This window comes from Pseudomonas sp. RW3S2 (genome assembly GCF_014268955.1).
Lineage (GTDB): Bacteria > Pseudomonadota > Gammaproteobacteria > Pseudomonadales > Pseudomonadaceae > Aquipseudomonas > Aquipseudomonas wayambapalatensis.
The window spans coordinates 226781-283357 of record NZ_JABWRM010000003.1 but is presented as its reverse complement, the minus strand read 5'-3'; the positions used below and the strand labels follow the sequence as shown (position 1 = coordinate 283357).

Annotated in this window: 51 protein-coding genes (2 of these 51 only partly in view); 18 read left to right on the top strand and 33 right to left on the bottom strand. The window is 64.1% G+C overall.

Annotated features, from left to right (window positions below; all coding sequences use genetic code 11):
• Nucleotides 1–597, top strand: the 3' portion of a protein-coding gene (locus HU748_RS06490; protein ID WP_186666711.1) for an OmpA family protein. Its footprint begins 441 nt before the window's first position; the window shows 597 of its 1038 coding nt (coding positions 442–1038); its start codon lies off the left edge, out of view; it ends in the stop codon at nucleotides 595–597.
• Nucleotides 598–734: 137 nt separating this feature from the next.
• On the opposite strand, the gene HU748_RS06485 is transcribed toward HU748_RS06490, so the two are convergent.
• From HU748_RS06485 to HU748_RS06470, 4 genes are all read right to left on the bottom strand, one after another.
• On the bottom strand, nucleotides 735–2405 hold the full coding sequence (locus HU748_RS06485) for a bifunctional protein-serine/threonine kinase/phosphatase (RefSeq protein ID WP_186719754.1): 1671 nt from the start codon (nucleotides 2403–2405) through the stop codon (nucleotides 735–737).
• 4 nt (nucleotides 2406–2409) lie between these two features.
• The gene (locus HU748_RS06480; protein ID WP_186719752.1) at nucleotides 2410–3621 is read right to left on the bottom strand and encodes a nitrate/nitrite transporter; all 1212 of its coding nucleotides are present in this window, start codon (nucleotides 3619–3621) and stop codon (nucleotides 2410–2412) included.
• A gap of 180 nt (nucleotides 3622–3801) precedes the next feature.
• Nucleotides 3802–4377 carry an ANTAR domain-containing protein gene (locus HU748_RS06475; RefSeq protein WP_186666708.1) on the bottom strand — a complete coding sequence of 192 codons (576 nt, stop codon included), beginning with the start codon at nucleotides 4375–4377 and terminating at the stop codon, nucleotides 3802–3804.
• Between the two features lie 11 nt (nucleotides 4378–4388).
• Nucleotides 4389–5603: a CmpA/NrtA family ABC transporter substrate-binding protein gene (locus HU748_RS06470; protein WP_186666707.1), complete on the bottom strand. Its 1215-nt coding sequence runs from the start codon at nucleotides 5601–5603 to the stop codon at nucleotides 4389–4391.
• A 128-nt stretch (nucleotides 5604–5731) separates the two neighbouring features.
• Between HU748_RS06470 and HU748_RS06465 the strand changes: the two genes are divergently transcribed.
• On the top strand, nucleotides 5732–6754 hold the full coding sequence (locus tag HU748_RS06465; RefSeq protein WP_063543995.1) for a quinone-dependent dihydroorotate dehydrogenase: 1023 nt from the start codon (nucleotides 5732–5734) through the stop codon (nucleotides 6752–6754).
• Between the two features lie 102 nt (nucleotides 6755–6856).
• Here the strand turns inward: HU748_RS06465 and HU748_RS06460 are convergent, their stop codons facing one another.
• A complete protein-coding gene (locus HU748_RS06460) occupies nucleotides 6857–7072 on the bottom strand; it encodes a ribosome modulation factor (RefSeq protein WP_080642046.1) in 216 nt (71 codons plus the stop codon).
• A 548-nt stretch (nucleotides 7073–7620) separates the two neighbouring features.
• Between HU748_RS06460 and rlmKL the strand changes: the two genes are divergently transcribed.
• Entirely contained in the window at nucleotides 7621–9813 is a 2193-nt protein-coding gene (rlmKL, locus tag HU748_RS06455) for a bifunctional 23S rRNA (guanine(2069)-N(7))-methyltransferase RlmK/23S rRNA (guanine(2445)-N(2))-methyltransferase RlmL (RefSeq protein WP_186666706.1), read from the top strand.
• Between the two features lie 94 nt (nucleotides 9814–9907).
• Complete coding sequence (locus HU748_RS06450) at nucleotides 9908–12295, top strand: diguanylate cyclase (RefSeq protein WP_186719750.1); 2388 nt, start codon at nucleotides 9908–9910, stop codon at nucleotides 12293–12295.
• 42 nt (nucleotides 12296–12337) lie between these two features.
• On the opposite strand, the gene dacB is transcribed toward HU748_RS06450, so the two are convergent.
• Nucleotides 12338–13801 carry a D-alanyl-D-alanine carboxypeptidase/D-alanyl-D-alanine-endopeptidase gene (gene dacB, locus HU748_RS06445; protein ID WP_054892460.1) on the bottom strand — a complete coding sequence of 488 codons (1464 nt, stop codon included), beginning with the start codon at nucleotides 13799–13801 and terminating at the stop codon, nucleotides 12338–12340.
• A gap of 186 nt (nucleotides 13802–13987) precedes the next feature.
• Here dacB and HU748_RS06440 point away from each other — a divergent pair, with 186 nt between their 5' ends.
• The gene (locus HU748_RS06440) at nucleotides 13988–14332 is read left to right on the top strand and encodes a YggL family protein (protein WP_054892459.1); all 345 of its coding nucleotides are present in this window, start codon (nucleotides 13988–13990) and stop codon (nucleotides 14330–14332) included.
• Between the two features lie 7 nt (nucleotides 14333–14339).
• Here HU748_RS06440 and HU748_RS06435 read toward each other — a convergent pair whose 3' ends face one another.
• The 6 genes from HU748_RS06435 to HU748_RS06410 all read right to left on the bottom strand — a co-directional run bounded on the left by HU748_RS06435 (nucleotide 14340) and on the right by HU748_RS06410 (nucleotide 21276).
• On the bottom strand, nucleotides 14340–17939 hold the full coding sequence (locus tag HU748_RS06435; protein ID WP_186719742.1) for a transporter substrate-binding domain-containing protein: 3600 nt from the start codon (nucleotides 17937–17939) through the stop codon (nucleotides 14340–14342).
• An 8-nt stretch (nucleotides 17940–17947) separates the two neighbouring features.
• Nucleotides 17948–18568: a response regulator transcription factor gene (locus tag HU748_RS06430; protein WP_186666999.1), complete on the bottom strand. Its 621-nt coding sequence runs from the start codon at nucleotides 18566–18568 to the stop codon at nucleotides 17948–17950.
• Nucleotides 18569–18845: 277 nt separating this feature from the next.
• Nucleotides 18846–20177: a deoxyguanosinetriphosphate triphosphohydrolase gene (locus HU748_RS06425; RefSeq protein ID WP_186666703.1), complete on the bottom strand. Its 1332-nt coding sequence runs from the start codon at nucleotides 20175–20177 to the stop codon at nucleotides 18846–18848.
• A 74-nt stretch (nucleotides 20178–20251) separates the two neighbouring features.
• Complete coding sequence (locus tag HU748_RS06420; RefSeq protein WP_186666702.1) at nucleotides 20252–20581, bottom strand: hypothetical protein; 330 nt, start codon at nucleotides 20579–20581, stop codon at nucleotides 20252–20254.
• Nucleotides 20578–20952 (bottom strand): phage holin family protein, encoded by a 375-nt coding sequence (locus HU748_RS06415; RefSeq protein ID WP_186719739.1) that lies wholly within the window; start codon nucleotides 20950–20952, stop codon nucleotides 20578–20580. The genes HU748_RS06420 and HU748_RS06415 overlap by 4 nt, the downstream gene beginning before the upstream one ends.
• 9 nt (nucleotides 20953–20961) lie before the next feature.
• On the bottom strand, nucleotides 20962–21276 hold the full coding sequence (locus tag HU748_RS06410) for a YqjD family protein (RefSeq protein ID WP_186666700.1): 315 nt from the start codon (nucleotides 21274–21276) through the stop codon (nucleotides 20962–20964).
• Nucleotides 21277–21588: 312 nt separating this feature from the next.
• Here HU748_RS06410 and HU748_RS06405 point away from each other — a divergent pair, with 312 nt between their 5' ends.
• The 5 genes from HU748_RS06405 (at nucleotide 21589) to HU748_RS06385 (ending at nucleotide 24937) form a co-directional block, all read left to right on the top strand.
• Complete coding sequence (locus HU748_RS06405; RefSeq protein WP_186719737.1) at nucleotides 21589–22797, top strand: ammonium transporter; 1209 nt, start codon at nucleotides 21589–21591, stop codon at nucleotides 22795–22797.
• A gap of 68 nt (nucleotides 22798–22865) precedes the next feature.
• Entirely contained in the window at nucleotides 22866–23102 is a 237-nt protein-coding gene (locus tag HU748_RS06400) for a glutaredoxin family protein (RefSeq protein WP_186709934.1), read from the top strand.
• Nucleotides 23103–23191: 89 nt separating this feature from the next.
• The gene (locus tag HU748_RS06395) at nucleotides 23192–23623 is read left to right on the top strand and encodes a D-Ala-D-Ala carboxypeptidase family metallohydrolase (protein ID WP_186666697.1); all 432 of its coding nucleotides are present in this window, start codon (nucleotides 23192–23194) and stop codon (nucleotides 23621–23623) included.
• Nucleotides 23624–23694: 71 nt separating this feature from the next.
• Nucleotides 23695–24003 (top strand): hypothetical protein, encoded by a 309-nt coding sequence (locus tag HU748_RS06390; RefSeq protein WP_054892451.1) that lies wholly within the window; start codon nucleotides 23695–23697, stop codon nucleotides 24001–24003.
• Between the two features lie 49 nt (nucleotides 24004–24052).
• Entirely contained in the window at nucleotides 24053–24937 is an 885-nt protein-coding gene (locus tag HU748_RS06385; RefSeq protein ID WP_186666696.1) for a pseudouridine synthase, read from the top strand.
• 36 nt (nucleotides 24938–24973) lie between these two features.
• On the opposite strand, the gene HU748_RS06380 is transcribed toward HU748_RS06385, so the two are convergent.
• The 3 genes from HU748_RS06380 to acnA form a co-directional block, all read right to left on the bottom strand.
• Complete coding sequence (locus HU748_RS06380; RefSeq protein WP_186666695.1) at nucleotides 24974–26539, bottom strand: PAS domain-containing methyl-accepting chemotaxis protein; 1566 nt, start codon at nucleotides 26537–26539, stop codon at nucleotides 24974–24976.
• A gap of 199 nt (nucleotides 26540–26738) precedes the next feature.
• Nucleotides 26739–27515 carry a CPBP family intramembrane glutamic endopeptidase gene (locus tag HU748_RS06375; protein WP_186719735.1) on the bottom strand — a complete coding sequence of 259 codons (777 nt, stop codon included), beginning with the start codon at nucleotides 27513–27515 and terminating at the stop codon, nucleotides 26739–26741.
• 103 nt (nucleotides 27516–27618) lie between these two features.
• Nucleotides 27619–30360, bottom strand: a complete 2742-nt coding sequence (gene acnA / locus HU748_RS06370; RefSeq protein WP_186719733.1) for an aconitate hydratase AcnA — start codon at nucleotides 30358–30360, stop codon at nucleotides 27619–27621.
• 214 nt (nucleotides 30361–30574) lie between these two features.
• Here acnA and rlmM point away from each other — a divergent pair, with 214 nt between their 5' ends.
• The 4 genes from rlmM to HU748_RS06350 all read left to right on the top strand — a co-directional run bounded on the left by rlmM (nucleotide 30575) and on the right by HU748_RS06350 (nucleotide 35552).
• Entirely contained in the window at nucleotides 30575–31639 is a 1065-nt protein-coding gene (gene rlmM, locus HU748_RS06365; RefSeq protein WP_186709939.1) for a 23S rRNA (cytidine(2498)-2'-O)-methyltransferase RlmM, read from the top strand.
• An 81-nt stretch (nucleotides 31640–31720) separates the two neighbouring features.
• The gene (gene tusA, locus HU748_RS06360) at nucleotides 31721–31963 is read left to right on the top strand and encodes a sulfurtransferase TusA (protein WP_054892445.1); all 243 of its coding nucleotides are present in this window, start codon (nucleotides 31721–31723) and stop codon (nucleotides 31961–31963) included.
• Nucleotides 31964–32019: 56 nt separating this feature from the next.
• On the top strand, nucleotides 32020–33162 hold the full coding sequence (pdxB, locus tag HU748_RS06355) for a 4-phosphoerythronate dehydrogenase PdxB (RefSeq protein ID WP_186719731.1): 1143 nt from the start codon (nucleotides 32020–32022) through the stop codon (nucleotides 33160–33162).
• Nucleotides 33163–33356: 194 nt separating this feature from the next.
• Complete coding sequence (locus HU748_RS06350; protein WP_186719730.1) at nucleotides 33357–35552, top strand: TonB-dependent siderophore receptor; 2196 nt, start codon at nucleotides 33357–33359, stop codon at nucleotides 35550–35552.
• A 175-nt stretch (nucleotides 35553–35727) separates the two neighbouring features.
• Here HU748_RS06350 and HU748_RS06345 read toward each other — a convergent pair whose 3' ends face one another.
• Nucleotides 35728–36333: a biliverdin-producing heme oxygenase gene (locus HU748_RS06345; protein ID WP_186719728.1), complete on the bottom strand. Its 606-nt coding sequence runs from the start codon at nucleotides 36331–36333 to the stop codon at nucleotides 35728–35730.
• A 95-nt stretch (nucleotides 36334–36428) separates the two neighbouring features.
• Here HU748_RS06345 and HU748_RS06340 point away from each other — a divergent pair, with 95 nt between their 5' ends.
• Entirely contained in the window at nucleotides 36429–36974 is a 546-nt protein-coding gene (locus HU748_RS06340) for a histidine phosphatase family protein (RefSeq protein ID WP_186711802.1), read from the top strand.
• A 12-nt stretch (nucleotides 36975–36986) separates the two neighbouring features.
• Here the strand turns inward: HU748_RS06340 and HU748_RS06335 are convergent, their stop codons facing one another.
• The 3 genes from HU748_RS06335 to HU748_RS06325 form a co-directional block, all read right to left on the bottom strand.
• Complete coding sequence (locus HU748_RS06335; protein ID WP_054892440.1) at nucleotides 36987–37772, bottom strand: sulfite exporter TauE/SafE family protein; 786 nt, start codon at nucleotides 37770–37772, stop codon at nucleotides 36987–36989.
• Between the two features lie 222 nt (nucleotides 37773–37994).
• The gene (locus HU748_RS06330) at nucleotides 37995–39881 is read right to left on the bottom strand and encodes a methyl-accepting chemotaxis protein (protein WP_186719726.1); all 1887 of its coding nucleotides are present in this window, start codon (nucleotides 39879–39881) and stop codon (nucleotides 37995–37997) included.
• A gap of 139 nt (nucleotides 39882–40020) precedes the next feature.
• Nucleotides 40021–40899 carry a LysR family transcriptional regulator gene (locus HU748_RS06325; protein WP_186719724.1) on the bottom strand — a complete coding sequence of 293 codons (879 nt, stop codon included), beginning with the start codon at nucleotides 40897–40899 and terminating at the stop codon, nucleotides 40021–40023.
• A 101-nt stretch (nucleotides 40900–41000) separates the two neighbouring features.
• Here HU748_RS06325 and HU748_RS06320 point away from each other — a divergent pair, with 101 nt between their 5' ends.
• Nucleotides 41001–41429 carry a PACE efflux transporter gene (locus HU748_RS06320; protein ID WP_186666685.1) on the top strand — a complete coding sequence of 143 codons (429 nt, stop codon included), beginning with the start codon at nucleotides 41001–41003 and terminating at the stop codon, nucleotides 41427–41429.
• 4 nt (nucleotides 41430–41433) lie between these two features.
• Here the strand turns inward: HU748_RS06320 and HU748_RS06315 are convergent, their stop codons facing one another.
• From HU748_RS06315 to HU748_RS06305, 3 genes are all read right to left on the bottom strand, one after another.
• The gene (locus tag HU748_RS06315) at nucleotides 41434–42432 is read right to left on the bottom strand and encodes a hypothetical protein (RefSeq protein WP_186719722.1); all 999 of its coding nucleotides are present in this window, start codon (nucleotides 42430–42432) and stop codon (nucleotides 41434–41436) included.
• Nucleotides 42433–42530: 98 nt separating this feature from the next.
• A complete protein-coding gene (locus HU748_RS06310; protein ID WP_186711657.1) occupies nucleotides 42531–42974 on the bottom strand; it encodes a GNAT family N-acetyltransferase in 444 nt (147 codons plus the stop codon).
• A 68-nt stretch (nucleotides 42975–43042) separates the two neighbouring features.
• Nucleotides 43043–43684: an HD domain-containing protein gene (locus tag HU748_RS06305; RefSeq protein WP_186719721.1), complete on the bottom strand. Its 642-nt coding sequence runs from the start codon at nucleotides 43682–43684 to the stop codon at nucleotides 43043–43045.
• A gap of 182 nt (nucleotides 43685–43866) precedes the next feature.
• Here HU748_RS06305 and HU748_RS06300 point away from each other — a divergent pair, with 182 nt between their 5' ends.
• Nucleotides 43867–44832: a helix-turn-helix domain-containing protein gene (locus tag HU748_RS06300; protein ID WP_186719720.1), complete on the top strand. Its 966-nt coding sequence runs from the start codon at nucleotides 43867–43869 to the stop codon at nucleotides 44830–44832.
• Here the strand turns inward: HU748_RS06300 and HU748_RS06295 are convergent.
• The 9 genes from HU748_RS06295 to HU748_RS06255 form a co-directional block, all read right to left on the bottom strand.
• Nucleotides 44814–45509 carry a GntR family transcriptional regulator gene (locus HU748_RS06295; protein WP_186711658.1) on the bottom strand — a complete coding sequence of 232 codons (696 nt, stop codon included), beginning with the start codon at nucleotides 45507–45509 and terminating at the stop codon, nucleotides 44814–44816. The genes HU748_RS06300 and HU748_RS06295 overlap by 19 nt on opposite strands.
• 16 nt (nucleotides 45510–45525) lie before the next feature.
• Nucleotides 45526–46233, bottom strand: coding sequence for an FCD domain-containing protein (locus HU748_RS06290; protein WP_186719719.1), 708 nt, complete (start codon nucleotides 46231–46233; stop codon nucleotides 45526–45528).
• 70 nt (nucleotides 46234–46303) lie between these two features.
• Complete coding sequence (locus HU748_RS06285; RefSeq protein WP_186719718.1) at nucleotides 46304–47614, bottom strand: C4-dicarboxylate transporter DctA; 1311 nt, start codon at nucleotides 47612–47614, stop codon at nucleotides 46304–46306.
• Between the two features lie 279 nt (nucleotides 47615–47893).
• Nucleotides 47894–48388: an Lrp/AsnC family transcriptional regulator gene (locus HU748_RS06280; RefSeq protein ID WP_186711661.1), complete on the bottom strand. Its 495-nt coding sequence runs from the start codon at nucleotides 48386–48388 to the stop codon at nucleotides 47894–47896.
• Nucleotides 48389–48399: 11 nt separating this feature from the next.
• A complete protein-coding gene (locus tag HU748_RS06275; RefSeq protein WP_238343293.1) occupies nucleotides 48400–49215 on the bottom strand; it encodes an ATP-binding cassette domain-containing protein in 816 nt (271 codons plus the stop codon).
• 4 nt (nucleotides 49216–49219) lie between these two features.
• On the bottom strand, nucleotides 49220–49933 hold the full coding sequence (locus tag HU748_RS06270; RefSeq protein ID WP_054892428.1) for an ABC transporter permease: 714 nt from the start codon (nucleotides 49931–49933) through the stop codon (nucleotides 49220–49222).
• Nucleotides 49930–50631, bottom strand: a complete 702-nt coding sequence (locus HU748_RS06265) for an ABC transporter permease (RefSeq protein ID WP_186669643.1) — start codon at nucleotides 50629–50631, stop codon at nucleotides 49930–49932. Before HU748_RS06265 ends, HU748_RS06270 begins: the two co-directional genes overlap by 4 nt.
• 94 nt (nucleotides 50632–50725) lie before the next feature.
• A complete protein-coding gene (locus HU748_RS06260) occupies nucleotides 50726–51505 on the bottom strand; it encodes an ABC transporter substrate-binding protein (RefSeq protein ID WP_186719717.1) in 780 nt (259 codons plus the stop codon).
• 255 nt (nucleotides 51506–51760) lie between these two features.
• Complete coding sequence (locus HU748_RS06255) at nucleotides 51761–52693, bottom strand: siderophore-interacting protein (protein ID WP_186719715.1); 933 nt, start codon at nucleotides 52691–52693, stop codon at nucleotides 51761–51763.
• A 138-nt stretch (nucleotides 52694–52831) separates the two neighbouring features.
• Here HU748_RS06255 and HU748_RS06250 point away from each other — a divergent pair, with 138 nt between their 5' ends.
• Nucleotides 52832–54454, top strand: a complete 1623-nt coding sequence (locus HU748_RS06250; RefSeq protein WP_186719713.1) for a PvdJ/PvdD/PvdP-like protein — start codon at nucleotides 52832–52834, stop codon at nucleotides 54452–54454.
• Nucleotides 54455–54547: 93 nt separating this feature from the next.
• Here the strand turns inward: HU748_RS06250 and HU748_RS06245 are convergent, their stop codons facing one another.
• Together HU748_RS06245 and HU748_RS06240 are read right to left on the bottom strand one after the other, a co-directional pair.
• Nucleotides 54548–55942, bottom strand: coding sequence for an efflux transporter outer membrane subunit (locus HU748_RS06245; protein ID WP_186719711.1), 1395 nt, complete (start codon nucleotides 55940–55942; stop codon nucleotides 54548–54550).
• A 3-nt stretch (nucleotides 55943–55945) separates the two neighbouring features.
• Nucleotides 55946–56577, bottom strand: the end of a protein-coding gene (locus HU748_RS06240) for a MacB family efflux pump subunit (protein ID WP_186719709.1). Its footprint extends 1333 nt past the window's final position; the window shows 632 of its 1965 coding nt (coding positions 1334–1965); the start codon falls outside the window, past its right edge; the stop codon is at nucleotides 55946–55948.

The following is a 56577-nucleotide window of genomic DNA, read 5'->3' as shown; positions in this document are numbered from 1 at the left end:
TACGCCCGTGCCGGCGTTGAAGCCCAGTACAACATCGACAAAGGTGACACCGAGTGGGCACCGAGCGTCGGCGTTGGCCTGAACTTCGGCGGTAGCCCGAAGCAGTCCGCAGCTCCTGCTCCTGCTCCGGTTGCCGAAGTCTGCACCGACAGCGACAACGACGGCGTCTGCGACAACGTCGACAAGTGCCCTGACACCCCGGCCAACGTCACCGTTGACGCCGACGGCTGCCCGGCTGCCGCTGAAAACGTCCGCGTTGAGCTGGACGTGAAGTTCGACTTCGACAAGTCGGTCGTCAAGCCTAACAGCTACGGCGACATCAAGAACCTGGCTGACTTCATGAAGCAGTACCCACAAACCACCACCGTGGTTGAAGGTCACACTGACTCCGTAGGTCCAGACGCTTACAACCAGAAGCTGTCCGAGCGTCGTGCCAATGCTGTCAAGCAGGTTCTGACCCAGCAGTACGGCATCGAATCCAACCGTGTTGACTCGGTTGGCTACGGTGAGACCCGTCCAGTTGCTGACAACGCCACCGAAGCTGGCCGCGCCGTTAACCGTCGCGTAGAAGCTCAGGTAGAAGCCCAGGCCAAGTAATTGGTTTGATGCTTCACGAAAAACCCGGCCTCGGCCGGGTTTTTCTTTGCCTGGAATTTGGGTATGCCAAACGGGCCTGCATCTCGGTGCCCTGCATTTGCAGGAGCGGGCTTGCCCGCGAAGAATCCCGCCCAGGCTTACCCTTTAAGCACGATGTACAGCAGCACCAGGTTCAACACCATCGACAGCAGCGCCAAGGTTCGCCAGACTTTCAGCGGCTCGCGCTCCAGCAGGGGGCGAGGGCGCATGGCCAACTCTTGGCGGTCACCGCGTTCGAGCAGCAGCAACCATTGTTCGGCGGTCTCGAAACGTTGTGCAGGGTCCACCGAGACAGCCTTTTCCAGGCTACGCTGCAACCATTCAGGCAGGTCGGGGCGATAGCGCGCAGCATTGACCGGCGTACTGAAGCGTGGGCGCTGGAACGCCTCGATTTCACCGTAGGGGTAGTGCCCGGTCAGCAGGTAGTACAACGTTACGCCAGCGGCGTAGAGATCCTGGCGGGCTGTCGGCGGCTCGCCATCGAAGGCTTCCGGGGCAATGAACGAGGGGGTGCCGGGCAGATCGTGCGGCTGATCCTCTGACAGGCCCGGGCAGTACGCCAGGCCGAAATCCAGCACGCGTAGTTGGCCATCCGCCCCTAGATGCAGGTTTTCCGGCTTGATGTCGCGGTGCAGCAGGTTGCGCCGGTGCAGCACGCCCACTGCCTGCAGCAGTTGGCGTGTCAGCTCCAGCCATTGGGGCAGTGGCAAGGGCCCATGTTCGGCGAACAGGCTGGCAAGCGTCTGGCCCGGATACTGGCGCATGAGGTAGTACAGGTGCTGGCGCTGGCTGGCGGCATGCACCTCAGGGAAGTGTCGGCCAGCGACCCGGCGCAGAAACCACTCTTCGAGCAGCAGCCGCTGAGCAGCGCCCTGATCGGTTTCGCGCGCCGGTGGAAGGGTCTTGAGCACCCATGCCTGGCCCTGGGTATCCTTGACCCGGTAGAGCAGTGATTGCCGGCTCTGGGCGAGCAGCCCTTCGACACACCAGCCATCGATGCGCTGGCCCGTACGCAGGGCGTTCGGTATCGGCCATTCCTGCAACTGCGCAAGGGTATCGCCCAGATTCGCCGAGCCCGGCTGTTCGACCCTGACCAGCAACGCGCTGGCGTTGTCCTGGCTGCCGCAAAGGTGCGCGCTGGCGACCAGAGTATCGGCGGCCACCTGCAGGTCAGGCTGCTCGCGCAGGATCGACTGGATCTGCTGATCGCTCAGGCTCGACCAGACACCATCGCTGAGCAGCACGAAGCACTCGCCCGGCTGCAGTTCGCCTTCCCGGTAATCGACCAACAGGTGCTGGTCCAGACCCAAGGCGCGCTTGAGCACATGATGCATTCCTGGCTGGTCCCAGACATGGTCATCGCTCAGGCACGACAGGCGACCGTCGTGCCAGCGGTAGGCGCGGCAGTCGCCGACATGGGCGAGGGTGAACCGCTTGCCGCGCAGCACCAGGGCGGTCAGCGTGGTCATCAGCGGCTGGCCGTTGCCCTGGGCGCGCAGCCAGCGGTTCTGCGCCAGCAGCAGGCGATCCAGGGCCTGGGCCACACCCCAGGTGGCGGGAGTGGAATAGTAGTCCAGTGCCAAGGCCTGCAGGCTGGCCCTGGCCGCCAGGCCACCATCGGCGCACTGGCTGACGCCGTCGGCGAGGGCGAACAGGTAGCCCTTGCTGGCGGCCAGCTCTGCAGCCGGGGTGACCAGGCGCAGAGCGTCCTGGTTTTCCGGGCGCGGGCCGGTGGCGCTGGCCTGGGCGAACGCCAGTTGCAAGCTCATGGGGTCAGACCCGCGCGGCCGTCACGGCAGCCGAACCCCAGGTGGTGCGCCAGCGACGCTTGACCCCATACAGGCCGAACCAGGCCAGCAACCCCAGGCTGGCGAACAGCCACAGGCCAAGTTGATAGTCGCCGGTGTGCTGCTTGATTGCACCCAGGCCTGCCGCCAGCAGGAAGCCGCCGATGCCACCGGCCATGCCGATCAGGCCGGTCATGACACCGATTTCCTGGCGGAAGCGTTGCGGCACCAACTGGAACACCGCGCCATTGCCAGCGCCCAGGCCAAGCATGGCGCTGACGAACAGGGCCAGGGCTGCTGCGGCGCTGGGCAGGTTGAAGCCGACTGCAGCGATGCACACCGCTGCCACACTGTACATCCCGAGCAAGGTGCGGATGCCACCGAAACGGTCGGCGAGGGCACCACCCAGCGGACGCATGAGGCTGCCGGCGAACACGCAGGCTGCCGTGTAGTAGCCTGCGGTGATCGGGCTCAGGCCATACTGGTCGCTGAAGTAGCCCGGCAGGGCGCTGGCCAGGCCGATGAATCCACCGAAGGTGACACTGTAGAAAAACATGAACCACCAGCTGTCACGGTCGCCCAAGGCCTTGAAATAGTCGGCCATGGCCTTGGGCTTGGGGCGCTGCGGGGCATTGCGTGCCAGCAGTGCAAAGGCCACGAGGGTGATCACCAGCGGGATGACGGCGAAACCGAACACGTTGTTCCAGCCAAAGCTTGCGGCCAGCACCGGGGCGAGCAGGGCGGCGAACACCGTCCCGGAGTTGCCCGCACCGGCGATGCCCATGGCCTTGCCTTGGTGCTGGGGCGGGTACCACTGCGACGCCAACGGTAGCGACACGGCGAACGAGGCGCCTGCAACGCCAAGGAACACGCCCAGCAGCAACGCTTGTTCGTAACTGTGAACGCCCATGAACCAGGCACAGGCCAGGGCGACGATCACGACCACCTGCCCAATCAGGCCGGCAGTCTTGGGTGACAGGCGGTCGACCAGCATGCCCACGATAAAGCGCAATACGGCACCGGCCAGAATGGGCGTTGCGACCATCAGGCCCCGTTGCTGCGCACTCAGTTGCAGGTCGGCGGAGATCTGCACCGCCAAGGGACCCAGCAGGTACCAGACCATGAAGCTCAGGTCGAAGTAGAGGAAGGCGGCAAACAGCGTAGGCACATGCCCGGATTTCCAGAAGCTCGTATTCATTGAACACCTCGCGCAGCTTGCAACGGTTGTCATGCCCTGCCTGGCAGGGCGGAAACGAAAAAGACGTCGCTACCCGATCCACCAGGGTGGAGGGGAGAGCGACGTCTTTGTCGGGATGATGTGGCAACCGCCGTTGGCTACCTGTGGTATTGGCTGAGCAAGAGCCGGGCCAACATCGACTCAGCCAAGCATTTCGGACATGGCGATGATCTGCTCTGCCACCTGAATCAACTTCTGCTGGCGGCTCATGGCCTGGCGACGCATCAGGGTGTAGGCCTGCTCTTCATTGCAGTCTTTCATCTTCATCAGCAGGCCCTTGGCCTGTTCGATGCGCTTGCGTTCGGCCAGTTGCTGGTCGCGAGCCAGCAGTTGCGCCTTGAGCGCCTGGTCGCTCTCGAAGCGAGCCATGGCCACGTCGAGAATCGGCTGCAGGCGCGCCGCATGGATGCCTTCGACGATGTAGGCGCTGACGCCGGCCTGGATCGCCTGGCGCATCACCCCCGGATCATGCTCGTCGGTAAACAGTACGATTGGCCGTGGCTGATCCCGGCTGACCAGCACCACCTGCTCCATCACATCGCGACCCGGTGACTCGGTATCGATCAGCACAACATCCGGACGCACCGTTTCGACGCAGCTGGGCAGGTCGATGGTCAGCCCCGGCGCCTCGATCACATCGAAGCCAGATTCGATCAAGGCAGCCTTGAGGCGGCCAACCTTCTTCTCGGTATCATCGATCAGCAGAACACGCAGCATGGTGGCCACCTTCACGAACCAACCCGCACGTGCGGGGCATCATCCAGAGCGTGCAGGCGGAAACTGCGGGCATAGGCATGGGGATCGCTGCCGTCCCAGCGGATGCCGTCGATCAGCAGGCTGCTGCGCATCGGTGCGTCGGCGCAGGACACGCCCACGGCCTGGGCTGCTTCGCGGTACAGCGTCAGTTGCTGTACGCGAGAGGCCACTGCCAGGTAGTCCGGGTCCTCGCGCAGCAGGCCCCAGCGGCGGAATTGGGTCATGAACCACATGCCGTCGGACAGATAGGGCAGGTTCGCCCGACCTTGGTCATGCACGCGCAGGGCGTGACGATCCTGCCATCGATTGCCCAGCCCGTCGTGGTAGTCGCCGAGCAGGCGCGGCTCGATGTTGCTGGCTGGCGTATCCAGGTAGGCCCTGCCGCTGAGCAGTTGCGCCGTGCCCCGGCGATTTTCCGGGCTTTGCTCGATGAAGCGGCTGGCGGCGAGTATCGCCTTGACCAGCGCGCGGGCGCTGTTGGGGTAGTGCTCGACGAAGGCGCGGGTGCTGGCCAGGACCTTTTCCGGATGGTCCGGCCAGATCGATTGACTGGTGGCCAGGGTGAAGCCCTGGTCCTGTGCCACGGCGTCTGCCGACCAGGGTTCGCCAGCACAGAAGCCGTCAATGCGCCCGGCCTGCAGGTGCGCGACCATCTGTGCCGGTGGCACCACCACGCTATCGACATCGTGCAGCGGGTGGATGCCCTGGCTGGCCAGCCAGTAGTACAGCCACATGGCATGGGTGCCAGTGGGAAACGTCTGGGCGAAGGTCAGGCGTGCGCCATGCTGGTGCACCAGTCGCGCCAGTGCTTCAGGGCTGGTCACGCCCTTGCGCTGCAACGCGGGGGAAAGGTTGATCGCCTGGGCATTCTGGTTCAGGCCCATGAGCACTGCCATATCGTTGGCCGCGACACCGCCCATGCCCAGGTGCATGGCGTAGACCAGCCCATACAGGCAGTGGGCAGCATCCAGTTCGCCGCTGGCGAGTTTGTCTCGGGTGCCGGCCCAGGAAGCCTGACGCTGCAGATTGAGGGTCAGACCCTGGAGTTGTGCGAAGCCCTGCGTGGCCGCGACCACCACCGAGGCGCAGTCGGTCAGGGCCATGAAACCGATGTTCAGGCTGGGTTTCTCGGGTGCATCGCTGCCGTTGACCCAGGCCAAGGGTGTTGTCGGAGGGGCTGTGTTCACGAAATATCCTCACCCGTACCGATCGGGTTGCCAGCGCTTCGAAGCAACCCATGTGCCAAGGCCCTGTCGCGCGGACGGCGCGCTGGCTATAATCGCATCCCTCACTCACCCCCGAGTCCTGCCTGCCCATGTATACCCTGGCCCGCCAGCTGCTGTTCAAGCTCTCCCCGGAAACCTCCCACGACCTGTCGCTCGACCTCATCGGCGCCGGTGGCCGCCTTGGTCTCAATGGCCTGCTGTGCAAGCGTCCGGCCTCGGTGCCGGTGACCGTCATGGGCTTGAACTTTGCCAACCCCGTGGGCCTTGCCGCAGGCCTGGACAAGAACGGCGCGGCCATCGATGGCTTCGCCCAGCTGGGCTTCGGCTTCGTCGAGATCGGCACTGTCACCCCGCGACCACAGCCTGGCAATCCGAAGCCACGGTTGTTCCGCCTGCCGGAAGCGACTGCGATCATCAACCGCATGGGCTTCAACAACCTGGGTGTGGATCACCTGCTGGAACGGGTGCGCGCGGCGCGTTATGACGGTGTGCTGGGCATCAACATCGGCAAGAATTTCGACACGCCGGTCGAGCGTGCCCAGGACGACTACCTGATCTGCCTCGAAAAAGTCTACACCCAGGCCAGCTACATCACGGTCAACGTCAGCTCGCCCAACACTCCCGGCCTGCGCAGCCTGCAATTTGGTGATTCGCTCAAGCAACTGCTCGACGCGCTGGCCGAGCGTCGCGAACAGCTGGCGAGCGAGCACGGCAAACGCGTGCCGCTGGCGATCAAGATTGCACCGGACATGAGCGATGAGGAAACCGCGCTGGTGGCGGCAGCCCTGGTCGAGTCGGGCATGGATGCGGTAATCGCGACCAATACCACTTTGGGGCGCGAAGGGGTCGAAGGGCTGCCGTTCGGGGGTGAGGCGGGTGGGCTTTCCGGGGCGCCGGTGCTGGAGAAGAGCACCCACATCGTCAAGGTGCTGGCTGCTGAACTGGGCGGCAAGTTGCCGATCATCGCGGCGGGCGGGATCACCGAAGGGCGCCATGCTGCCGAGAAGATCGCAGCCGGTGCGAGCCTGGTGCAGATCTATTCGGGCTTCATCTACAAAGGTCCGGCACTGATCCGCGAGGCAGTCGATGCGATTGCCGCGCTGCCCCGCTAACAAAGATGCGGCCCAATAAAAAGGGCCCCTTGAAGGGGCCCCTGGGCCTTAGCCCGCCGCCCGGATGGGGCGTGCATGGTGACTCGAATTCAGTGTCCTCGTTCAGCCAACGGCGTGATTTTCGTTGAGTCTCTGGATGCCAGCGGTGCCGGTCATGCCGTCCCAGTTGTCGCCGCGACCTTCACGCCAACCGTTGATCCATGCCTGGCGAACGGATGGCAGATTGAAGGGGCAAAGTTCGCGGGATTTGCCGGTTACCCCGTATTGGTAGCCACGTGAATATGCTCTTTCCAACGGATCACGCTTAAGTCTTCTCATAGGGTGTTGCCCTCACTTGTTGACTGTAATGTCCCGTCGGCCTCTCCGAGGCCGGGCAGAATCTTTCTGCCGGTTTGCGCTCGCTGCCGGCGTGGCGAGCTGAAAGTGCCGTCCCGTTGCGAGGCGGCCTGAGGTCAGTTCTAACCAATGCGAGTCTCAGTGTGAATGATCAATTTGTCATAAGGACGTAACCTTTCCAGGGGTGAGGGGATAAGTAAATAAATGCGACTCAACCTTGTTTAGGTTTTGTCCCGCTATGATGAGGGTTTGCTGGTGGTTGAAATCATTTGGCCATTGGCGCCATCGAACTGACGCAACATCTGGTAATGCGACGAAGGGTCACACCGATGCCTTCGTTAGACGAAATTTTCACACTGCCCGACGATCAAACCCTTTTGCGCCACCCGGCGTCGGTTGTCGATCGGGTGGCCGGGTTTGCCGAATGATCGGCACGCCACCCGGATACCTGCTGGAAGGGTATCCGGCAAACTCAGGCAACAGCGATGCGTCGCGTTGCCAGCACACAGCCCAGAGGCTCTGGAATCTACATGTCGGACTCATTCGAACTCTATCTCACCTGCCCCAAAGGCCTGGAAGGGCTGCTGGCGGAAGAAGCCCGCGGCCTGGGCCTGGCCGATGTGCGCGAGCATACCTCGGCAATCCGCGGCGCGGCCGACATGGAAACCGCCTACCGGCTGTGTCTCTGGTCACGCCTGGCCAACCGCGTGCTGTTGGTGGTCAAGCGCTTTGCCATGAAGAACGCTGACGACCTCTATGATGGCGTGCACGGTGTCGACTGGCAGGACCACCTGGCCGCCGACGGCACCCTGGCGGTCGAGTTCAGTGGCCATGGATCGGGTATCGACAACACTCACTTTGGCGCGCTCAAGGTCAAGGACGCGATTGTCGACAAGCTGCGCAACCGTGAAGGCCAGCGCCCGTCGGTGGACAAGATCGACCCCGACCTGCGTGTGCACCTGCGCCTGGACCGTGGCGAGGCCATCCTGTCCATCGACCTTTCCGGCCACAGCCTGCACCAGCGCGGCTATCGCCTGCAGCAAGGTGCTGCGCCGCTCAAGGAAAACCTGGCTGCTGCGGTGCTGATTCGCGCCGGTTGGCCGCGTATTGCCGCCGAGGGCGGCGCGTTGGCAGACCCTATGTGCGGTGTCGGGACCTTCCTCGTCGAAGCTGCAATGATTGCCGCCGATATTGCACCGAATCTCAAGCGCGAGCGTTGGGGCTTCAGTGCCTGGCAGGGCCATGTCCCGGCGCTGTGGCGCAAGGTGCACGACGAGGCCCAGGCCCGTGCTCAGGCGGGCCTGGCCAAGCCGCCGTTGTGGATTCGCGGCTATGAGGCCGACCCGCGGTTGATTCAGCCCGGACGCAACAACGTCGAGCGCGCAGGCCTGGGGGACTGGGTGAAGATCTACCAGGGCGAAGTCGCCAGCTTCGAGCCGCGCCCGGACCAGAACCAGAAAGGCCTGGTCATCAGCAACCCGCCCTATGGCGAGCGCCTGGGAGACGAGGCGAGCCTGCTGTACCTCTACCAGAACCTCGGCGAACGCCTGCGCCAGGCCTGCATGGGCTGGGAAGCGGCGGTGTTCACCGGCGCACCCGAGCTGGGCAAGCGCATGGGCATCCGCAGCCACAAGCAGTATGCGTTCTGGAACGGCGCGCTGCCGTGCAAGTTGTTGCTGTTCAAGGTCCAGCCCGACCAGTTCGTGACCGGCGAGCGTCGCCCGGCCGATGATCAAGCCGGCGACTCGCGTGCGGCACCGGCCGTGGCCCATGAACCGGCACGTCTTTCCGAAGGCGCGCAGATGTTCGCCAACCGCCTGCAGAAGAACCTCAAGCAACTGGGCAAGTGGGCTCGCCGCGAGCAGATTGACTGCTACCGTCTGTATGATGCCGACATGCCCGAGTATGCCCTGGCGGTCGACCTCTATCAGGATTGGGTACATGTCCAGGAATATGCGGCGCCGCGTTCGGTCGATCCGGACAAGGCCCAGGCCCGCCTGCTCGACGCTCTGGCGGCGATTCCCCAGGCCCTGGGTGTCGATCCTCAGCGCGTGGTGCTCAAGCGCCGCGAGCGCCAGGGCGGTACGCGCCAGTATGAGCGTCAGGCCACGGAAGGGCGCTTCCAGGAAGTCAGTGAAGGTGGCGTCAAGCTGCTGGTCAACCTGACTGACTACCTGGACACCGGCCTGTTCCTCGATCACCGCCCGATTCGCCTGCGTATCCAGCGCGAAGCGGCCGGCAAGCGCTTCCTCAACCTGTTCTGCTACACCGCAACCGCCACCGTGCATGCGGCCAAGGGCGGCGCGCGCAGTACCACCAGCGTCGACCTGTCGAAAACCTACCTGGACTGGGCGCGGCGCAACCTGTCGCTCAATGGCTTCTCCGAGCGCAACCGCCTGGAGCAGAGCGATGTGATGGCCTGGCTGGAAAATGCCCAGGACAGCTACGACCTGATCTTCATCGACCCACCGACTTTCTCCAACTCCAAACGCATGGAGGGGGTGTTCGACGTGCAGCGTGACCATGTGCGTCTTCTCGATCTGGCCATGGCGCGTCTGGCACCGGGGGGCGTGCTGTACTTCTCCAACAACTTCCGCAAGTTCCAGCTCGACGAGCACCTGGTCGAGCGCTATGCGGTGGAAGAGATCAGCGCACAGACCCTGGATCCGGATTTCGCCCGCAACAACCGTATCCACCGGGCCTGGCGCCTGCAGCTACGCTGAAGAGACGAAGTGCATTGCAGTGATGATGGCTAATGGCTATAAATCAGCTCAGGGCCGAACAATTCGCAGGACGCTGACGTGATGAGAATGCTCTATGTCGAGGGTGCGTGCGAAGATGTTCGGCCTGATCAGCGAGGCGCTCTCGGCCTGGGCTGTCGCGCTGTTCGCGCTGGTGGCCGGCGGGTTGCTCACTGCTGCACTGGCCTTCGCCGCCCACGCCTTCTACAAGCAGCAGTTGCGTCAGCGCTTCGAACTACTGGCCAGTGAGCGCTACAGCCGTATCGCCGAACGTTTCGAGGATCAGGAGCAGCGCCTGGATGGTCTGAGGCGCTTCTTCAGCTACTCCAGTGAAATTTTCCCCGAGGAGTTCGACGGTTACGCCCGCCCCTTGTTGCACCGTACCCAGGCCTACTCCTGGGCACCACGGGTCGAGGCCGGTGAGCGCGATGTCTTCGAGCGCCGCGCCAGTGCCTGGCTGGGGCGCCCCTACCAGATCCGTGATCACGATGCCCAAGGCCTCTGGCACCCATCGCCGCCACGGGCGTTCTACTACCCGGTGCTGTACACCCAGGCCACCCACCAGCACGACCAACCTTACGGGCTCGACCTGCGTAGCCAGCCCCAGCGCCAGGATGCGCTGGACCGCGCTACCACGCCCGGCAGCCTGGCGGTTTCCTCTCCACTGGACATGATCAACGTCGATCCGGCCTACACCCGCGGCCTGTTGATCGTCGCACCGGTGTTCGCCGAGTCGGCGCCGAGCGGGCCGCCTGCTGGCTATGTCATGGCCTTGTTGAGCATGCGCCAGTTGATCAGCGAGGGGCTGCCGACCGCCACGGACGACAATCTGGTGGTGCGCATCCTCGATCTGTCGGGCAGCCAGGGCCATGAGACGTTGTACGATTCGGGCAACCACAGCGCGCCGTTGCCGTTGACCAGCAGTCAACTGCTGCACCTGGCCGACCATCACTATCAGCTCGATATCCGCCCCAGCGAAGCCTTCCTCCGGGCCAACCGCTCGTCAGCGGTGTTCACCGTGACCCTGCTCGGTGGCCTGTTGAGCCTTTTGCTCAGCGCCTTGCTCTACAGCCTGTTCAGCCAGCGTCAGCGCGCCCTGATCCTGGTCGAGCAGCGCACGGCGGCATTGCGCGTGAGCGAGCAGTCGCTGCGGGAAACTCACAACCAGCTACGCAGCGTGCTGGATGCCGCGACCCAGGTGGCGATCATTGCCACCAGCCTGCGGGGCGTGATCAGCACCTTCAATGCGGGGGCGCAGCGCATGCTTGGGTATTCGGCCGACGAAGCGCTGGGGCACCTGGCGCTGGAGAATCTGGTCCAACCCGACGAACTGCGCCAGCGTGCCCACGCCTTGAGCCTGCGCTATGGGCGGGAGATCACGGCAGGCCAGGCGATGTTTGCCGAGACGGTGCAGGAGGGCACAGGGGAGCCCGGAGAGTGGACGTTGGTGCGCAAGGACGGCAGCCATTTGCTGGCCAACATGCTGGTCACTGCGGTGCTCGACGAGCAAGGCTTGTGGGTGGGTTACCTGGCCATCTGCATCGATGTCACCGAGCGTCGTCGTGTTCACGAAGCGTTGGCCGCCCGTGACCGGCTGCTGGAGAAGCTCAGTGCCGAGGTCCCGGGCGGCATCTACCAGTATCGTCTGGATGCCGACGGCCATTCGTGTTTTCCCTACGCCAGCGCCGGGCTGCTGGATATCTATGAAGTGGACCTGCAGTTGCTGCGCCATGACGCATCGACGGTGTTCGAGCGCATTCATCCGGACGACCTCGAGCGAGTGCGTCGCTCGGTGCGCGAGTCGGCCGAGCGCATGACGCCCTGGCGCGAGGAGTATCGTGTCTGCCTGCCCCGCGCCGGCCTGCGCTGGGTGCGTGGGGAGGCAACGCCGGAAATCGGGGAGGAGGGCTGCACCCTTTGGCATGGCTATCTGACGGACATCTCCGATCTCAAGCGGGTAGAGGAGGAGTTGCGTGCGCTGTCGGTCACCGATGTCCTTACCGGCATCCACAACCGGCGTTACTTCCAGGAGCGGCTCAAGGTCGAACTGGAGCGGGCCCAGCGAGATGAACTGGACCTGGCGGTGATCATGCTCGATATCGACCACTTCAAGTGCATCAACGATCAGTTTGGCCATGCCGTTGGCGATCACGTGTTGCGTAGCCTCTGCCAGCGCATTGGTCATCGGCTGCGGCGTACCGATGTGTTCTGTCGGCTGGGAGGCGAGGAGTTCATGGTGCTGTGCCCGGGCAGCAATGCCGAGCAGGCCCACAAGCTTGCGCTGGAGTTGTGGCAGGGCGTGCGCGGTGTGCCGGTCGAGGGGGTAGGCAGGGTGACGGCCAGTTTCGGCGTGGCGGGATGGCGTGTCGGTGAAGGGGTCGATGCCTTGTTGTTGCGAGCGGATGCGGGGGTCTATGTGGCCAAGCAGGCCGGGCGCGATCGCGTGGAGGCAGAGTTGCCCTGAGGTGGCCGGGGCTGCGTCACAGCCCCGGTTTGTCCGTTTCTGTCAGGGCACCACGCCGACAGTCCCAGTGCCGACCTTGGGTTGGCGGTAGAGCTCCAGCAACACCTGATCCAGCACCTGGGAGGCGCCCCAAGGTTTCGGATCATTGAGAATCGCCGACACGGCCCAGGTATGGCCGTTGCTGTCGCGACTGAAGCCTGCGATCGCGCGCACGGTGTTGAGGGTGCCGGTCTTGATGTGCGCCTCGCCGGTCATGGCGGTGCGCTTCAGGCGCTTGCGCATGGTGCCATCCATGCCCACCAATGGCATCGAACTGATGAACTCGGCCGCATAGGGGCTCTTCCAGGCGGCTTGCAGCAAGGCTGCCATTTCACGTGTGCTGACACGCTCGGCGCGTGACAGGCCAGAGCCGTTCTCCATCACCAGGTGCGGTGCGGTGATACCTTTCTTGGCCAGCCACTGGCGCACTACACGCTGTGCCGCGCGGGCATCGTCACCGTCGGCATCGGTACGAAATTGCGCGCCCAGGCTGAGGAACAGTTGCTGGGCCATGGTGTTGTTGCTGTATTTGTTGATATCGCGAATCACCTCGACCAGGTCGGGCGAGAAGGCCCGGGCCAACAGGCGCGCGCTTTTGGGTACGTTTTCGATGCGGTCACGGCCCTGGATGCTGCCGCCGAGCTCGTTCCAGATCGCCCTGACCGCACCGGCCGCATAGGCGGGGTGGTCGAGCAGGGCCAGATAGGTTTGCGAGTTGCAGCCGTCGCCGAGCTGGCCACTGACCGTGACGCTCACGCCATCGGGTTGCACCACGGGGTTGTAGCGCACATCGCCGGTGCATTGCTTCGAGGCCACGGCCTTGACCTGATTGTCGATGCGGATGCTGGCGATGGGCGGCTCGACCGAAACCACGACTTTGCCACCATCGTTGCGGGCGACGAAACGCAGGGCTTTGAGGTTGACCAGCAGCGAGTCCGGCTTGACCAGGAAGGGCTTGTTGACATCGCCGCCATCATCGTCGAAATGTGGCAGGGTGGGTTGAACGAAATGACTGCGGTCCAGCACCAGGTCGCCGGTGACGGTGCGCACACCGTTGGCACGTAGATCACGCATCAGCAACCAGAGCTTTTCCATGTTCAGTTTCGGATCACCGCCACCCTTGAGGTAGAGGTTGCCGTTGAGCACGCCGTTGTTCAGGGTGCCATCGGTGTAGAACTCGGTCTTCCACTGAAAGGTCGGGCCAAGCAATTCGAGGGCGGCGTAGGTGGTCACCAGCTTCATGGTCGAGGCCGGGTTGACCGAGACGTCGGCATTGAAGATCGTCGGCGTGCCTGGTCCATCGAGTGGCAGCATCACCAGCGACAGGGCGTTGTCCTGCAGCTTGTTGGTCTTGAGGGCCTGCTGCACCTTCGGTGGCAGGCTGGTGTTGACGGCGGCAGCCTGGCTGGGCAAGGCGATGGGAAGGAGCAGGCCGGCGAAAAGCAGTGGGCGAAGCGTCTTGATCATGAGTGCTGTAACCCTGCGGGCGAGGGAAAAGGACGATGGGGCTGTAAGAGATGATGGCCCCTTGGCGAAATATAGTGCGCATTATGCCCCAAGCGTGCTGTTTGTGGGCAGGTTCGACACAAAAGCGCCGCTCTGGCGCGGAAACTGGTAAAGTGCCGCGCGTAATTACTCAAGAGGATTGTTTCAATGGCTACCAACCGTTCCCGTCGTCTGCGCAAGAAGCTGTGCGTGGATGAATTCCAGGAATTGGGTTTCGAACTGAACCTGGACTTCAAGGAAGACCTGTCCGACGAAGCCATCGATGCCTTCCTCGACGCCTTCCTGGCAGAGGCCATGGACGCCAACGGCCTGGACTATGTCGGTGGTGATGACTTCGGCCTGGTCTGCCTGGCCAAGCGTGGTTCGGTCAGCGAAGAGCAGCGCGCCACTGTCGAAGCGTGGCTCAAGGGCCGCAGCGAGCTCACCAAGATCGAGGTCAGCCCGCTGCTGGATGCCTGGTATCCGGACAAGCCGATCAACTCGGCTTCCTGATCCCGCGTCACTGTGTCTTGGCTGGTTGGCAACGCTGACCGGCCAAGGCCTTCTCTACGCGGCGCATCTGCCGCGCCAGCGCCTGGCGGCGCAATTTCAGTTGCGTCGACGACATCCCCTCTGTTTCCAGCGCCTGACAAGCCTCCATCAATCCCTTTGCATCCAGCATGCGCGCCACGCCAAGAATCTTGTGCGCCTGCTCGGCGATGGCTTGTGCGTCCTGCTCGGGGTCCAGGGTCATCAGCAGGGTCAGGTCCTGTTCCAGGCTCAGTTGCAGCGTGGTCAGCATTCGTGCGTGGTCTTCACGGCGGTCACCGATGATGTTCGTCAGCCCGTCGAGGTCGAAGGGCCCTTGTGAGCGCCGCCGACACGAGGGGCTCACACTGGCCAGATGTAATCCGAGAGTTTGCAGGCTGATGGGTTTGAGCAGGCAGTCGTCCATGCCGGCGTTCAGGCAGCGCTGGCGTACTTCCGGTTGGGCGTTGGCGGTGTAGCCGAGGATGGTGCAAGCTGCCTTGCCCCGTTGGCGTTCTTCGCTGCGCAGGACTTCTGCCAGTTGGTAGCCATTCATGCGTGGCATGTTGCAGTCGAGGATCAGTACGTCGAAGTCTCCGTGCCGCCATTTTTCCAGCCCTTCCTGACCGTCGCGGGCACTGTCGTGCCAGAGCCCCAGATACGTCAGCTGCTGGGCCATCAATAGCAGGTTGGCGGGATGGTCGTCGATCACCAGAACCCTGAGTCGCGTGTCGGGTGCCTCTATGTGTGGCGGCTGCACGACGCTGTCCGGGGGTGGTGCCACGCGCTGCAGCGGCATCAGCAGGCGCACCTGGGTGCCCACGCCCTGCAGGCTCTTGAGCGCCAGTTGGCCACCCATCATCTCGCACAGGGTACGACAGATCGCCAGGCCCAGCCCGGTACCGGCGCGGGCGCTTTCACTCTGCGGATTGATCTGTACGAAGGGGTTGAACAACCGTCGCAGGTCGTCATCGTGAATGCCGATTCCGCTGTCGCGCACTTCCAGTTCGAGCATGTCGCGTTCGCTGCCCTGTACCGAGGCTTTGATGCGTACATGGCCCTCGTCGGTGAATTTGATCGAGTTGCTGACCAGGTTGGAGAGCACCTGCTTGAAACGCAGTGGATCGAGCAGAGCGTAGCAGCGCGCCGAGGGTTCTATGAGCACCTCCAGCAGTAGGCCTTTTTCCCGGGCCTGGCCTTCGAACACCCGTCGCACCGATTCGATCAGGGCCGCCAGATCGATCGGCTCAGGGGTCAGGGACAAATGCCCGGACTCTATTCTGACGATGTCGAGAATATCGCCGATCAGTCCGAGCAGGTCCCTGGCCGAATGATAGGCGACCTCGATCGACGCGTTGTCCAACTGCCCCTGGTCGGCGCGCCTGACAGCGAGTTCGAGCATGCCTATCACGGCGTTCATCGGTGTGCGGATCTCATGGCTGATGGTCGCCAGGAAGGTGCTCTTGGCCCGGTTGGCATCGTCGGCCTGCTGTTTGGCGAGGCGTAGGTCCTGGATTAGCTTGCGGCGATCACTGATGTCGATCCAGCCACCGATGATGCCCTGTACTTCGCCCAGCGAGTCGCGGTAGGGAAGGATCCAGTGGTAGATGGTCAACTCGCGGTCTTTCAGGCGCAGCGGGCGGTCGATGATCAGCGGTGTGCCTGCTTCCATCACCTGCAGATAGTCGGTGTGGATCTGCCGGGTGTAATCGCAGTTGCTGAACAGACTTTCCTGGAGCAGTTTGCCCATGACGGCATCGGCACTTGCATCGACAGCCTCCAGGTAGCTGTCGTTACAACTTTGCAGCCGTCCTTCGCGGTCGCGTACGTACATCGGGTGAGGGGTCCCGTTGAGCAGGGCGCGCATGAATTCGAGCTGATCGTTCAGGGCGCGTTCTGCCTGGCGACGGTGCCGTATCTGGCGTCGCAGGTAGGCGTTCCAGGCCAGCGCCAGCAACAGCAGAACGCCGATCCCCAAGACGACCTGCAGCACCAGGCGCTGGTACTCGCGCCATTGGCCACCATCGTGCAACGCATAGCCGCGCCAGCGACTGTTTATGACTCCCAGCTCTTCTGGCGTGATGCTCAGCAAGGCCTTGTCGAGAATCGAAGCCAGGAGGCTGGCATCCTTGGCGCTGGCCATGGAGAAGGAGGCCGGGTCGTTGCCGATCGTGGTGCGGATCACCAGATCGTTGTTGGCGGCGGTGGCATGGTTGGCGTCCAGCAGCGTGGTGATGGTCGCATCCACCGCACCGCTGCTGAGCAGGGCCATGGAGTAGAAGGTGCTTTCGGTCTCGATCAGACGGATCTGCGGGTGCGTAGTCGCCAGCAGCATCGCAGGCGGGGTGTGCCGTGTGATGGCGACTCGACGGCCATTCAGTTGCTCCAGTGACGTGAAGGGGCGGCCGCTGCGGGTAACCAGTACATAGGGGCTTTCGAGGTAGGGGCGACTGAGTTGCAGGGCTGCCTGGGCGGGTGCTGCGACGCTCAGCGCGGCAATCAGGTCGGCACTGCCCTGCGCGATCGACTGGATCATCTCTTCGATTCCGTTGGCGCGTTGGATTTCGAACTGCAAGCCGGTGCGCAAGCGGATCAGTTCCAGCAGGTCGGCGGTGATGCCGCGGAAATGGCCGTTGCCGTCGAAGAATGACAGGGGGGCGGAGGTATCGCTCACCACCACGCGCATGCTGGGATGCTCGCGCAACCATTGCTGTTCGCGCGAGGTCAGTTGCAGGCGGCGATCGGTGAGCAGCAGGTCGCTGCCTGCACTCCAGCGCTTGAAGATCGCACTCGACACGTTGGCTGGCTGGCTGTCGAGGATGGTGTTGATCAGGCTCATCAACAAGTGATCCTGGGCGCGCACAGCGAAGCTGAAGCCCACGGCTTCGTGCTTGCCAAAATTGGCCATGCGCAGGCGCGGCAGATGACCGCGGGTAAGCTGGAAGTGAGTCGAAATGGTATCGCCAAGAAATACGTCGGCTTGGCCAAACGCGACAGCGTTCAACGCTTCGGAGGTGGAACTGAAGGTTTTCAGCTGAGCTTGCGGGTAAAGCGTATGCACATCCTCGATTGGCAGGTAATGGTAGAGCGTGCTCAGGCGCAGGTCGGCGAGCCCCACGTCGAGGGGGCGTGTCTCGTCCTCGCGGGTGACCAGAACGGGGCGGTCTACCGCGTAGGGTCTTGACAGTGCCAAGCCCTCGACCGCGGCTTCATAGCTGTTTGCACTGCCAAGTAGATCGATGCGTCCGGCCTTGAGTGCCTCCACCGCGTCCTGGCGATGAGTAAATCGCAGGACTTTTATTTCGAGCCCCAGTGCGCTGCCGATCAGGGCGGCATACTCTGCTGTCAGGCCTTGGTACTCGTTGCCACTGGTGACGTCGAAGGGGGGATTGTTGGGCGCGGAGGTTCCCAGTGTCAGGCTGGTACGGTCGTGCAGCCACTGCCGCTGAGCGGCCGAGAAGGCTGGCACGGTTGCTTCGGCGGTGGAGCGGACCAGCAGTTCCAGCTTCTGGGGGGCGACCTCCTGCTTCGTTTGAGCATGGCAACCCAGACTGAGCAGGGTCAGCAGCACGCAGACGATGTACCTCGGCATGATTCACCTCAGACCAGCGCGTTGCGCTTGGCCACTTCGATCAGGTCGACCAAGGTATCGACCCTTAGCTTTTGCATCAGGCGCTTTTTGTAGGTGCTGACAGTCTTGTTGCTGAGGAACATGCCTTTGGCGATTTCCTTGTTGCTGCGCCCCTGTGCGAAGAGTTGAAGGACCATCAACTCTCTGTCGTTAACTTGTCGGAAAAGCTCTATGTCCTGATCGGATATTTCTTGATTGGGGTTTATTGCCTGGCTGGGGAAGTAGTTGTAACCGGAAAGTACTGCCTTGACTGCGCTGAGCAACTCGCTCAGGTCTTCCTGCTTGCACACAAAACCCGCAGCGCCCGAGTGCATGCAGCGGATCGCGAACAGCGTTGGCGACTGTGCCGTCAGCACCAGCACTTTCAGGGGCAGTCCCATGGTCTGGAAGCGCGCCAGGACCTCCAGGCCATCGAGCTTGGGGATGCTGATGTCGAGGATGACCAGGTCGGGAGGGGTTTCACGGATCATCTGCATGGCATCGACGCCATTGTCAGACTCGCCAATGACCTTGTAATTCTGATTTTCCAGCAACATGCGAATGGCCAGGCGAATCACAGGGTGGTCATCAACAATAAATATGGAGCTCATATCAACTTCCCAGTCGGCGAGTGTCAGATGCAAACAAAACCTTATCGCAGTTGACCGTCTTCGGGCATGAGAGGTTAGACGTAATGCCATATATGGGAAAAGACCTACATCCAAGTACTACGTGTGCCCTGGGTTTGTGTAGGCTCTGTAAGGAGTCAAGACGACGGTGTGCTAATTCCAGAATTATTTTTTCTGGGTATTTAATGTTTCTGTGAGCATGTAGGAAGTTTCTCTCAAGAGGGACGGCAAGCTGCGGCTGACCGTCCCTCGTTGTCTGTCAGTGAGGGCTGGAGCGTCCTGTCATTTCTCCCGCCATTTCACTGGCGTAGCTGTCGGTCATGCCAGCGATGAAGTCGATCATGCGCAGGAAAGCGTTGTGCAGGGAGCCGTGTGGATCGGGGGCGTGGTTGCCGATCAGGTCCAGCACACGCCGACTCTTGAAGGATGGCGTGCGCCCACCGTGTTGTTCCAGCGCTGCCCCGCAGAACGCGTTGAGAAGAATCTCCAGCGTGGTATAGGCGCCGATTTCATGCAGCGTCTTGCGCTTGTCCTGGAAGATCTTCTTGCGCGCGATATCCTTGGCCTGCAGCACACAATGCTGGGCTGGGCCATGCATGTGTTCGACCAGGTCGCCTGCCAGATGCCCGGCCAGCAGCGCCTGTTGCTGCTCGACGAAGGCCTGGGCGGCGGCGTTGGTCAGATGCTCGATGGCCTTGCCGCGCAGAATGGCCAGCTTGCGCCGACGAGAGTCCGACGGACCCAGTTGTCGATAGGTGTCGGGCAGGTCGTCACCGACCAGGTCCAGCAGCAGCGCCTCGACCTCGGCATACTGCAGCAGCTCCATCTCCAGTCCGTCCTCCAGGTCGATCAGCGCGTAGCAGATGTCGTCCGCGGCCTCCATCAGGTACACCAGCGGGTGACGAGCCCAACGTTGTTCCTCGAGCTGCGGCAGGCCCAGTTTGTGGGCGATCTGCTGCAGCAGTGGCAGCTCGCTCTGGTAGCAGCCGAACTTGTGTTTCTTGTACCCCAGCGCGTCGGCATGACGGGCGCTCCATGGGTACTTGAGATAGGTGCCGAGGGTGGCGTAGGTCAGGCGGGTGCCGCCGTCGAACTGGTGGTATTCCAGCTGGGTGAGCACGCGAAAACCCTGGGCGTTACCTTCGAAGTTGAGGAAGTCGGCACGTTGGTCGTCGTTCATGTCGTCGAGCCAACCGCGTCCCGCTGCCTGCTGAAACCAGTGGCGGATGGCGTCTTCGCCGGAGTGGCCGAACGGCGGGTTGCCGATGTCGTGGGCCAGGCAGGCCGACTGCACGATCATGCCCAGGTCGCTTGGTGCACACCAGTCGGGCAGGCTGGCGCGCAGGGTCTCGCCAACCCTCATGCCCAGCGAGCGGCCCACGCAACTGACTTCGAGGGAGTGGGTGAGGCGGGTATGGATGTGGTCGTTGCTCGAAACCGGATGGACCTGGGTCTTGCGCCCCAGGCGGCGGAAGGCGCCGGAGAAGATGATGCGGTCATGGTCCTTGTGGAAGGGGCTGCGCCCCAGTTCTTCAGGGCTGTACAAGGCTTTGCCGAGGCGTTCGCGGTTGAGCAGGGTATGCCAGTCCAAGGCTCGATCTCCGTCAGATGATGGCCATAGCTTCCCGTGTCATGGGCACCCGCGCAAGCCACGGGCGCTTCGTTTCAGCGATGACGGCCATTCTGCAGGAACAGGCGCACCAGGGGCGCCAGGCTGCCACCCAGGCGCAGCAGGCGCGCCAGGTTGCCGCTGCGCACCCCCTTGCCGGTCAGGAAACCCAGGGCGACCACGACGCCCAGGCCCCACAGCGGAGCGTGCTTGATGCCAAGGCCGTCCTGGACCGATGCACCCATGCCGCGCAGGCGCTGAACCGGCTGGAGCAGTTGACCGGACTCGTGGCGAATTTCCTGGCGATGCATTTCCAGGCGCAGGCGCAGCAGTGCCTTGCGCAGCTCGCGGGGGTTACGGGTGTTAGGCAGTTCAGGCAGGCTCATGGCAACAGGCGCTCCCGGTCCTTGGCGAGTTCTTCGAGGGTACTGCTGAACGGTGAGGATTCATCGAACACGGCGGCCTTCAGGCGCAGGCCGCAAAAGAGTGCGGCGACGCTGTAGAACACGCAAAGGCCGACGATGCCGGCCAATCGGTAGCTGTCCCACAGCAACACCAGGATCAACCCGGACAGCGCGGTCAACAGGAGCAGGGCAAAAACCAGTGCCAACCCTGCGAATAGCAGCAGGCGCAGGGTACGGCCTTTCTGCTCCTGCAATTCGATGCCGAACAGTTCGATGTGACTGTGCAGCAGCCCCAGGATGGCCGCGCCGAGGCGTTTGCCGGAAGCGCCGGCGCCGATGGCGTCGTTGTCCATGCGTCCTCCTCAGCGGCGGCTGGCGAGCAGGCCGACCAGTAGCCCGACACCGGCTGCGATGCCGATGGCCTGCCATGGGTTTTCCTGGACGTATTCTTCGGCACTGCCCAGCGCAGCCTGGCCACGCTCGCGTACCGACTCCTGGGTCAGTTGCAGGCTTTCGCGGGCTTGCTGCAGGCGGTCGTGGATCTGGCCACGCAGTTCGTCGGCCTGATCGCCCGCCAGATTGGCGGTGTCGGCGAGCAGTTTCTCGGTGTCGCGTACCAGTGCCTGGAAGTCAGCCATCAAGATCTCTTGTGCAGTCTTTGCCGATTTGCTGGCCATGGAGTCTCTCCCTGTCGATGTGTGTGGCTATTTCGAGTAATGAGTGTGGCGGAAGGTTCACCGCTTGTCGCTGGTACGGCGTTTGCTTTGTTCTGCCGTGTCACGGGGCGTCGATGCCAGGCGCTGCCCCGAATGCGTGCGAGACCCTGGCGGACACCGATAAACCTTAACCCAATCCACGACAAACCCAAGAAAAAACCAAGCCCTGCGTAGTCGGCCTCCCAAAATGGGGCGCACGGCAGGCACCGATCAGGTGCGCGAGCAAGGTTTATGAACTGTCCTGGTGCATTTTTCAGCAGGTCTGCCCACTCCATGGAAAACATGCATAGCGCGATGGACTCCCTCGTCCATGGCTCCAACACCCTGTTCATCCTCATGGGGGCCATTCTGGTCCTGGCCATGCACGCCGGTTTCGCCTTTCTCGAGGTCGGAACCGTGCGGCACAAGAACCAAGTCAATGCCCTGTGCAAGATTCTCAGCGACTTCGCCGTCTCGGCGCTGGTGTATTTCTTCATCGGCTACTGGATCGCCTACGGCGTCAGCTTCTTCCAGCCGGCGGCGGAGCTGGCCAGCGATCATGGCTATGCCTTGGTCAAGTGCTTCTTCCTGCTGACCTTTGCCGCGGCGATCCCGGCAATCATCTCCGGGGGTATCGCCGAGCGCGCGCGCTTTGCCCCGCAGTTGTGCGCCACCGCGCTGATCGTGGCGTTCGTCTACCCGTTTTTCGAAGGGATTGTGTGGAACGGCAACCTGGGCATCCAGGCCTGGTTACAAGCTCGGTTCGGCGCACCCTTCCATGACTTTGCCGGTTCGGTGGTGGTGCATGCCATGGGCGGCTGGCTGGCGCTGGCGGCCGTCATCCTGCTCGGTGCCCGTCGCGGGCGGTACCGTGATGGACGGCTGGTGGCTTTCGCACCTTCCAGTATCCCGTTCCTGGCGTTGGGCTCTTGGATCCTGATCATCGGCTGGTTCGGCTTCAACGTCATGAGCGCACAGACCCTGGAGGGTGTCAGCGGGCTGGTGGCGATCAATTCGCTGATGGCGATGGTGGGCGGCACGCTGTCGGCCTTGCTGGTCGGGCGCAATGACCCAGGCTTCCTGCACAATGGCCCGCTGGCCGGATTGGTGGCGGTGTGTGCCGGTTCCGATCTCATGCACCCGGTTGGCGCGCTGATGACCGGGCTGGTGGCGGGAGCGCTGTTCGTGTGGTGCTTCACTGCCTCGCAGAATCGCTGGAAAGTCGACGATGTGCTGGGCGTGTGGCCGTTGCACGGTGTGTGTGGCGTATGGGGCGGTCTGGCGTGCGGCATCTTCGGGCAGACGACGCTCGGGGGGCTGGGCGGTATCAGCCTGCTGAGCCAGTTGCTCGGCAGCCTGGCCGGCTTGCTGCTGGCCTTGGCCGGTGGCTTTGCCGTGTACGGCTTGGTCAGGGCGGTTCACGGGTTGCGCTTGAGCCATGAGCAGGAGTTCCAGGGCGCGGACCTGTCTGTGCACCGTATCGGCGCCACCAGCCAGGATTGAGCGGCAGATGCAGGCTGTTCCCGGCGAGCCTAGAATGAGCGTTTCTTCAGTGGACCCGGGAACTGACCATGCTGCCTGAATGCCAACTGTTCGGCACCTTGGGGTGTCATTTGTGTGAAGTGGCGGAAGCCGTGCTGATGCCGTTCGTCGAGCACGGTTTGTTGGTCGAACTGGTGGATATCGCCGACGACGAAGCCACGGTCGAGCGTTACGGCTTGATCATTCCTGTCTTGCGTCGCTGCGACAGTGGCACTGAACTGCCCTGGCCGTTCGATGCGCAGCAGGTGGTGGCCTTCCTCAGGTGACAGTGCGCAGGGGAGTGCTTCCTTCATCCCGTTCCTGTGGCCCTGGTCGATGATGTCGGCTCGACAAAACCGAGCACCAGGGAGGCATCATGTTCCTTACGCCGCACTTCACGCTCAAAGAGATGACGTTTTCGCAGGCCGCTGTCCGCAACGCCGTACCCAACGATCCCGATCCCGAGGCCTTGGCCAATCTGCGCTTGTTGTGCGAGGTGCTTGAACAAGTGCGGGCCTTGGTAGGCTCCCCGATCCTGATCACCAGCGCCTTTCGCAATGAAGCCGTGAACCAGCTTGTGGGCGGCGTGCATAACAGTGCGCACCGCACGGGCCTTGCTGCCGACATCTGTGCGAAAGCGATGACCGCCCGGCAACTGGCCGAATGCATCCGCGACAGCTCCATTGCGTTCGATCAACTGATCCTGGAGTTCGACAGCTGGGTTCACTTGGCCATTTCACTCGACAACCCAAGGCGCCAGGTAATGACCGTTCGCAAGGGAACCGGCTACTTGCCGGGCTTGCAATGAGTCGTTGCGCATTGACGGCAGGGATATCACATTCGTATGCTGTATAAAGATACAGTAAATGGGGTGAGGCGATGCACAATGTCGAGCAACTGAAGTACAGCGTCAACCGCATGCCCCCGGAAGCGGTGTGCGATGCGGTGCTCGAGCTGCGCATGGAGGGCTTGGTGACCGACGACCGTACCCCGTTCGGCAAGGTCCATTTCAATACCTGCTTTGCCGAGATCGAGGCGCTGTTCCAGCGAGCAGGTTTTCATCGCCCGCTGGATGTCGTCGGTTACGAGGGGGTGGTCTACGCCCTCTATGATGCCGGACGCTGGGAGGCGGTACAGGTGTTGCGTTGGCTCAAGTCACGCTGTGAGCAAGTTGGCGAGGCTGGTTGAGTGAGCGGGCATTGGCGATAATGCCCGCTCATTGATTACCGAGCCTGCCATGTCCACGCCGTTTGACCCTGCTCACCAGCAAGCCAGTACCGTTTGTCTGCCACCTGGCCATTGGGCCACGGTACTCGATTGCCTGTGCGATCACTTCAAGGGCATTGGCCGTGACCAATGGCTCGATCGCTTCAGTCGAGGGCGAGTGCTCGACGCCGAGGGCAGGGCAGTGGCGGCCGATCTGCCGTATCGGCGTGGCATGCGTCTGCACTACTTTCGTGAAGTCCCCAATGAAAAGCCCATTCCGTTCCAGGAAACGATCCTGCATTGCGATGAGCACCTGGTGGTGGCGGACAAACCGCATTTCCTGCCGGTCACGCCCACGGGCGAATATGTCGAGCATACCCTGCTGCGGCGCCTGATCCGTCGTCTGGACAATCCCCACCTGGTGCCGTTGCACCGCATCGACCGCCATACAGCGGGGCTGGTGCTGTTCTCGTCCAACCCGCAGTCGCGCAGCGCCTATCAGCGGCTGTTTCCCGAGCGGCGCATCGACAAACGCTACCAGGCCATCGCTGCACCGCTGCCGACGCAGGCATTTCCGTTGGTGCACCGTAGTCGGCTGGAGCATGGTGAGCCGTTCTTTCGCATGCGTGAGGTCGAAGGGATGGCCAACAGCGAGACCCTGGCCGAGGTCCTGGAGAAGAACGGTAACCTGTGGCGCTACGGACTCTCGCCCGTGACCGGCAAGACCCATCAGTTGAGGGTGCACATGGCGGCGCTGGGGGCCGGGATCAGCAACGACCCGTTCTACCCGACATTGCTCGAGGGTGAGGACGATTACGAGCGGCCGTTGAAGCTGCTGGCGCAAAGTCTGCGCTTCGAGGACCCGCTGACGGGTGAAATGCGGTATTTCCAGAGCCGATTGAGCCTGGACTGGTAAAAAAAGGGCTGCCCGAGGCAGCCCTTTTTTTGTCGCTTAGCGGTTGAACCGCTCCACCAGCGAGTATTGCGTTCCCGCCGTACTGGTCAGCTCTTCACTGAGCAGTGCCGAATGCTGCGCCTGCTCTGCGGTCTGGTCGGCCAGGTCGGCAATGGTGCTGATGTTGCGGCTGATCTCGTCCGCCACTGCGGTCTGCTCCTCGGTGGCAGCAGCGATCTGGGTCGCCATGTCGGTGATGTTGGCCACCGCTTCGCTGATCCCCACCAGCGCCTGGTCGGCCTGCATCACCCGCTCCACGCCTTCCTCGGCCTGACGGTGGCCGGTCTCCATGGTTTGCACAGCGTTGCTGGCTGTCTGCTGGAGCTTGGCGATCAGGCCGTGGATCTGGCCGGTGGATTCGGCGGTACGTTGCGCCAACTGGCGCACTTCGTCGGCAACCACGGCGAAGCCCCGGCCCATTTCACCCGCGCGAGCCGCTTCGATGGCGGCATTGAGCGCCAGCAGGTTGGTCTGGTCGGCGATGCCCTTGATCACATCGACCACACCACCGATCTCGTCGCTGTCCTTGGCCAGCTGGGTGACGGTCTGGCCGGTTTCACCCACTGCTGCCGAGAGGCGTTCGATGGCTTCGCGGGTTTCCCCGGCGATCTGGCGCCCCTGGCTGGTCAGCCGATTGGCTTCCTGGGTGGCATCGGCGGTGCGCTGCACGTGGTTGGCCACTTCTTGCGTCGTGGCGGCCATCTGGTTGACGGCAGCGGCGACCTGCTCGGTCTCCACACGCTGGCGCTCCAGCCCCGACGAACTCTTGTGCGCCAGCACATCGGATTGGCGCGCCTGGTCGCTCAGGTGCTCGGCGCTGTCCTGCAGGCGGGTGAGGCAGGTCTTGAGGCGCGACTCCTGGCTGAGCATGGCCATTTCCAGGCGCGCCTGCACGCCACGGCTGTCGGTGAACATCTGCGCGATCAGCGGGTCGGAGGTGGTCTGTTCGGCCAGGCGCAACAGGCGCTTGAGGCCGCGCTGCTGCCAGGTCAGGCCAAGCAGGCCGAGAGGGACGGAAACGGCCGCGGCCAGGGCAAAGCCCCAGGAGTGGCCGAGCCAGTTGCCGATGAGGAAGCCGATCTGGCTGATGAGAATGAACGGCAGCCAGTCCTGCAGCACCGGCAACCACTTGTCACGGCGCGGCACCGCCGACTTGCCCTGGTTCAGGCGTTGGTACAGTGCTTCGGCACGGCGGATCTGCTCGGCGGTCGGCTTGATCCGAACGGATTCGAAGCCGACCACCTGGTTGTTCTCGAAGATCGGTGTGACGTAGGCGTTGACCCAGTAATGGTCGCCTGACTTGCAGCGGTTCTTGACGATCCCCATCCACGGCAGGCCCTGCTTGAGGGTCTGCCACATGTGGGCGAACACCGCCGAGGGCACGTCAGGGTGGCGTACCAGATTGTGTGGCGCACCCGTGAGTTCTTCGCGTGAGAAACCGCTGATTTCGATGAAGGCATCGTTGCAGTAGGTGATCACGCCTTTGGCGTTGGTGGTGGAAATCAACCGCTGCTGGGCAGGGAAAGTCCGTTCTCTCTGGGTAATCGGCTGGTTGTTACGCATTGGCTGTTCAATCCGCAAGGCTTTCCACAGGTATCGGCAAGCCCATGGTTTTATTGAATGATTATTTAACTTACTTGACCTGGGACAGTGGGTGGCTACGAGCCATCAGCTAGGGAGTCGGCTTGTTGCTTGCAGTTGCACCCAAGATGTCAGCATTTTTAACGATTTATGACGTTATGGTCCGATCATGACCCATTGCTCAGGCCGGGGCCAGCATCGGATAGGTAAACAGTGCGAAGTGGGTCAGGTTGACGGCGAAATGGCACAGCACCGCAGCGGGCAAGCCGCCGAGTCGATACGCCAGGCCGTAGCCGACGCCTGCAAGGCTTGCCAGGTAGAACCACTGCCAGCCGCTGGCCAGATGCGCCAGGCCGAACAACAGTGCGGCCGCGATCAGTGCAAGCCCCTGATGCCTGAACAGGCGTTGCAGCCCACCCTGGATATAGCCGCGGAACAGCAGCTCTTCGGTCAGGCTGACCAGCAACAGGTTGTTCAGGGCCCATATCCAGGTTTGTTCCGGCCATTTCGGCGCCCACCCCACCATTCCAAGCGACCAGGCGCCACCCAGGCAGGCCATCAGGGTCAGCGGCAGTACCAGCCCGACACTGGAAAGCACGCCGCGTCCGCGCAGGGTCAGGACCCATGGGCAGGCCAGCAGAAGCCAGAAGCCGATCAGTGGCTTGTCCAGGTTCAGGTACATGGAAAACGGTAGCGCGCCTTCGCTGAATACCACCCTGTCGATGACCTTCGCACTTGCGAAACCGGGCAACCAGTGCGACGCCAGGGCGCCGACCAGAATGATGAACAAGGTGTGCCCAAGGGCCCGCTGCCAGCCCGAGCGCTGTCGCACCAGCAGTGTGGTGCAACACAGGGCGAGCAAGGCGGGCAGGGCGGCCAGGCCCAAATGACCATGGAGCAGGGCCACGGCATAACCGAGACCAAGCAGGGCGAGGGCGATCCAGTGGGCAGGCGACATCTGTAATCCGGTTAGCGGCAAATCGATATGATGGTTTGACTCACCCCGAGGACGCCAGGACACGTCGCAGAGGCATCGCGAGCGAACCCGCGATGCCTTCCCTTCAACCGGCGATCAGTTGCCGCAGCACGTAGTGCAGAATCCCGCCCGACTTGAAGTACTCGACTTCATTGAGCGTGTCGATCCGGCACAGCACCTCGATCTCCTGCGGCTGGCCATCCTCGCGCAGGATGCGCAACTGCAGGGTCATGCCCGGGCGGATCTGCGCGCCGGTCAGCCCTAGTACGTCGATGCGCTCCTTGCCGGTCAGGCCCAGGCGCTTGCGATCATCCCCGGCCTTGAACTGCAAGGGCAGTACACCCATGCCCACCAGGTTGGAGCGGTGGATGCGCTCGAAGCTTTCGGCCAGCACGGCCTTGACCCCCAGCAGGTTAGTGCCCTTGGCAGCCCAGTCGCGGCTGGAGCCGGTGCCGTATTCCTGCCCGGCGATCACCACCAGCGGCGTGCCTTCTGCCTGGTAGCGCATGGCTGCATCGTAGATCGACAGTTTTTCGCCGCTGGGCACATGCAATGTATTGCCGCCTTCCTCGCCGCCGAGCATTTCGTTGCGGATGCGGATGTTGGCAAAGGTGCCGCGCATCATCACTTCGTGGTTGCCGCGACGTGAGCCGTAGGAGTTGAAGTCACGCGGCTCTACGCCCTTGTCGCGCAGGTAGCGGCCGGCCGGGCTGTCGGCCTTGATGTTGCCTGCCGGGGAAATATGGTCGGTGGTCACCGAATCGCCGAGCAGCGCGAGGATGCGCGCCCCGTGCACGTCGCCGATGTCCGGCAGCGGGCCGCCGATATCGTCGAAGAAGGGCGGGTGCTGGATGTAGGTGGAGTCGTCCTGCCAGACGTAGGTGGCGGCCTGGGGCACTTCGATGGCCTGCCACTGGGCGTCACCGGCGAACACCTCGGCATACTCCTTGTGGAACATGGCGGTATCGACCTTGGCCACCGCGTCGGCAATTTCCTGCTGGCTGGGCCAGATATCGCGCAGGTACACCGGCTGGCCGTCCTTGCCAGTGCCCAGGGCATCCTGGGTGAGATCCACGCGCACGCTGCCGGCCAGGGCATAGGCGACCACCAGCGGTGGCGAGGCCAGCCAGTTGGTCTTGACCAGTGGGTGCACCCGGCCTTCGAAGTTACGGTTGCCCGACAGCACCGAGGCCACGGTCAGGTCAGCGCTGCCGATGGCTTTCTCGATGGCGTCGTCCAGTGGGCCGGAGTTGCCGATGCAGGTGGTGCAGCCATAGCCGACCAGGTCGAAGCCCAACTGGTCCAGGTAGGGGGTAAGGCCGGCCGCCTTGAAGTAGTCGGTGACCACTTTCGAGCCTGGCGCCAGCGAACTCTTGACCCAGGGTTTGCGTGCCAGGCCTTTCTCGATGGCTTTCTTGGCGACCAGCCCGGCGGCCATCATCACGCTGGGGTTGGAGGTGTTGGTACAGGAGGTGATGGCCGCGATTACCACCGCGCCGTCGCGCAGTTTGTGGGTCTGGCCATTGTGCGTGTAGTCGATCTCGCCGGCTTGGTCGGCATTGCCCACGGCAACACCGCCACCTCCTTCGCTTTCCAGGCGTCCGACCTCTTTGGCCAGGGGTTTGGGTTGCAGTTCGATGAAGCCGTCGAAGGCCTGGCTGACCTTGGACAGCGCCACTCGGTCCTGCGGGCGCTTGGGCCCGGCGAGGCTGGCTTCGACCTCGTGCATGTCCAGCGCCAGGCTGTCGCTGAACAGCGGTTCCTGGCCCGGCTGGCGCCATAGGCCCTGGGCTTTGCAGTAGGCTTCGACCAGTTGCACGGTCTCGTCAGGGCGACCGGACAGGCGCAGGTAGTCGAGGGTGACGTCATCGACCGGGAAGAAGCCGCAGGTGGCGCCGTATTCCGGCGCCATGTTGGCGATGGTGGCGCGGTCGGCCAGGGGCAGGTCGGCCAGGCCGTCGCCATAGAATTCGACGAACTTGCCGACCACCCCCTTCTTGCGCAGCATCTGCGTGACCGTCAGCACCAGGTCGGTGGCGGTGATGCCTTCGCGCAGTTTGCCGGTGAGCTTGAAACCGATCACCTCGGGTATCAGCATCGACACCGGCTGGCCGAGCATCGCCGCCTCCGCCTCGATGCCGCCGACACCCCAGCCGAGCACGCCCAGGCCGTTGATCATGGTGGTGTGCGAGTCGGTGCCGACCAGGGTGTCGGGGAAGGCGTAGATGCGCCCGTCTTCCTCGCGGGTCCACACGGTGCGGCCGAGGTACTCCAGGTTGACCTGATGGCAGATACCCGTGCCCGGCGGCACCACGCGGAAGTTATCGAAGGCACTCTGGCCCCAGCGCAGGAAGGCGTAGCGTTCGCCGTTGCGCTGCATCTCGATGTCGACGTTCTGTTCGAAGGCTTCGGCGGTGGCGTAGCGGTCGACCATCACCGAGTGGTCGATCACCAGGTCCACCGGCGACAGCGGGTTGATCCGCTGCGGATCGCCGCCAGCCTTGGCCATGGCCGCACGCATGGCGGCCAGGTCGACCACGGCGGGCACGCCGGTGAAGTCCTGCATCAGTACCCGCGCGGGGCGATACTGGATCTCGCGGTCGGAGCGCCGCTCTTTCAGCCAGCCGGCCAGCGCTCGCAAGTCGTCGCCGGTGACGGTTTTACCGTCTTCCCAGCGCAGCAGGTTTTCCAGCAGGACCTTGAGCGACATGGGCAGGCGTTGCAGGTCGCCCAACTGGCTGGCGGCCTCGGTGAGGCTGAAATAGTGGTAGGCGCGGTCGGCCACCTGGAGGGTCTTGAGGGTTTTCAGGCTATCGAGCGAGGGCATTGCCAACTCCTTGTGCTCCGGTGCCCGGCAGTCGTGGTTGCCGGTGTCACCGCTCTGTATCGGCCCGCACGGCACGGGCCAGGCTGAACAGTCAGGTTAGACCGCTTTGGCGGGCCTGACGTTGTTCTGGACCTGCGGGGCGTGTCGCAGGTTCCGAACTTCCTTTATCATTCGCCGCCCTGACGCTGTCTGCGCCAGAGATGTGGAGTAAGAGATGAATACCCTGTTCATGCATTGCCGGCCCGGCTTCGAGGGCGAGGTCTGCGCCGAAATCAGCGAACACGCCGCGCACCTGGGTGTGGCCGGCTATGCCAAGGGCAAGCCGCAGAGCGCCAGCGCCGAGTTCGTTTGCCTCGACGAGGGCGGCGCCGAACGTCTGATGCGTGAGCTGCGCTTCGACCGGCTGATCTTCCCGCGCCAATGGGCGCGCGGCGACTTCGTCGAGCTGCCGGAAACCGACCGGATCAGCGTGCTGCTCGAACACCTGGCGGGCCTGCCGGTGTGTGGCAGCCTGTGGCTGGAGGTGCTCGACAGCAACGATGGCAAGGAGCTGTCGACCTTCTGCCGCAAGTTCGAAGTGCCGCTGCGCAAGGCGCTGGAGAAAGCCGGGCGCCTGGTCGATGACGCCAGCAAACCACGTCTGCTGCTGACCTTCATCAGCGGTCGGCGGGTGTTTCTCGGCTTGGCCGAGGCGGGCAATTCGGCGCTTTGGCCGATGGGCATCCCACGCCTGAAGTTCCCGCGCGAGGCGCCGAGCCGCTCGACCCTCAAGCTTGAAGAAGCCTGGCACCAGTTCATTCCGCGCGATCAATGGGACCAACGCCTGAACGACGACATGACCGGCGTCGACCTGGGCGCCTCGCCGGGCGGTTGGACCTACCAACTGGTCAAGCGCGGCATGCTGGTCACCGCCATCGACAACGGTCCGATGGCCGAAAGCCTGATGGACACCGGGCTGGTGCAGCACCTGATGGCCGACGGCTTTACCTGGAAGCCCAAGCAGACCGTTGACTGGATGGTCTGCGACATCGTCGAGAAGCCCGCACGCACGGCCTCGCTGATCGAAACCTGGCTGGGCGAGGGGTTGTGCCGCGAGGCCGTGGTCAACCTCAAACTGCCAATGAAGCAGCGTCACGCCGAAGTGCGCAAGTTGCTCGATCGCATCGAGGCGTCGTTCAAGGCGCGCAAGGTCAAGGTGTCGATCGCCTGCAAGCAGCTGTACCACGACCGTGAAGAGGTCACTTGCCACCTTCGCCGGCTCGACCTCAAGCCGCGCTGAAGCGATCGGGGCCGTGCTGCGGCCCCTGTTTGACCTGCACGCGGTTTGCGCGACAATACCCCTCAATTTGCGGAGCCCACCATGACCGACTTCACCCCAGACGCGACCCTCGACGCCACCGGCCTGAACTGTCCGGAGCCGGTGATGATGCTGCATCAGCACGTGCGCAACCTCGCTGCCGGCGGCCTGCTCAAGGTCATCGCCACCGACCCCTCGACCCGCCGCGACATCCCCAAGTTCTGCACCTTCCTCGGCCATGAACTGGTGCAACAGCAGGAAGACGCCGGCACCTACCTGTACTGGATACGCAAGAAGGCCGACTGAGCTGGATCGCGTCGGCCACAGCGCCTACACTGCGCTCCCCTGACAGGAGAGCACCCATGCTGATCGTTGCCGACGAAAATATCCCGCTGCTCGATGCCTTCTTCGCTGGATTCGGCGAAATCCGCCGTTACCCCGGCCGGGCCATCGATGCCGCCTGCGTCAGGGATGCCGATCTGCTGCTGGTGCGCTCGGTCACCCGCGTCGACCGGCAACTGCTCGAAGGCAGCAAGGTGCGCTTCGTCGGCACTTGCACCATCGGCACCGACCACCTCGATCTCGACTACTTCGCCCTGGCCGGTATCCACTGGAGCAGCGCGCCTGGCTGCAACGCCCGCGGCGTGGTGGACTACGTGCTGGGCAGCCTGCTGACCCTGGCCGAGCTCGATGGCGTGGAGCTGCCCAAGCGGGTGTATGGCGTGGTCGGAGCCGGTGAGGTGGGCGGGCGTCTGGTCCGTGTACTGCGGGGCCTGGGCTGGCGGGTGCTGGTGTGCGATCCGCTGCGCGCAGCCAGCGAAGAGGGCGATTTCGTCAGCCTGGACACGTTGCTTGAGCAGTGTGACACCATCAGCCTGCATACCCCGCTGCAACGCGGCGGCGAACATCCGACCTGGCATCTGCTCGGTGCGCAGCAACTGGCCCGCCTGCGCCCAGGGGCCTGGCTGATCAATGCCAGCCGCGGGCCGGTGGTGGACAACGACGCCCTGCGCGAGCTGCTGCTGCACCGCGAGGATGTCCACGCGGTGCTGGATGTTTGGGAGGGCGAGCCGCAGGTCGACCTGGCGCTGGCCGACCTGTGCACCCTGGCCACGCCGCATATCGCTGGCTATAGCCTCGATGGCAAGCAGCGCGGGACCGCGCAGATCTACCAGGCTTTCTGCCGTTCGCAAGGTTTGCCGGAGCAGGTGCAACTGGCCGACCTGCTGCCGTCGCCAGCTCTGGCACGCCTGGACTTCGATGCCAGCGCCGACCCGGCCTGGGCGCTGGCAACCCTGTGCCGTGCGGTCTACGACCCGCGTCGCGACGATGCGGATTTTCGTCGCAGCCTGAGCGAGGATCCCACCGAGCAACGTGCGGCATTCGACCTGCTGCGCAAGCAGTATCCGTTCCGTCGCGAGATCGAAGGGCTGGCGGTACGGGTACAGGGTGACGCGCCACAGCTGGTGCAGGCCATCAATGCTTTGGGCGCGGTGCTGGTCTAGCCCGCCTCGGGTACGGGTGTCTGCCAGGCGGGTTTACGGGCAATCTGTAAATTTCGTAAATAAGATTTAAACCTATTTGAGAATCGTTATATTCACCATCCCTGACGGACCCGCCTTTTGCCGGGCCGGTGGGCGAGGGGCCCGCCGACCGGGGCGTGGCTTGCTTCTCGCACACGATTTCAGGAGATGTACCGATGCACACCCGATCTTCCCCGCACCGCCTGGCCCTGGCCATCGTCGCCCTGACCGCGCCTGTGGCAGCGACTTCAGCATTCGCCGAGCAGGCGCTGGTAATCGAGGATACGCTGGTGACCGCCGAGCGCGAAGCGCGCCAGGCGCTGGGATCGTCGGTCATCACCGAAGAGGACATCAAGCGCCGCCCGCCGGCCAATGACCTGTCCGACATCATCCGCCGCGAACCGGGGGTCAACCTCACCGGTAACAGTGCCAGTGGCGCCCGTGGCAACAACCGGCAGATCGACCTGCGCGGCATGGGCCCGGAAAACACCCTGATCCTGATCGATGGCAAGCCATCGAGTGCACGCAACGCGGTGCGCTATGGCTGGAACGGCGACCGCGATACCCGCGGCGAAACCAACTGGGTGCCAGCCGAAGCGGTCGAGCGCATCGAGATCTTGCGTGGCCCTGCGGCGGCGCGCTATGGCTCGGGTGCGATGGGCGGGGTGGTCAACATCATCACCAAGCGCCCCAGCGAAGCACTCAAGGGCAATGTCAGCCTGTACACCCTGATGCCGGAGGACAGCGCCGAGGGCGCCAGCCGCCGGGCCAACTTCAACCTCGGTGGCGGCCTGACCGACACGCTTGGTTTTCGTCTCTACGGCGGCCTGGCCAAGACCGACGCCGACGATCTGGACATCAACGCCGCACACGCCGGCAGCTCGACCGTGGCGGGGCGCGAGGGTGTGCGCAACAAGGATATCAACGGCCTGCTGAGCTGGAAGCTCAACGACGAGCATCGCCTGGAAATGAGCGCAGGCTACAGCCGCCAGGGCAATATCTACGCTGGCGACACCATGAACAGCAACGGCGGTGGCAACCCGGAACTGATCTCCAGCCTGTATGGCCACGAGACCAACGTGATGCAGCGCAACACCTACGACCTGACCCACCTGGGTGATTTCACCTGGGGCACCAGCAAGACCGTGCTGGCCTATGAATACGTGCGCAACTGGCGCTTGAATGAGGGCATGGCCGGGCGTACCGAAGGGGCGATCAACGGCAACGATGCGGCATTCTCGCGCTTGCGCAACACGCGCCTGTCGAGCGAGGTCAACCTGCCGTTCGCAATGGGTGCCACGGAGCACGTGCTGACCGTCGGCGGCGAGTACCTCTATGAAACCCTCAACGACCAGGGCTCGCTTCGTCCGCAAAGCTCCGACCCAACAGGTACTGGCAACAACGCGATCGAAGGCTTCGACCGCAGCGATTCGAAGATGCAGGCACGCAGCCATGCCTTGTTCGTCGAGGACAACATCATCATCGGCGCAACCACCGTCACTCCTGGCCTGCGTTTCGATCACCACGAGACGTTCGGCGACAACTTCAGCCCCAGCTTGAACCTGTCGCACAAGATCACCGACGAACTGACCTTCAAGGGCGGCATCGCCCGTGCCTACAAGACGCCGAACCTGTACCAGTCCAACCCCAACTACCTGCTCTACAGCCGCGGCAATGGCTGCAGCGTGCGGCAGACCAACTCCGGCGGCTGTTACCTGCAGGGCAACGCCGACCTCAAGCCTGAGATCAGCGTCAACAAGGAGATCGGCCTGCTGTATGACCGCGGCACCTGGCGCACCAGCGCGACCTATTTCCGCAACGACTACCAGAACAAGATCATCGGCGGCACCGATGTGGTCTACGCGATCAATGGCGGCAGTCGTGTGACCCAGTGGGAAAACGCCGGCAAGGCGCGGGTGGAAGGTCTCGAGGGCAACCTGTTCATCGAGCTGACCCCGAGCCTGGACTGGAACACCAACCTGACCTGGATGCTCGACAACGACAACCGTGAAACTGGCGAGCCGCTGTCGGTGATCCCCGAGTACACGCTCAACTCCACCCTGGACTGGCGCGCGACCGACAAGCTGTCGCTGCAGTTGGCGGGCACCTGGTTCGGCAAGCAGAAGTCGCCGACCTGGAACTATCGCACCCAGGAGCGCTATGACGATGCGGCGCAGAAGGACGTCGAGGCCTATGGGCTGGTGGATGTCAGTGCCGGGTACAGGTTCAACGCCAACTACGATGTACGGGTGGGGGTGAACAACCTGTTCGACAAGCAGATCCTGCGCGGCGGCAATGCCAGCAGCGCAGGTGCCAACACCTACAACCAGCCGGGCAGGGCGCTGTTTGCGGCGTTGAATATTTCGTTCTGATATGTGTAGGAGCGGGCTCGTCCCGCGATCGGGCGCGTAGCGGCCGTAAAGCCGGGCTTCGAGGTGTTTCAGGAATACCCCGGTTGCCTGATCTACGCCCGCTTCGCGCCCGATCGCTGGACGAGCCCGCTCCTACAGGGTATGTGACGTTTTTCAGGTCGATCAACGGTGGCGCTTAGCATTCAATTGCCTGCAACAACACCGCGCGCTGCTCCAGCCAGCGCTCGAAGCAGGTGAAGGTAGCGACTGCCGCAGCCACGGTGCGGGCCTGATTTTCGGGTGGCAGGGGGTGCCGATCCAGGCGTTCGAGAAAGCCGCGCCACTGGCTGGCGGTGGCGCTGCCATACACATCGAGAAAACCACCGCCGCTGTCGGCGTCGATACCCAGGCGCTGCGCCATGGCACGCTTGAGCACCTGGCCACCGAGGGTGGAGCCCTCCAGTACGTACATCACACCCAGCGCGCTGGCCTCATCGGTGATGGCGGGCAAGTGCCGGCACAGCGGCAGCGTGTCGATCTGCTCGGCACTCAGCTTGAGTGCCTGCAGGTCGCGGCACAGTGCCGGCGCCTTGTTGCGCCCACTGTCCTGGTGCGTCGCCAACAATGCTTCGAGCGGTGCGTGAAAGCCGTAGTACGCCTCGATCAGGCGGCGATAGGCATCGTGGTCGAAACCTTCGCTGAAAAATGGCAGGCGTGCCTCCAGTGTCTTGTGGCAGGCCTGCGTACCTTCACGCAGCGCGAGCAGGACAGGACCGGGAGGAGGGCGGGAGGTGATGGTCATCGAATCGACTCTGATGGCTAATTGCCTGGGTTAGACTGGCGATCTTAGCGCAGCGTTCCTCGATGCCCTAATCCTCATTGCCAGAGAGCTCCAAGGTGAAAGCCGTCCGTCTGACCCTGATCAGCCATGCCCTGACCCGCGCCCAGAAAACCGGGCGATTTCCGTTGAGCGACGATCCCGTGCTGGGTGATGCCCCGTTGTTGAAGGCTGTGCCCGAGGGCGTGCAGGTGCTCAGCGCGCCCGAACTGCGCGCCCGTGAAACCGCCGCCTGGCTCGCCCCCGAAGTGCGTATCGAGACGGCGCTGGCCGACTGTGACATGGGGCATTGGCAGGGCGTTGCGCTCAAGCAGTTGCAGCGCGAGCAGCGCGAAGCCCTGGCGTGGTGGCAGGTCGATGTGGACGCGGCGCCCCATGGTGGAGAGTCCTTCGCCGCGCTGCACAAGCGCGTGGCGCACTGGCTGGAGGCGTTCGACACGCCCGGTGACTGGTGGGCCGTCACGCATCCGATGGTGATGCGTGCCGCGATGGTCGAAGTGCTCGGCAGTTCGCTCGGGGCCTACCAGTGTATCGACGTCCCGCCGTGCTCACGGCTCGAACTCAGCCGTACACAGATCTGGCGCCTGCGTCTTGCGCCGGCCTGAGGCGCCGGAGTATCAGAAGGCCAGCTTGTAGCCGATCAACAGCAGCATGCCCGCCAGGCAGGGACGCAACACACGATCGGAGATGCGGCCGGTGAGGTGGCTGCCGAGGTAGATGCCCGGCAGCGAGCCGAGCAGCAGGTAGCCGAGCAGCGACCAGTCCATGTTGCCCATACCCGCGTGGCCCAGGCCTGCGACCAGGGTCAGGGGGACCGCGTGGGCGATCTCGGTGCCGACCAGGCGCCGGGTCACCAGGAAGGGGTAGAGCAGGAACAGCGCCACGGTGCCCAGGGCGCCGGCACCGATCGAGGTCAGGGTGACCATGACCCCGAGCACCACACCGGTGATCACGGTGAGGAGGTTCAGGCTGCGGTCGCTGAGGTGGTAGTGATCGCCTGCATGCTTGCTGGCGAAGGCCTGCAGGCGCGACTTGAACAGGATCGCCAGGGCGGTAAGGATCAGCACCACCGCCAGGCCCTGCTTGATGATGGCGTTGAGTGCCGAGGTGTCGGCATGCAGGGTGCTGAGGAACCACAGGGTCAGCGCTGCCGCGGGCACGCTGCCCAGGCTCAGCCAGCCGGTGATCTTCCAGTCGATGTTCTTGTTGCGCGCATGCACCCAGACGCCACTGGCCTTGGTGATTGCCGCGTAGAGCAGGTCGGTGCCCACGGCGGTGGCAGGGTTGATACCGAACCACAGCAGGATCGGGGTCATCAGCGAGCCGCCGCCGACGCCGGTCATGCCGACGATGAAACCCACGACCAGCCCGGCAATGGTGAAACCGAAAGAACCTACATCCATACGTTACTCAATCTGCCCGCTAGCCCGTTGTCGGATGGGAGCAGGATATAGATTGTTCTTTATAGCCAAATAGAATTGTTGGTTATTAGGTTATAACGCGGCATCTTCACTGTTCCCCTGTAGGAGCGGGCTTGCCCGCGAACACGGGCGTAGCCCGTGCCAGGCACCGCGCTGTCTTTTTCGCGGGCAAGCCCGCTCCTACAGGGGAACCGTGAAGCAGTTTCAGATCCTGAAACTGCCCACCAACTGCTTCAAGCGTCCCGCCTGCTGGCTCAGGGCATCGCAGTGGCGCAGGGTTTCGTTGAGATTCTGCACCCCTTGCTGGTTGAGGGCGTTGATCTGGGTGATATCCAGGTTCAGGCTCTCGACCACTGCGCTCTGTTCCTCGGTCGCCGTGGCCACCGACTGGTTCATGCCATCGATCTCGCCGATGCGCAGGGTCACGTTGGCCAGTCGCTCACCTGCCTGGTTGGCCACCTGCACGGTCTGCTCGCTGGAGACCTGGCTGGCGTTCATGGTGTGCACCGCCTCGCGCGAGCCAACCTGCAGGCTGGTGATCATGCGGTGGATCTCTTCGGCCGACTCCTGGGTGCGGTGTGCCAGGTTGCGCACCTCATCGGCGACCACGGCAAAGCCTCGCCCGGCTTCCCCGGCGCGAGCGGCTTCGATGGCGGCGTTGAGCGCCAGCAGGTTGGTCTGCTGAGAGATGCCCTTGATCACGTCGAGGATCTTGCCGATCTCGTCGGTGCTGGCGTTGAGGGTTTCGATCTGCTCGCACGACTCGCTGATCTTGTGCGACAGCGCGGTCATGGCGCTGATCGCATCCTCCACCACCTGGCGCCCGTCGTTGGCTTGATCGCTGGCGCCGCTGGCGTGCTGCGAGGCATCGGCGGCGTTGCGCGCAATCTCCTGGGTGGCGGCGCCGAGCTGATTGATCGCCGCTGCCACGCTGTTGGTGCGCAGGCTCTGTTCCTCGGACCCGTTGATCGAGGCGTTGGAAGCGCTCATCACCTGTTCGGACAGGTCGTGCACCTGTCGGGTGGCCGAGGCCACTTCGCTGATCGAGGCGTGGATACGCTCGACGAAGCGGTTGAAGGCTGCGGCCAGTTCGCCGAACTCGTCCTTGTGCTGCACCTGCAGGCGACGGGTGAGGTCGCCTTCGCCTTCGGCGATATCGTGCATGGCGCGGCCCATGGTGGTCAGCGGGCGCATCAGCAGTGGGATCAGCAGGCCGAGCACGGCTGCGATGGCGGCCACCGCGATGATCATGGCAATGATGGCCGAACTGCGGAACTGGCCGAGGGCGGCGTAGGCTTTGTCCTTGTCGATGGACAGGCCGATGTACCACTGCGCCGAAGGCAGCCCCTTGACCTGAGTGAAGGAGACGATCCGCTCTTCGCCGCCGAGGGTCACGTCCTGCATGCCCGGCTCGACCCGCAGGGAGCTGCCGGGGTAGATGTCCTTGAGGTTCTTCATCAGCTGGTCCTTGTCGGGGCTGACGATCACCTGGCCTTCGCGGTCGACCAGGAAGGCGTGGCCGATACCGCCGAAATCCACGGCGTTGATGATGTCGACCAGGCTGTCCAGGCTCAGGTCACCCCCGACCACTCCGAGCAGCTCGCCATTGCTGCGGGCCTTGACCGGGATGGCGATGGTCACCACCAGCCCGCCGACCGATGCCTGGTAGGGCGGTGTCAGCAGGGTCTGGTTGGCGCTCGCGGCGGCGGTGTACCAAGGGCGTTTGCGCGGGTCGTAGCCTTCGGGCATCTGTGCGTCGGGGCGCTGGGTGAAGAGTCCGGTGTTCTGGCCGAAGTAGGTGAACTGGAAGTTGCTGGTGTAGGAGGGTTGGTCGACCAGCCCGGCGACCTGACTGCCGGTGCCTTGCTGGGCGATATCCTGGGCGAGGTTCTCCAGGATCAGGATGCGTCCGCTCATCCAGTTCTGCACGCTGCTGGCCGTCAGTGCGCCGGCCTGCTGCACGGAGGATTCGATGTTCTGGCGGATGGTGTTGCGTTGCAGGTAGTCGTTGTAGAGGGTGAACAATGCGAATGCCAATACCACGACACCGCAGGCGCTGAGGAGAATCTTGTGGCGGAACTTCAGGTTCATGTTTCGAGACCTTGAGCCGATGCTGGGGAGCCCGCCGTGCACTCGTGGCGCGTGGCGGTGCCTGTCGGAATCGGTATCGCCCTGCGGGCCAAATGGTTGAGTTAGACGTCGTTCTGGCCGACGGGTGGTCATGGACGGATCAGCCGGCAGCCAGCAACTCCACCAGCGCCCGAGCAGCCTGCCCCAGTGGCTGCTCCTTGAGCCACAGCACATGCACGGGTAGCTGCAGCTCGTTGCGGGTGTTGCGAAACGCCAGGCGCACCAGCCGGCCGGCCTCTACCCGTGGCATGACCCTGGCCGCAGGCAGGTCGCCCCAACCCAGCCCTGCTTCGACCATCTGCAGGGCCAGGTCGACGCTGTCGGTGCGCCAGTGCGCGGTGCCGATCAGTGAGCGGGTGTCGCGCAGTGGCAGGTCACGGCTATGCACCAGGATCTGGCGGATGTTCACCAGGTCTTCCAGGTCGCGGATACGCCCTTGGCGCAGGGCTGGATGGTGAGGCGACAAGGTGGCCACCAGCGACTCGGTGCCCAGGTGCTGGAAACTGCGGCGCGGATCGACCTGCAACCCGGCAAAGGCCAGGCACAACCTGACGCGGCCGCTGTCGAGCAGTTGCAGGGCGTCCTCCTGCGGGGCACTGAGCAGTTCGATGTCGAGCAGCGGGTAGCGCTCGCCCAGCCGGGCGATGGCTGTCAGCAGTGGACGGGGGTTGATGTCCGGCACCACGGCGATGGCCAGGCTGCTTTCCAGCCCTCGCGACAGTTCGAGCGCATGCACTTGCAGCAACCCCAGTTGCTCGGTGATCAGCCGCGCGTGCGGCTCCAGGGCGCGGGCGCGGTCGGTGGCGCGCACCTCGCGGGCACCGCGCTCGAACAGGGCGTAGCCCAGTTCTGCCTCCAGATTGCCGATTGCCATGCTGACCGCCGACGGCACCCGCCCCAGTACCCGTGCGGCGGCAGAGAACGAGCCGCGGTCGAGCACGGCGAGGAACAGTTGGATGTTGTCGCTGGAAAAGTTCATGCAAGTCTCCTTTCAGTAAATCTGAAAGGTGCTGACTTTTTCTGTCAAGATTATTGATTCATTCTCCGCGCCTTCATTCACTGTATCCCGAGGTCGTCACGGTGCAAGGCGTCAAACGCAAACTGGTCTACGTGACCTTCTATGAACTCATTGGCTTGTGCATGTCCACGCTGGGCCTGGCCTACCTGTCCGAAACCCCGGCCTCGCACACCGGGCCACTGGCGGTGATGATCACCACCATCGCGATGCTCTGGAACCTGGTCTACAACAGCCTGTTCGAGCGCTGGGAAAGCCGCCAGGCCAAGCGCGGTCGCAGCGTGGCGCGGCGAGTGGCGCACGCGGTGGGCTTCCAGCTGACGCTGGTGCTGTACCTGATTCCGCTGATTGCCTGGTGGCTGGACATGAGCCTGGTCGAGGCGTTCGTGGTGGACCTGGCGTTCATCGTGCTGGTGCCGGTCTACACCTTCGTCTACAACTGGGCGTTCGACCGCATCTTCGGCCTGCCGACCTCGGCCATGGCCGTGGCCTGAGGCGTCAGGGCCGGCCTGCGCCCGACAGCAGGCCATCCTCGACCTGCCCCGACAGGTAGTACACCCCCGAGAGGGCGCCACTCTGGCGGTTCTCCATGAGCTCGCGCCATTCCTCGTTCAGCGCCACGTTGAGGATCACTCGCAGTTGCTCGACCATCTGTGGATGATCGCGGTCGTGGGTCATCATGCCGAAACCGGCCACCGCCACCGAGATCATCGCCCCGGCGGCCTTGCCTACTGCCGCCGCCACCGCGCTGGCGATGCCGCGCGGGGCGAGGGTGGCGCCGAGTGTTTCGCTGGCCCGGGTGGCCACCGACGACAGCCCCACCTCGGTTTGCCCGGGTGCCTTGGCGGCCTGGTCGTGCAGGTGCTGGCGCAGCGCCTGCCAGGCGGGCTGCTGGTCCAGTGACTGGGCGCGCAGCAGTTGGTAGAGCGTCGCGTCCCTGGCCGCAGGTGGGCCCAGGGCGATGGCTGCAAGGTGATTCAGGCGTTGGCTGACCTGATCAGGCGGGGCGTTGTAGCGCTGGATGATCGTCGGCAACTGCTGGGCGAACAGTTGCAGGTACAGCTCGCTGGCACGGTCGCGGATGCCTTCGGGGTTGATCTGCTCGGCGACCGGTTCGATCACCCGCTCGTGGTACTGCTCCTGCAGGTAGAGCGCCAAACGTTTTTCGGGCGGGTCGCTGCCGTTGCCGCTGTTCAACTTGAACCAGGCAACCTTGAGGGTCAGCCATTGCTGGGTCCAGTAGCCGGTGAACCAGGGGATGAAGTCGCTTTCGGTACGTTGCTGCACCTGTTCGCGCCAGACCCTCATCGAGCGACGGGCATAGTCGCTGGCCGAGCCGGTGGCGGCAACCGAGGCGCCAATCAGGTCCTGGTCGATCTGTTGCCAGAGGGCGGGGGTGAGCGTGACCGGGGGCGGGGCTGGTGGGGAGCGTTTGCCGGCGCAGCCAGCCAGGGTCAGCAGCAGGCACAGCAGCAACAGGGGGATGCGCGGGTTCACGCTGGTAGCCTCCCTGGGTAGAGGCTGGATGAGGTCTTCTGATTATAGAAGCGGGAAGGGCCGCAGAGCGGCCCCCTTTTGCAGTTCGAAAGCCATGTTCAGCCCTCGCGTTTCAGATGCAGCAGCGGATACGGATCGCCCTGCCCATCGACTTCGCTGCGTCCGGTCTGGACGAAGCCCTGGTTGAGGTAGAAGCCCACGGCCTGCGGGTTCTGTTCGTTGACATCGACCTCGCGCACGCCCATTTCGGCGACGACCTGGGCCAACAGGGCCTTGCCGATGCCCTGGCCGCGGTAGGTCGGGTCGACGAAAAGCATCTCTAACTTGCCCTCGTGTACCCCGGCAAAGCCACGGATCCGGCCCTGTTGATCGTACTCGGCGCGCAGTTGGACGAAGCCCAGGTACTGGTCGCGCACTAGCGGGCGCAAGCGTTCGATGTAGCCTTCGGGAAGAAAATCGTGCGTCGCCCGCACCGAGGCTTCCCACAGTTCGGTCAGGCGCTCGAACTGTTCTGCGCCGACTGGGGCGATGGTGTGTTGCATAAGGCCTCCTGGCGTGTGATTTGCCGGGCGCATGGTAAGGCGCCCGGCAAGCCTTGGCCAGCGAGGCCTCAGCTTGGCCAGCAGGACTGGCGGATCACGCTGCAGAAGTTGCCGGGATGGAAGCCCGGTTCCTTGTCGGCGATGACATCGCCCTTGACGTTGCCGAAGGTGGTCTGCGGCTTGTGGCGGATGCCATCGTAGAAGGCCTGGATGATCGCTTCCTTGAACTGCTCGCCACGGGGATGGGCCTGGACCACGGCGTCGCGCTCGGCGGTGCTCAGCCCTTCATGGTGCAGGCCAAGGACGTCGGTTTCGACGCCGGCGGTAACCAGCGCGATCAGCGGGTGCATGAATTCGGGAATACCCGGTGTGGTGTGCAGGGCGATGGCGGTCCAGACCCGCTCGATATCGCGTTCTGCGATGCCGTGGCCCTTGAGGAAGTCGCGGGCGACGTTGGCGCCGTCGACCTCGAAGCGGCAGCAGTCGCTGCTGTGCTGATGGGTCAGGCCCATGTCGTGGAACATGCAGCCGCAGTACAGCAGTTCGCTGTCGAACTTCAGGCCCAGGCGCTTGCCGGCCAGGGCGGCGAAGTAGAACACCCGGCTGGAATGGTGGAACAGCAATGGCGAGGCGGTGTCGCGGACCAGTTCGGTGATCTCGCGGGCCATGGCGCTGTCGGGTACCTGGATACCGGCGATGGAGGTGGACATGGGTGACTCCTTGGGGTGGTTGGTGGTGGAGTCAGTGTGGCGGTGAGGGGGTATGTCCTCAATTGACGTTATACGCCAGATCCTGCCATTGTCGGTTTGCGACGGACATGGCCTGCGCGATGGGCAGGCTGGGGTCTTATGCTGTCGCTGTCAGCCTTTTCGCGCTCCTACAGGATCTCCAGATGCCCTCACTGACCCTCGCCATCCTGGCCATGCCCGGTGTCCAGTTGCTCGACGCCAGCGGCCCGCTCGATGTCTTCGCCGAGGCCAACCGCCAGGCCGGTCGCGAGGTCTATCGCCTGCGCCTGCTGGCCTGCGAGCCCGGCCCGCTGGTCAGTTCGTCCGGCGCGCGCCTGCTGCCCGATGGCTGGATCGGCGACACCATTGAGCCCATCGACACCCTGCTGATCGCCGGTACGCCACAGGCGGCCAGCCAGCATCTGCGCAGCGGTATCCTCGACTGGTTGCGTGGGCGTGCCGCCAGTTGCCGGCGCTACGGATCGGTCTGCACCGGGGCCTTCGCCCTGGCTGCTGCCGGTCTGCTCGATGGCCGACGCATCACCACGCACTGGGCGGTCGCCGAGGCCTTGGCCGAGCGCTATCCCGAGGTGCAGGTGGAGGCCGATGCGATCCAGGTCCATGACGGCAAGGTGCGCACTGCGGCGGGTGTGACGTCCGGGCTGGACCTGGCGTTGAGCCTGGTGGAGGAAGACCTGGGGCGAGAACTCGCCAAGCAGGTGGCAGGGCAGTTGGTGATGTACTTCAAGCGTCCGGGTGGGCAATTGCAGTTCAGTCGCCAGGGTGGCTCTTCGCCGGTCGGTCGCTCGGTGCTTCAGGGGTTGCAGCGCTATGTGGCGGCCAATCCGGCCGAGGATCACAGCATCGCCAGCCTGGCGCAGCGGGCGGGCCTCAGCCCGCGGCACTTCGCCCGGCTGTTCCAGGCCGATGTCGGCATGACCCCTGCGGCCTGGGTGGAACTGGCACGGGTCAATGCCGCGCGCGAACGCCTCGAGGGCGGACGCGAGCCGCCCAAGCAGGTGGCGGCCTTGTGTGGCTTCGCCAATGTCGACACCCTGCGCCGCGCTTTCGTGCGGCATGTCGGAGTTACCCCGGCGGACTACCGCAAACGTTACGCGCGCACGCTCTGATCGAGGTCGAGCTTGGCTTCGAGGCGGTCCAGGTGCTGGTGCATCAGCTCAAGCGCCGCGGTGCTGTCGCCGTCTTCCACCGCGTCGATGATTGCCGCGTGCTCTTCCCAGGCGCAGTGCTCGCAGCAGGGCGACTCGTAGCGGGCGATGATCAGCGAGGTCATCGGCACCAGGCCGTTGAGAAAGCGCGCCAGCGGCGCGTTGTTGGCCATCTGCGCAAGCTTGAGGTGGAATTCGCCGCCCAGGCGGATGGCCGTGCAGCGCTCGCCACGCTCGTAGTGCAGGCGTTCGCGCTCCACCAATTGGCGCAGTTGACGGATCTGCCCCGGGCGCGCGCGCTGGGTGGCCAGGCCGATCAGCGTGGTTTCGGCCAGGCGCCGGGCACTGAGTACCTGGCGCGCTTGCTGTGGATCGGGTGCGGCCAGGTGTGCGGTGTGGCTGGGGCGCTGCACCACCACCTGCTGGTCGGCCAGACGCCCGAGCACCCGGCGGATCACGGTGCGGCTGACGCCGAAAGCATTGCCCAGCGCCTGCTCGGGCAGGGCGCTGCCAGGGGGCAGGCGCTGTTCGAGGATGGCGTCGAACAGGCGTGGGTAGATCTGTTCGGCGCCCAGGCGGCCTTCGCCGGTCTTGATCAGCTGGGGCAGGCGCGGGTCGGCGTGGGCGAAGGCGGTCATGGTCGCTCTCCTGACGTCAAAGATGCGGGTCCGGATGGTCGTCCGGGATGTTCAGTTCGATGCCCATGCGCTGGCCTTCGGCGAGGATGTGCCGGCGCATCTGGGCGCTGGCCTGGGCGCTGTTGCGTGCACGGATGGCGCGCACCACGGCCTCGTTCTCTTCGAGCCGTGCGGCCAGGTGTTCGGGGGAGTCGCGCAGCATCGCCGCGCTCTGCTTGAGCGCGTTGCTGGTCTGCTGCACCACGCTCTGGAAGATCGGGTTGGTGGTCAGCGCGAACAGCGCTTCGTGGAAGGCGATGTAGGCGGCCACGCCTGCCTCGCTGTCGCTGGCGTCAACGGCTTCGCGCAGGTCCACCAGGGTCAGGCGCAACTGGCCGATGTCCTGGTTGCCCGCCGATTGCGCGACCAGCCCGGCGATGAAGGGCTCGAGGGTGTAGCGCAGCTCCAGCACATCGGCCAGGCTGGCGGCGCCGACACCCTCGGTGCCTGGTGTCAGGGTGGCGTCGGCCTCCAGCACCAGCACACCTTTGCCGGGCATCGAACGTACCAGCCCGAGGGTTTCCAGAACGATCACCGCTTCGCGCAGGCTGGGGCGGCTGATGCCCAGTTGTTCGGCCAGCTCGCGCTGGCCGGGCAGCATTTCGCCGCTGCGCCACTGACCGCGGGCCAGGGCCTTGCGCAGCTTTTCCACCACGGAGTTGACGACGGTCGATGAGCTGATCACGGTTCGCTCCTTGATTGAAACCTGAGTCTTGTCGCCTGTGGGCCGGCGCTTAACGTCGGCCCTGGTACGGTCAGAATTCCTGCTGATGGGCCTGGCCCTGCTTGCGCGCTACCGGTTCGAAGCCAGGCTTGCCGGCCAGCACGTTGTTGGCGCGCTCCATGTCGATATCCTTCTCCCAGCGGGCGATGGCCACGGTGGCGACACAGTTGCCGATCAGGTTGGTCAGTGCCCGGCCGATGCCCATGAACCAGTCCACGGCCAGCACCAGCACCAGGCCGACCACCGGGATCGCCGGAACCGCGGTCAGGGTGGCGGCCAGGATCACCAGCGCCGAGCCCGGGATGCCGTGGGCGCCCTTGGAGGTGACCAGCGACACCAGCAGGATGGTCAGCAGGTCGGTCATGGCCAGTGGCGTGCCGGTGGCGTTGGCGATGAACACGATGGCCAGGGTGAGGTAGATCGAGAAACCGTCCAGGTTGAACGAATAGCCGGTCGGAATCACCAGCCCCACGGTGGAACTGCCGATCCCCAGGTGTTCGAGCTTGCGCATCACCTGCGGCAGTACGGCGTCGGAGGAGGCGGTGCCGAGGACGATGGTCAGTTCCTCGCGCAGGTACTTGATGAACGGGATCAACTTCAGCCCCGACACCCGCATCACCGTGCCCAGGATCAGCAGCACGAAGCCTGCACAGGTGATGTAGAACAGCGCCACCAGCCCGCCCAAGTGCTGCAGCGACTCCAGGCCGTACTTGCTGGTGGTGAAGGCGATGGCGCCGAACACGCCGATCGGCGCCAGGCGCACGATCATGCCCATGATGCGGAAGATCACATGGCTCAGTTCGTTGACCAGGCGCGAGATGCCCGAGGCCGACTCGCCGACCAGGTTCAGCGCACTGCCGAACAGCACGGCGAACAGCAGGACCTGGAGGATGTTGTTGTCGGCGAAGGCACCGATCACCGAGGTCGGGATCAGATCCATGAAGAACGCCGTGGCGCCGTGGATGTGCGCACCGCGATCGGCCAGGGCACCGGCGTCGGCGCTGGAGAGCTGGTCGAGGTGGATGTTGGCACCTTGGCCGATGCCGGTAGAGAAGGCCAGCACCAGGCCGATGATCAGGGCGATGGTGGTGAGGATTTCGAAGTAGATCACCGACTTCAGGCCAATGCGCCCGACCTTCTTCAGGTCGCCCGCGCCGGAGATGCCACTGACCACCACGCAGAACACGATGATGCCGATGAGCATCTTGATCAGCTTGATGAAGCCGTCACCGAGGGGTTTGAGCTGCAGGGATACTTCAGGAAAGCTGAGACCGCAGATAACGCCCAGGGCAAGGCCCAGGACAACTTGGAGGAAGATCGAACGCGAGCACCATTTGAGCATGGGAGGGATCTCTGATTCGGTGTCCCTGCTTCGATGCACGCCAGGGGCTGGCGGGCGAAAGAGCGCAGGACTTAATTATTGTGGTCTTACCGGTTTGTCCAGTGCGGGGTAAATGTAAGCGCGAATTTCGGCGCTTGGCAAGGCTTTTTGGACTTACCGGTCTGACCAGTTGGCGATCAGTCGAGCTCGGAGGCTCTGGTGTGCCGGTTAGCGCAGGGAAGGGGTGTGAAGCGCGGGTGGGTGAGGTGAAGGGGGCGCCAGGCGGCCCCCAAGGATGTTTCAGGCTTGTGGTGCGAGGCTCTTGACCGCCGCCAGCTCCGGGTGGGCGACCAGCTTGTCGATGTGCAGTTCGTCGTCGTTCATCCAGGCCTCGGTCAGCACCCGGTAGTGCTCCATGTCGCGGCAGCGCATGCGCAGGCTGTAGTCGAAATGGCCGCTGATCAGCTGGCATTCAAAGACCTGCGGGCAGGCCCGCACGGTGGCCTCGAAGGCACGCTGGGCGGAACGCCCGCTCTGGTTGGACAAGGCCACCAGCACCAACAGCGACAGGCCGGGCGACACCTGCTGCAGGTCGATGATCGCACCGTAGCCGCGGATCACACCTCGTCGCTCCAGCTTGCGCACCCGCTCAAGGCAAGGCCTGGGCGTCAGGTGCACGAGGGTCGAGAGCTTCTCGTAGGTGATCCTGCCGTGGTGGCGCAGCACATCGATGATCGCTTCATCGATGCGGTCCAGCGGCGGGTTGGCAGGGGAACGGGTGGCCTTGCTATCCATACGGCGTGACTTCACTTCAAACGGTTTGAGAGAAACTGTTGCAGGCGTGGGCTCTGCGGGTGGTCGAGGATGTCGGCACTGCCGTGTTCCTCCACCAGTCCCTGGTGCAGGAACAGCACCTGGCTGGACACCTGACGGGCAAAGCCCATCTCGTGGGTGACCATGAGCATGGTACGTCCTTCCTCGGCGAGCGTCTGTATGACCTTGAGCACCTCGCCGACCAGCTCGGGGTCGAGCGCCGAGGTCGGTTCGTCGAACAGGATGATCTCCGGTTCCATGGCCAGTGCGCGGGCGATCGCCACCCGCTGCTGCTGGCCGCCGGAGAGGAAGGCAGGGTACTGCTCGGCGGCGCGCGCGGGCAGGCCGACCTTGTCCAGGTAGGTGCGTGCCCGTGCCTGGGCTTCGGCGGCACTGATGCCCAGCACCTTGCGCGGTGCCAGGCAAATGTTTTCCAGCACGGTCAGGTGGCTCCACAGGTTGAAATGCTGGAACACCATCGCCAGGCGCGTGCGCAGGTTCTGCAGTTGCGCAGGTGGCGGCGTGCGGGTGCCGGGGCGGATCTGCAGGGTCTGGCCGTCGAGGGTGATGCTGCCGGCATCGGGCTGTTCGAGGAAGTTGATGCAGCGCAGGAAGGTGCTCTTGCCCGAGCCACTGGCGCCGATCAGGCTGATCACGTCGCCCTTGCGGGCCTGCAGCGATACGCCCTTGAGCACCTGATGCTCGCCGTAGTGCTTGTGCAGGGCGTCGACGCTGAGCTTGATCGCGCTCGCATGGGCCTGGGTGGAGGGCGCGTGTTCGAAGTTCAAAGGCAGTGCGGTGGCGGTCATGGGATCAGCCTCGTACGGGATCAAGGAAGCGCATCCAGCGGCGCTCGGCGAGTCGGAACAGGCCGACCAGGGCGAAGGACAGCAACATGTACAGCAGCGCGGCCACACCGAAGGCCTGGAAGGTCAGGAAGGTCGCAGCGTTGGCATCGCGCGCCACCTTGAGGATGTCGGCGACGGTGGCGGTGAAGGCCAGCGAGGTGGCATGCAGCATGAGGATCAGCTCGTTGCTGTAGGCCGGCAGCGAGCGGCGCAGGGCCGCGGGCAGTACCAGGAACAGGTTCAGCTTCCAGCCGCGCAAGCCATAGGCCTGGGCCGCCTCCAGCTCACCGGCGGGCAGGTTGCGAATCGCCCCGGCGAAGATCTCCACGGTGTAGGCGCAGGTGTTGAGCACGAACGCCAGCAGGGTGCAGTTGAGTGCGTTGCGCAAGAACTGGTCGAGTAGCGCGTGTTCGCGCACCACCTCCAGGCTGTAGAGGCCTGTGTAGCAGATCAGCAACTGGATATAGAGCGGTGTGCCGCGGAACACGAAGGTGTACACCTGCACCGGCACGCGCAGCCAGCTGTGGCGCGATACCCGCGCCAGCGCCAGGGGTAGCGAAAGGACGAAACCCAGGACCATGCTTGCCAGGAACAACCACAGCGTCATGGCCAGGCCCGACAGACCACTGCCATCGTTGTACAGATAGGCGATGCCGTATTGCTGAAGGAGTTCGATCATCGTGCCAGTCCCCGCACGCCGGTGTTGTAGCGCCGCTCAAGGTGCTTGAACAGGCGGTTGGAAAGGGTGGTGATCAGCAGGTAGACCAACCCGGCCAGGCACAGGAAGAACAGCATGTCGTTGGTGGTCTTGCCGGCGTTCTGCGCGGCCTTGACCAGGTCGGCCAGGCCGATGATCGACACCAGTGCGGTGGACTTGAGCAACACCAGCCAGTTGTTGCCAAGCCCTGGCAGGGCGAAACGCATCAGTTGCGGGAACAGCACCAGGCGAAAGCGCTGGGCACGGCTCAGGCCGTAGGCGGTGGCTGCCTCCAGTTGGCCGACGGGCACGCTGAGGATGGCGCCGCGGAAGTTCTCGGTGAAGTAGGCGCCGTAGATGAAGCCCAGGGTCAGCACGCCGGCGCCGAAAGGGTCGATTTCAACGTAGTCCCAACCCAGTGCTTCGGTGAGGTCGTTGAGCCAGATCTGCATGCTGTAGAACAACAGCAGGATCAGCACCAGGTCCGGGACGCTGCGGATCAGTGTGGTGTAGAGGGTGGCCGGGATACGCAGCAGCTTGGAGTGCGACAGCTTGGCGCTGGCGCCGACCAGGCCGAGCAGCAGGCTGAGCAGCAACGACAGGAATGCCAGCTTCAGGGTCATCCAGGTGCCTTGGGCCAGCAACGGGCCGAAGCCTTGCAGAGAAAGCAAGTCGTTCATGAGAGGGTCTCGTGCGACGGGATGGCTTGGGGATCGACGATGTCGGCAGCTGGCTGCGTCGCGGGCAGGTCGGGGCCAGCGCCGGCAGCGACGATCACTCGTTGTAGATGTCCAGGTCGCCCACGTACTTCTTCTGGATTTCGGCATAGGTGCCATCGGCGTGGATCGCCGCGATGCCCTTGTCGAGCAGCGCCTTGAGCTCCGGGTCGGTCTTGCGCAGGCCCATGGCAATGTCCAGTGGCAGGCTTGGGTCCTTGATCGCCGGGCCGCTCTTGAAGTCGGCGCCTTCGGGTTTGGAGAGGAAGTTCAGTTGCGCCTCGAGGCGGTCGGTCACGGTGGCGTCGAGGCGGCCGTTCTGCAGGTCGGCATAGTTCTGGTCCTGGGACTGGTAGGCCCTGACCTGCACGCCCAGCGGGGTCAGCACGGCGCGGGCATAGGCTTCCTGCAGCGAGCCCTGCAGTACGCCGACCTGCTTGCCCTTGAGCGATTCGGGGGTATCACCGAAGTCGGCGGACGCGCGCACCACCACCGAGGTGGGGCTGAGGAACAGGCGGTCGGTGAAGTCGATCTGCTTCAGGCGCGCTGGGGTGATGGCCATCGACGACATGATGGCGTCGAACTTGCGCGCACGTAGCGCCGGGATCATGCCGTCGAATTCGTTATGCACCCAGGTGCACTTGACCTGCAGCTTGGCGCAGATGGCGTTGCCCAGCTCGATGTCGAAGCCTTGCAGGCTGCCATCGGCGGCGACGGATTCGAAGGGGGGGTATTCGGGGAAGACGCCGAAGCGGATTTCGGTCCATTCCTTGGCCTGGACGGCAGTGGCACACAGCGAGAACAGCAGGACGCCGAAGCGTTTTCGCATGGAGAGCATAGGTGTGGTCCCTGGGTGTTGTTATTGGTTGTAGGGCGGTGTAGTGCGTAGGTCTGTCCGTGACTCGGGAGTCGGGCTCAGGATGCGCGAGGCAGAGGGTTTTTTTGTGTCGTTTGTACAGGTGCAGGGGACCGGATTCGGTCGTTAACGGCGGGGTGACGGCGGAATCGGCTGTCATGACATCGATTTACAGATGTGCGACAGCGTTTTTGGTGTGTGAGCCCTGGAATACAGCGGGTGCGATAGCGGTCGATGCTACTCCAGGGTGCGTCCGGCCCGCCAATAGCCCATCAGCGTCAGGCTGTCGCGCGCCAGGCCACGCTCCTTGATCAGGTAGCGACGGATCTCCATCACCGTCGCCGACTCCCCGGCGATCCAGGCATGAAAGGCCGCGGCCTTGTCGCTGGCCAGTTCCCAGAGGATGCGCTGGTCGATGTCGACCTCCTCGAGTTCGGCGTTGCGGGTCGCTGTCGGGTTCGGCAGCGTGGCCAGTTCGCGCACCGCGTGCAGCATGCCTTGGCCGTGATCGCAGGCCAGCACGTCGCGGGGCAGCCAGTGCACCCGGGTGGCCGGGCCGTGGCGCAGGTCAAGGCAGTCCAGCTCCAGGGGAACCTCGATGAAGGCTTCGACCGCCAGGTGCGGGCGGGTGTCGGCCAACTGTTCGAGCGCCCCGGCAATCGCCGGCAGTGCGGTCTCGTCGCCCACCAGCAGAATCTGCCGTGCCTCGCGTGGGGGCTTCCACTCATAACCGCCGGGGTCGCCGTCATAGGCAAGGTTCGGTGCAACCATCTGCAGCCGATCACCGGGGCGCGCATGGGTCGCCCAGGCCGAGGCGGGGCCATTGACCCCATGCAGGACGAAATCCACCTCCACCTCATGCTGCGCGCGCCGCAGGGCGCGCAACGTGTAGGTGCGCATGGGGGGCGTCTGCGCCGCCGGGAGGTCGCGCCGTGCCTGCTGCCATTTCTCGTGCTGGGGGAGTCGTGGTGGCTGGCCGTCGGGGGAGGGGAAGAACAGCTTGATGCGCTGGTCCGGCGCCAGGGTGGTCATTTGCCCGATGTCTTCGCCGGTGAAGACGAAACGACACAGCGAAGGGCTCAGGGGCACGATGGTCTTGAGCTCGACATCGAAGATCCGGTAAGCGCTGGCCCGGTTCGGGCGAATCAGGCGCGAGAGGAAGGAGGTCATCGGCAGCCTCTGCTGGCAAGGAGTCTTCTGAAGGAACGAGCGCCAGCCGTGGTTAATTAGCCCCGGTAAATTTTGCCCGCCAGCGTACGTTCTAGCTTGGATAGAAGCCGCAGCATGGCTGGAACGGATAGAGGCGCAATGACCATTTCCCGACGAGGATTCATCGCAAGCCTGGCAGTGGCGGGGGCCGCGGGTACCGCCGCCTACTATGCGCACAAGGAGCTGACCCACGACCCTGAAGACGACATCGTCACCCCGGGTGAGGCCAGCGTCGAGCTTGCCGACCTTGCCGGGCAACTGCTGGCCGATCACTTGCGGGGTGTCTGGGATATCCGTTTCGATGGCGCCGATGGCGGCCTCGAGGGCTTGCCGCGCGAGGGCGTCGAGGTGTTCTTCGACGTCGCCACCAAAGGCCGTGGGCTGCGTGGTTTCGTTGATACCGGCGAGCGCCTGCGAGCTGATGGTCCGGCCGCCTACCGGGTGCTGGGCGATCTGGTCGGAGCCTCGTCTGCCCAGGTGCGCTGGCGCCTGCTCAGTCAGGACGGTGGGCCGAGCTATGAGTGCGTGGCCAGCCTCGACGAGGTGTGGGGCGAGTTCGCCAACGCCGGCAGCGGCACCCTCAGCGGCCGCTTGCAGCGCCTTGATCGGCCCCTTACCTTGCCGGTGGCGGACAGCCGCTTCGTTGCCGTCAAGCGCCTGTTCCCAGAGGCGCGTGAGCGCCTGCCCTATACCCCGGCCATGCAGGCCTGGGTCATCAGCCCCGAGCATCGTTTGTTCCACCAGCTCTGGCATGCGACCCGCGATCAGTGGCACAAGATTCCCGAAGACAAGCGTAATGCGTTGCGCGGCCTGGGCTGGCAGCCAGGGCCGCGCGACCACGAGCGCGACGCCCGTGGGCCGCGCAAGCACCGCAATGGCTCAGGTGTGGATTTTCTGTTCATGCACCGGCACATGCTCGATACCGCACGCGCCCTGCAGGACCTGCCCTCCTGGCAGCGCTTTCCGCTGCCACAGCCCAATGTCGAGTTCGACCGGCAGGGTTTTGCCCGCTATTACGACAACCACGACGGCTGCTGCGTGCCGCCGCCCTGGCAAGCGCCGGGCGACGACGAGTATGGCCAGTGGGTGTCGGCGATCAAGGCCGGGGAGACGTTCTGCAGCAACTTCCAGGTCTGGGAGTCGCAATACCAGGATCCGCAGTACCTGTCGAAGCTGAGCCTGGGCACCTTTGGTTCGGAAGTGGAGATGAACCTGCACGACTGGCTGCACATGTGCTGGGCCTCGGTGCCCCGGGACCCGTCCAACAGTGCGCCGGTGCCCTTTGCGCGCGACCCGTCGGATTTCGCCGGGCGCTGGTTCGGCCGTGAGAACGACTTCCTGGGCGATCCGTTTTCTTCCCATGTACACCCGGTGTTCTGGGGGTTCCATGGTTGGATCGACGACCGGATCGAAGACTGGTATCGCGCCCATGAACGCTATCACCCCGGCCAGGTGCGGCGCCTGGAGGTCAATGGCGTGAAGTGGTTCGCGCCGGGGCCTTGGGTGGAAGTCGGCGACCCCTGGCTGGGGCCGGACACTCATGGGTGCAGTACCACACCGGGTATTCGTCCGGGCAAGACAGTGGAGATGGATGTGGAGGTGATGAAGCTTGCGCTGCGTATCACCTTCGGCGAAGAGGACGGCATCGCCGACCTGCTGCGGCGGGTGCCGCGTCGGCCTTGGTACGCGCGTAACCTGTCGATGAAGAACATTCTTTCGTGATTAACGCCGAGTCGTGCTTTTCGCGGGCAAGTCGCAGCGGCGGTTCGCTGCGACTTGCCCGCGAAGAAGACCCCCCGCGCTGACGGACTCCCCTCAGAGCCTCCATCCCCCGCCCAGCGCCTTGTACAGCGCCACGCTCCCCTGCAACCTGGCCAGGCGCAACTGCGCCTGCTGGTCTTCGGCCAGGTACAGGGTGCGCTGCGTTTCCAGTACCGTCAGCAGCGTCTCTGCCCCTGATGCATAGCGCTGTTCGGCCAGGCTGAAGGCGATGCGCGCCTGTTCCACTTCCTGATCCTGCCACTGGCGTTGCCGGTCGACGCCATTGATCGCATTGAGCGCCTTTTCCACGTCGGCGAAGCCCGCGATGATCTGCGCGCGGTAATCCTCCAGCAACTCTTCCTGGCGCGCCTTGGCCTGGTCACGCTCGGCGCTGCGTCGGCCGCGGTCGAAGATGGGGGCGGTGAGGGCGGTGGTGAGGGTGTAGAAGGGGCTGTCGAGCACGTTGGCGAAGGTCCTGGCGCCACTGCCCAGGTCGGCACCGAGCACCACTCGTGGCAGCATGGCGGCCCTGGCTACCTGCACGTCGGCGCTGGCTGCCGCCAGGCGTGCCTCGGCGGCGGCGATGTCCGGGCGGCGACTGAGCAGTGCACTGGGAACGCCGCTGCCGATGCCTGGCCAGTTCAAGGCGCTGATCGACTCCTGGCCGGTATTCAGGCTCTGCACCGGATCACCGAGCAGGGTGGCAAGGGTGACGCGATTGTCCTGCCACTGTTGCTCCAGCAACGGCACCTGGCGCTCCTGGGCGGCGACCAGGCTGCGTTGCTGGGCCAGCTCCAGGCGGGTCGCCGAGCCCGAGCGTTCGCGGGCTTCGACCAGGCGCAGAACATTGTGCGCGTTATCGCGGTTGAGCCGGGCGATACGCAGTTGTTCCTCCAGTGTCAGCCCTTGCAGATAGCTGTCGGCAACGGCGCTGAACAGCGTGAGCTCGACCGTCTGGCGGTCGAAGCGGCTGGCGTCGAGTTTGCGCAATGCACTGTCACGGGCAGCGCGCCGGCCGCCCCAGAAATCGATTTCGTAGCTGGCGCTCAGGCGCGTGGCGAAGGCGGTGCTGGTGCGCTCGCTGCTGGTGGCGTCGAGCTGGTCGTTACCGTCGCCGCGCAGCAGGCGTTGGCGGCTGCCGTCCACCCCGAACTGCAGTTCGGGCAACAATGGCGCTCCGGCGATCACGGCGCGGGCCTGGGCCTGGCGCACCCGTGCTGCAGCGGCCGCCAGGTCGTGGCTGTTGCTGCGGGCGCGTTCGATCAGGCGATCCAGTTCGCGGCTGGAGAACGCCTGCCACCAGGTGCTGTCCGGCAGCGCCTGGTGGGAGTCGGTGGCGCCTTGCCAGGTGGGCGGTGGCGTGATGTCGGCCTGCGGCGCTGGTGTGCTGTTGCAGGCGGCGAGGCAGAGGCTCAGGGTCAGCAGGCTGATGCGGCTTGGCAATGTCATGGGCTACACGCTGGTAAGGGCTTTGACCGGGTCGAGTCGGGCGGCTTTGCGCGCCGGCATGAAGCCGAACACGACACCGGTGATCACGGCGCAGGCAAAGGCGCCGAGGATGGCAGGCAAGGCGAAGGCCACGGCGATATCGGCCAGCAGCAGGGCGCCTCCGATGGTCAGGGCCAGGGCGATACCGGTCACGCCGCCGACCATCGACAGCATCACCGCCTCGGTGAGGAACTGGCGCAGGATGTCGCGCTGACGAGCACCGGTGGCCATGCGGATACCGATCTCGCGAGTACGTTCACGCACGGTCATGAGCATGATGTTCATCACCCCGATACCGCCGACCAGCAGCGAGATGGCGGCAATCGCGCCGAGCATCAGCGACAGGCTGTTCTGCGTGCGCGCCTCGGCCTGGATCAGCGCTGCGTCGTTGGTCAGGTCGAAATCCTGCTTGCCCTGGTGACGCTTGCGCATCAGGTGGGCGATGGCCGCTTCGGTCTCCGACACTCGGCTTGAGTCGGCGGCGGTGATGATCACGTATTCGGGATCGTGCTTGCCGAACAGGCGCATGGAGGCTGCCGAGTAGGGCACCACGATGCGCTCGTCGCTGTCCTGGTTGCCGGAGCTTGCGCCTTTGG

Bases quoted from the DNA above. Each gene is read 5' to 3' on its own strand.
- HU748_RS06485 (WP_186719754.1), bottom strand. From the start codon at position 2,405: ATGAGCTTGCAACTGGCGTTCGCCCAGGCCAGCGCCACCGGCCCGCGC.
- HU748_RS06480 (WP_186719752.1), bottom strand. From the start codon at position 3,621: ATGAATACGAGCTTCTGGAAATCCGGGCATGTGCCTACGCTGTTTGCC.
- HU748_RS06475 (WP_186666708.1), bottom strand. From the start codon at position 4,377: ATGCTGCGTGTTCTGCTGATCGATGATACCGAGAAGAAGGTTGGCCGC.
- HU748_RS06465 (WP_063543995.1), top strand. From the start codon at position 5,732: ATGTATACCCTGGCCCGCCAGCTGCTGTTCAAGCTCTCCCCGGAAACC.
- HU748_RS06460 (WP_080642046.1), bottom strand. From the start codon at position 7,072: ATGAGAAGACTTAAGCGTGATCCGTTGGAAAGAGCATATTCACGTGGC.
- rlmKL (WP_186666706.1), top strand. From the start codon at position 7,621: ATGTCGGACTCATTCGAACTCTATCTCACCTGCCCCAAAGGCCTGGAA.
- HU748_RS06450 (WP_186719750.1), top strand. From the start codon at position 9,908: ATGTCGAGGGTGCGTGCGAAGATGTTCGGCCTGATCAGCGAGGCGCTC.
- dacB (WP_054892460.1), bottom strand. From the start codon at position 13,801: ATGATCAAGACGCTTCGCCCACTGCTTTTCGCCGGCCTGCTCCTTCCC.
- HU748_RS06440 (WP_054892459.1), top strand. From the start codon at position 13,988: ATGGCTACCAACCGTTCCCGTCGTCTGCGCAAGAAGCTGTGCGTGGAT.
- HU748_RS06435 (WP_186719742.1), bottom strand. From the start codon at position 17,939: ATGCCGAGGTACATCGTCTGCGTGCTGCTGACCCTGCTCAGTCTGGGT.
- HU748_RS06430 (WP_186666999.1), bottom strand. From the start codon at position 18,568: ATGAGCTCCATATTTATTGTTGATGACCACCCTGTGATTCGCCTGGCC.
- HU748_RS06420 (WP_186666702.1), bottom strand. From the start codon at position 20,581: ATGAGCCTGCCTGAACTGCCTAACACCCGTAACCCCCGCGAGCTGCGC.
- HU748_RS06415 (WP_186719739.1), bottom strand. From the start codon at position 20,952: ATGGACAACGACGCCATCGGCGCCGGCGCTTCCGGCAAACGCCTCGGC.
- HU748_RS06410 (WP_186666700.1), bottom strand. From the start codon at position 21,276: ATGGCCAGCAAATCGGCAAAGACTGCACAAGAGATCTTGATGGCTGAC.
- HU748_RS06405 (WP_186719737.1), top strand. From the start codon at position 21,589: ATGGAAAACATGCATAGCGCGATGGACTCCCTCGTCCATGGCTCCAAC.
- HU748_RS06400 (WP_186709934.1), top strand. From the start codon at position 22,866: ATGCTGCCTGAATGCCAACTGTTCGGCACCTTGGGGTGTCATTTGTGT.
- HU748_RS06395 (WP_186666697.1), top strand. From the start codon at position 23,192: ATGTTCCTTACGCCGCACTTCACGCTCAAAGAGATGACGTTTTCGCAG.
- HU748_RS06390 (WP_054892451.1), top strand. From the start codon at position 23,695: ATGCACAATGTCGAGCAACTGAAGTACAGCGTCAACCGCATGCCCCCG.
- HU748_RS06385 (WP_186666696.1), top strand. From the start codon at position 24,053: ATGTCCACGCCGTTTGACCCTGCTCACCAGCAAGCCAGTACCGTTTGT.
- HU748_RS06380 (WP_186666695.1), bottom strand. From the start codon at position 26,539: ATGCGTAACAACCAGCCGATTACCCAGAGAGAACGGACTTTCCCTGCC.
- HU748_RS06375 (WP_186719735.1), bottom strand. From the start codon at position 27,515: ATGTCGCCTGCCCACTGGATCGCCCTCGCCCTGCTTGGTCTCGGTTAT.
- acnA (WP_186719733.1), bottom strand. From the start codon at position 30,360: ATGCCCTCGCTCGATAGCCTGAAAACCCTCAAGACCCTCCAGGTGGCC.
- rlmM (WP_186709939.1), top strand. From the start codon at position 30,575: ATGAATACCCTGTTCATGCATTGCCGGCCCGGCTTCGAGGGCGAGGTC.
- tusA (WP_054892445.1), top strand. From the start codon at position 31,721: ATGACCGACTTCACCCCAGACGCGACCCTCGACGCCACCGGCCTGAAC.
- pdxB (WP_186719731.1), top strand. From the start codon at position 32,020: ATGCTGATCGTTGCCGACGAAAATATCCCGCTGCTCGATGCCTTCTTC.
- HU748_RS06350 (WP_186719730.1), top strand. From the start codon at position 33,357: ATGCACACCCGATCTTCCCCGCACCGCCTGGCCCTGGCCATCGTCGCC.
- HU748_RS06345 (WP_186719728.1), bottom strand. From the start codon at position 36,333: ATGACCATCACCTCCCGCCCTCCTCCCGGTCCTGTCCTGCTCGCGCTG.
- HU748_RS06335 (WP_054892440.1), bottom strand. From the start codon at position 37,772: ATGGATGTAGGTTCTTTCGGTTTCACCATTGCCGGGCTGGTCGTGGGT.
- HU748_RS06330 (WP_186719726.1), bottom strand. From the start codon at position 39,881: ATGAACCTGAAGTTCCGCCACAAGATTCTCCTCAGCGCCTGCGGTGTC.
- HU748_RS06325 (WP_186719724.1), bottom strand. From the start codon at position 40,899: ATGAACTTTTCCAGCGACAACATCCAACTGTTCCTCGCCGTGCTCGAC.
- HU748_RS06310 (WP_186711657.1), bottom strand. From the start codon at position 42,974: ATGCAACACACCATCGCCCCAGTCGGCGCAGAACAGTTCGAGCGCCTG.
- HU748_RS06305 (WP_186719721.1), bottom strand. From the start codon at position 43,684: ATGTCCACCTCCATCGCCGGTATCCAGGTACCCGACAGCGCCATGGCC.
- HU748_RS06300 (WP_186719720.1), top strand. From the start codon at position 43,867: ATGCCCTCACTGACCCTCGCCATCCTGGCCATGCCCGGTGTCCAGTTG.
- HU748_RS06295 (WP_186711658.1), bottom strand. From the start codon at position 45,509: ATGACCGCCTTCGCCCACGCCGACCCGCGCCTGCCCCAGCTGATCAAG.
- HU748_RS06285 (WP_186719718.1), bottom strand. From the start codon at position 47,614: ATGCTCAAATGGTGCTCGCGTTCGATCTTCCTCCAAGTTGTCCTGGGC.
- HU748_RS06280 (WP_186711661.1), bottom strand. From the start codon at position 48,388: ATGGATAGCAAGGCCACCCGTTCCCCTGCCAACCCGCCGCTGGACCGC.
- HU748_RS06275 (WP_238343293.1), bottom strand. From the start codon at position 49,215: ATGACCGCCACCGCACTGCCTTTGAACTTCGAACACGCGCCCTCCACC.
- HU748_RS06270 (WP_054892428.1), bottom strand. From the start codon at position 49,933: ATGATCGAACTCCTTCAGCAATACGGCATCGCCTATCTGTACAACGAT.
- HU748_RS06265 (WP_186669643.1), bottom strand. From the start codon at position 50,631: ATGAACGACTTGCTTTCTCTGCAAGGCTTCGGCCCGTTGCTGGCCCAA.
- HU748_RS06260 (WP_186719717.1), bottom strand. From the start codon at position 51,505: ATGCTCTCCATGCGAAAACGCTTCGGCGTCCTGCTGTTCTCGCTGTGT.
- HU748_RS06255 (WP_186719715.1), bottom strand. From the start codon at position 52,693: ATGACCTCCTTCCTCTCGCGCCTGATTCGCCCGAACCGGGCCAGCGCT.
- HU748_RS06250 (WP_186719713.1), top strand. From the start codon at position 52,832: ATGACCATTTCCCGACGAGGATTCATCGCAAGCCTGGCAGTGGCGGGG.
- HU748_RS06245 (WP_186719711.1), bottom strand. From the start codon at position 55,942: ATGACATTGCCAAGCCGCATCAGCCTGCTGACCCTGAGCCTCTGCCTC.